Genomic DNA, 57,671 nt, shown 5'->3' on the forward strand with positions numbered 1-57,671 from the left:
TGGGGTCGACCGTGGTCCGGACCTCGACGTCGACCCCGGAGCCGAGCACCAGCCGCAGCGACGCGAACGTCGCGTCGGCGCTCGTCGTCGGCCCGCCGACGCGGGTGATCGCCCGGTACAGCCGCGCGGGCGCCTTCACGTCGAACCCGACCCAGTCGAGGAGCGGGAGAAGGGCCGGCAGGCGGGCCGGGTAGGCACCCGAGGTGTGCAGCCCGACCGCGAAGCCGGCGCCGCGCACCTCGCGGGCCGCCGCGACGAGCGCCGCCTGACGGGTGGGCTCGCCGCCAGAGAACACGACGCCGTCGAGCAGGCCGTGCCGTCGGGCCAGCAGCTCGCGGACGTCCTGCCACGGCACGGCGCCGGCCGTGCGGGGGTCCAGGATCGCGGCGTTGTGGCAGTAGGTGCACCGCCACGGGCAGCCCTGCAGGAAGACCGTCGCGACGAGCCGGCCGGGCCAGTCGCACGACGACAACGGGGTCAGGCCCGCCACGGCGAGCGCGTCAGCGCCCGGCCGCGGCGGGACCCGCCCGGTCATGCGAGCGCCGCCGCCGTCTCGCGGAAGGGGGTGCGCTCGGCGTGCTCGCCCTTCTTGCCGATGTTGAACGAGCTCACCGGGCGGTGGTACCCCATCACCCGGGTCCAGACCTCGCACTTGTCGTGGCACTGCGGGCACGTCGGGTGCTCGCCCGCCAGGTACCCGTGCCGGGGACAGATGGAGAACGTCGGCGTGACCGTCAGGTACGGCAGGCGGAACCGGGTCAGCGCGCGACGGACGAGCTCGCGGGCCGCGTCGGGCGTCGAGAGGCGTTCGGCCATGTAGAGGTGCAGGACCGTGCCGCCGGTGTACTTCGTCTGCAGCTCGTCCTGCCGCTCGAGCGCCTCGAAGGGGTCCTCGGTGAAGCCGACCGGCAGCTGCGAGGAGTTGGTGTAGTACGGGTGGTCGTCCGTGCCGGCCTGCAGGATGCCCGGGAACCGGCGGCGGTCCTCCTTCGCGAACCGGTACGTCGTGCCCTCGGCGGGCGTCGCCTCCAGGTTGTAGAGGTGCCCGGTCGCCTCCTGGAACTCGACCATCCGGGCCCGGACGTGGTCGAGCAGCCGGAGCACCTGGGCGTGCCCCGCGGGGTCGGTGAGGTCGTGCCGGTCGCCCGTGAAGTTGCGCACCATCTCGTTGAGTCCGTTGACGCCGATCGTCGAGAAGTGGTTGTCGAGCGTGGCGAGGTAGCGCCGCGTGTACGGGAACAGGCCCTCGTCCAGGTAGCGCTGGATGACGGTCCGCTTGAGCTCGAGCGACGCCCGCGCGAGGTCCAGCAGACGGTCGAGCGCCGCGATCAGGCCGGCCTCGTCGCCCGCGTGCAGGAAGCCGAGACGCGCGCAGTTGACCGTGACGACACCGAGCGACCCCGTCTGCTCCGCCGAACCGAACAGGCCGTTGCCACGCTTGAGCAGCTCACGCAGGTCCAGCTGCAGGCGGCAGCACATCGAGCGGACGTCGCCGGGGCTCATCTCGGAGTTGAGGAAGTTCTGGAAGTACGGCAGCCCGTAGCGGGCCGTCATGGCGAACAGCCGGTCCGCGTTCGGGCTGTGCCAGTCGAAGTCGTGCGTGATGTTGTAGGTGGGGATCGGGAAGGTGAAGACGCGGCCCGATGCGTCCCCGTCGGTCATCACCTCGATGTAGGCGCGGTTGATCAGGTCCATCTCGGCCTGCAGGTCGCCGTAGGTGAAGTCGCAGGGCACCCCGGCGACGAACGGCACCTCCTCGCGCAGGTCGTCCGGGCAGGTCCAGTCGAACGTCAGGTTGGTGAACGGCGTCTGCGTGCCCCACCGCGAGGGCACGTTGAGGTTGTAGACGAGCTCCTGGACGCCCTGCCGGACCTGCTCGTACGTGAGGCCGTCGATCCGCACGAACGGTGCCATGTACGTGTCGAACGAGCTGAACGCCTGGGCGCCCGCCCACTCGTTCTGCATCGTCCCCAGGAAGTTGACGATCTGGCCGACCGCCGAGCCGAAGTGCCGCGGCGGGCGGGCGTCGACCTTGCCCGGGACCCCGTTGAGGCCCTCCGCCAGGAACGACCGGAGCGACCAGCCCGCGCAGTAGCCCGACAGCATGTCGAGGTCGTGGACGTGCAGGTCCCCGTCGCGGTGCGCCCGGCCGACGTCGGCCGGGTAGACGTGGCTCAACCAGTAGTTGGCCACCACCTTCCCCGCCGTCTGCAGGATCAGGCCGCCGAGCGAGTACCCCTGGTTGGCGTTCGCGTTGACCCGCCAGTCCGTGCGCTCGAGGTACTCCTCGATCGACGCACCGACGTCCACGACCACCCTGTCCGACATCTCCTGCTCCCGTCTCCACGCTCCGAAGCCCTCGACCGCCGACCACGCCGTCCTGCGAGGACTAGATGGAGAGGTTTCTACGCCCGCCGATCGGGCGGCCCGGGGACCTAGGTCCTGGCCGCGGTCCCGCCCCCGCACGGCGTCCCTGGGCGTCGGCCCACGTACCGGCGTGTCGCTGACGGCACGGTTCTCTGCGCCGAAGCTCCCACCCCAGCCGACCTCGTCCCAGTAGCCTCGGACCGACCGTCCACCGGGCGGCGCGGTGTGCGTGTCGCTCCGTCGGTGTGCCAGGAGGCTCGATGGCCCTGAGGCCGGTGCGGTCCGGCCCGGACCTGGGCGGGTTCGTCCGCGTCTGGTCGTCGGCGGCCGATGCGCCGCGGCTGCGGCGGCCGACCGACGTCCTCCTGCTGGTCGGCTCCGTCCTGGTCCTGGGGCTGCTCGCCCTCGCGGCGCCGGGACCGACCGGGGCCGACGAGGCCCTCGACACCTTCCTGGCCTGGCTCGAGCCCGTGCTCGGCTGGCTGTGGACCGTCATCTACGCGGTCCTCACCCTGTGGGCCCTCGGGGTGGTCCTGCTCGCCGCGGTCAGTCGCGGCCGTCGCCGTCTCCTGGTCGACCAGGCCGCTGCATCCGCCCTGGCGGTCGGTGCGGCGCTGGCGGTCGGGGCGCTGGCCGGGACCGATCCGTCGGACATCGTCGACGCCTTGGTGTCGTCGGGTCCTCCGGTCGTCTACGTCGCCACGCGGGTCGCGGTCGTCACGGCGATCGTCGTCACGGCCTCGCCGCACCTCGCCCGGCCGTGGAGGTACGCGAGCCGCTTCGTGATCGCCCTGGGCGCTGTCGCCGCGATCGGCCTGCAGGCGACCAACCTGCTCGGCGCGACCGGCGCGATCGCCGTGGGCATCGCCGCAGCGGCGATCGCGCACCTGGTGCTCGGGTCACCGCCCGGCCGCCTCACCGACGCGCAGGTGCAGGTCGCCCTCCTGGACCTCGGCGTGCCGACCACGCAGGTCGCCCCGACCGCGACCCGCGAGCGCGCGGACAACCTGCTGTCCGCGCGCGGCGCGGACGGCACGTCCCTGCTGGTCACGGTCTACGGTCGCGACGCCTGGGACAGCCAGGTGGTCGGGTCGCTGTGGACCGCGCTGACCCGTCGGGGCGAGCAGGCGCACGTGTGGGGCACGCGGCGGTCCCGGGTCGAGCACGAAGCCCTGTTCACCCTGCTCGCCGCGCAGGCCGGCGTGCCGACGCTCGACGTCGTCGCGGTGGGCATCGCGGAGCAGGGTGACGCCTTGCTGGTGACGAGCGCCCCGCGCGCGTCGCTGCGGGAGCTCGACGACGAGGCGCTGACCGACGACCTCCTCGACGACATGTGGCGTGCCGTGGTCGCGCTGAACGAGGCGGGCATCGCGCACGGACGGATCGACGGCAGCCGCGTCGTCGTCCGGAACGACGGCGCGGCCGCCCTCGCGGACTTCGACGCCGCGTCGCGGACCTCCGACGAGAGCGACCTGCACACCGACCGGGCCCGGCTCCTCGTCGCGACGGCCCTCACCGTCGGTCCCGGCCGCGCGCTCGCGGCGGCGGTCGTCGCCCTCGGCCTCGAGGGCCTCGCGGACGTGCTGCCCTACCTCCAGCCCGCAGCCCTCGGGCGCAGCACGCGTGCTGACCTCCGGTCGGTGAGCTGGACCCTCGAGGAGCTCCGGGCTGCGGCCGTCGCCACCGCGGGGGTCGAGGAGCCCCCGCTCGAGCGCTTGCGGCGGGTGACCCCCAGGTCCGTCGGCACGCTCCTGGTCATCGGTGTCGTCGCCTACCTGCTGGTCTCGCTGCTCGCCGGCATCGACCTCGCCAGCGTCGCCGCCGCGCTCCGCTCCGCCGACTGGCCCTGGGTCGTCGCCGCGCTCCTGGTCTCGCCCTGGATCCAGGCGTCGCTCGCCGGGTCGACCCTCGGCGCGGCGACCGCACGCCTGCGCTACGTCCCGGTGCTGATGCTGCAGTACGCCATCCAGTTCATCTCGCTCGTCGTGCCCGCGTCCGCCGCCCGCCTCGCGCTCGAGGTCCGCTTCTTCCAGAAGTTCGGCATCCCCGCCGCGACGGCGTTGTCGTTCGGCCTCATCGACAGCGTCAGCGGGTTCGTCGTCCAGATCACGCTGATCCTCGTGATCCTGGTCAGCGGCCTGCCTGGGTTCACCTCGAAGCTCCTGAGCGGGTCGAGCACCACGAGCGACACCTCGTCCGGCCCGTCGCTCATCGTCCTGCTCATCGGGCTCGTCGTGCTCGGCATCGTCGTCACGCTCGTGGTCCCCCGGCTCCGGCGACGACTCACCGCCAGGATCCCGGAGATCCGCGCCGCGGTGACGGAGCAGGCACGCGCGGCACACTCCGCGCTCAGCGTCCTGCGTCGGCCGGGGAAGGTCGCCGCCATGCTGGGCGGGAACCTGGGCGCGCAGCTGCTGCAGGCCGCCGTCCTCGCCCTCTGCCTCCAGGCGTTCGGTCAGACCGCGCACTTCTCGCAGCTGATCCTCATCAACACCGCGGTGAGCCTGTTCTCCGGCCTCATGCCCGTCCCCGGTGGCATGGGGGTGGCCGAGGCCGGGTTCACGGTCGGGCTGCAGGCCATCGGGGTGCCCAGCGCGATCGCGGTCTCCACGGCCATCACCTTCCGGCTGGTGACCTTCTACCTGCCACCCATCTGGGGGGCGGCAGCGATGCGCTGGCTGCGCCGCAACGAGTACGTCTGACGGAGACGGTCAGGGAGCCCGGTAGAAGTTCCGCTCCCAACGGTGGCGGCGGAGCACCGCGACCTGCGCGTCGGTCAGCCGGCGACCGTCGCTGGTGGCCGCGTTGCGCTCGACGTTGCGCACGGTGCGCATGCCGGGGATCACCGTCGACACGGCGGGGTTCTCCAGGACGTAGCGCAGTGCGATGTCCGGCAGCTGGTCCGCGCTGATCCCGAGGTCGTCGACGAGCGCGGCGACGTGCTGCTCGACCTGGGCTGCCCGGTCGCCCCCGAAGTAGGTGTTGCGGAAGTCCCCGTCCGGGAACGTGGAGCCCGCCGTGATGCGGCCGGTCAGGCCGCCCTCGTCGAGCGCGACCCGCACGATGACGCCCACGCCGTGCTCCGCGCAGGCGGGCAGCAGCTGCTCCTCCGGCTGCTGGTGCCACACGTTGGAGATCACCTGCACCGTGTCGACCGCGCCGCTGCGCACGAGAGCGAGCGCGTTCTCCGGCTGGTAGTCGTTGATCGAGACGCCGAAGAACCGGATCTTGCCCTCCCGGCGGAGGTCGTCGACCGTCTCCAGCCAGTCGCCACGGCCGATCCAGTCGTCGCTCCAGACGTGCAGCTGCAGGACGTCGAACGCCTCCCGGCCGGACGCGGCGAGGCTCGTCTCCAGGCTGCTCCGGATGTGCTCGCCGGGGAACGTCTCGTCCGGGTGCAGGCCGCCCGGGGCGGGCCACACGCCGTTCTTGGGCGGCACCTTCGTCGCCACGAGCACCTCGGGGTGGTCCCGCAGGACGGCCCCGACGATCCGCTCGCTCTCGCCGTAGCCCCGCGCGGTGTCGACGAAGTTCACGCCGAGCTCGATCGCGCGGTGCAGGGCCGCCACGGACTCGTCCTCGCTGGCGCCGATCCACGACGACGCGCCGATGCCCCAGGCACCGAAGCCGATCTCCGAGACGTTCAGGCCCGTGGTGCCCAGCGGGCGCAGCTGCATGCTCACGCCTCCGGGAGGTCCTCGCCCTCGGCGGGCTCGCTGGCATGCTCACGGTCGTCCACGCCACGGGTTCCCGGGGACGTCGCGCCCTCGGCCGGCTCGCTGGCGTGCGCGCGGGTCTCGTCGTCCGGGAGCGGCGGGGTGTCGGTGCTCATGCGTCGTGCCTCCTTCGCGGGCGCGCTGGTCGGCGTCCTGTCCTTGCGACGTTACGCCCGAGCCGGCCGAGCGCGCCCGTCGGGGGCTACGCCGCGATCCCGTACGACGCGGCGCGGCCGCGCCGTGCCACGGTGGCGCCGTCCTTGACGACGGCGTCGGCCGGCACCTGAGCCCGCGGCTCGACCACGACCGCCTGCCCCACTCGCGCTCCGGGGCCGATGCGTGCCCGCGTACCCACGCGCGTGCCGCGCCCGAGGTGGACGTTGCGGTCGACCACCGCGCCGGCGCCGAGCACGACGTCGACGTCGACCCAGCTGCCGGGGCCGACGCGGGCGGCGTCGTGGACGACCGCCCCGGTCTCCACCCAGGCGGTCTCGGCCAGCCAGGCGTCCTCGTGCACGTGCGCGGACGGCGAGACCAGGCCTCCGCCGTTCGGGTGCTTCGCGTACCGGACGACCACGCCCCGGTCGTCCTCGAACTCCACCTGGCCCGTTCTGCGTCGCGTCATGCTGCTCCTCGTCCTCGTTTCTCAGATGACATAACGACGAAGGGTGCTGCGAGATTCCAGGGCCGCCCGCGCGCGAGGCTGCGACACTGCGCAGCATGATCGACCGGGTGCTGCCGGCGGGCGTGCAGGCCGCCGAGCACGCCGGTCCCCCGCCGCCTGCCGCGCTGCTCGCGTCCGAGGAGGCCGGCGTCGCGGGTGCCGTGCCGGGTCGGCGGGGCGAGTACGCCGCCGTCCGCGCCTGTGCGCGGACTGCCCTGGGGCGGCTCGGCCTCGAGGGCGTCGCCGTGCCGGCGGGCGCGGACCGCGCCCCGGTCTGGCCCGCCGGGATCGTCGGCAGCATGACGCACTGCGACGGCTACCGGGCGGCGGCGGTCGGGCTCGCGCGCGACTGGATCGGCCTCGGGATCGACGCCGAGGTGCACGCCCCGCTGCCTCCCGACGTCCTGGACATCGTGCTGAACCCCGCCGAGCGCGCGGCGCTCGCAGGCGCGGACCCCGCGCTGTGCCTCGACCGCGTCCTCTTCTCCGCCAAGGAATCGGTCTACAAGGTCTGGTACCCGGTGACGCGTTCGTGGCTCGGGTTCGAGGACGTCGACGTGCGCCTCGGCGACGGCACGTTCGTCGCGCGGCTCGGCCCGACGGGGCTCGGCACGCGCGAGCTCTACGGCCGCTGGGCGGTCGGCGACGGGCTGCTGGTGACCGCGGTCGCGCTGGCCCGGCCTACCGACCGGTAACCGCCGCCTCACAGGTGCCTGTCGGAGCCGCCCAGGCGTGCCCGGCACACGTCGCCGACACGCCGCTGACCTGCACGTTCACCGGGCACTGTCCGCGGGCTGGACGGAACGCCCCGCGGGCCTCACACTTGCGCCTGCCCCTCTAGATGGTCCGGCCGCCGATGGCCGGGAAAGGACCCGCGGCCGTGCTGCGCACCGTGACTTCGCACCTGTCTCTCGACGTGCGCACCCCGCTCGAGATCCTGCTCTCCATCGCCGTCGCCGACGGCTCCTACGACCGCTCGGAGATCCTCTCCGTGCGGCACGAGGACGGCCCCCTGGACGTCGCCGAGATCAAGATGGCGCACGGCGGCCGCATGCACCGCGTGCTCGCTCCGGCGGGCCGCCTGGTGGTCGACTACCAGGCCACCGTGACGGGCCTGTCGGACCTGCCCGCCGTCGAGGACATCGACCTGGTCGAGTACCGCCGGCCCAGCCGGTACGCGGAGTCGGACCGCCTGCTGGCCTTCGCCCGCGACCAGTTCCGCGGCATCGAGGGCCCCGAGCTGCTCGACGCCGTGGTCGCCTGGGTCACCGGCCACGTCACCTACCTGTCGGGCTCGAGCCTGCCGACGGACGGCGCCACGGACACCCTGCTCAAGCGCCGGGGCGTCTGCCGCGACTTCGCGCACCTCGTCGTCGCCCTGCTGCGCGCCAAGGACGTCCCGGCCCGGCTGGTGTCGGTCTACGCGCCGGGCCTGAAGCCGATGGACTTCCACGCCGTCGCGGAGGCGTACGTCGACGGCGCGTGGCACGTGGTCGACGCGACCCGGCTGGCTCCGCGGGAGTCGCTCGTGCGGATCGCCACCGGCCGCGACGCGACGGACACCGCGTTCCTCTCGTACTACGGGGGGCAGCTCTCGATCCGGGCCATGACGGTCACCGCCGCGGTGCACGCCGTGCTGCCGGTCGACGACGGCACGGGGCTCGTCGCGCTGCGCTGACGCTAGACGGACAGCCCGACCAGGGCGCCCACGCCGAACGTCACGGCCATGGCGACCGACCCGCCGACCACGTTGCGCAGGATCACACGGCCGGGCTCGGCGTCGCTGAACCGGGCCGCCACCAGACCGGTGACCACGAGTGCGACCACGACGGCGGCGAAGGTGGCCGGCACGCGGGCGGCACCCCACGGGGCCAGCACCACGAGCAGCGGGACCACGCCGCCCACCAGGAACGACGCGAACGACGCGATCGCAGCGTGCCACGGGTTGGTCAGCTGCTGCGGGTCGTCGTCGACGACGAGGGTGGGCAGCACGCGTCCCCTGCGCAGCGCCGCGCGCTCGGCGTCCCGCTGGCTGCTCACCGACACGTACTCGCCCGCGGCCATCGACAGCGCGCCGGCGACGAGGGCGGCGATGCCAGCGACGGCGATGGTGCTGACGGCCGTCGCCGCGCCGGCCACGCCAAGCACCGTGGCGGCGACCGAGACGATGCCGTCGTTGGCCCCCAGCACACCCGCGCGCAGCCAGTTCAGGCTGGCCAGGGTGGGTGCCGGACGCTCGGCTCGGAGGGTGGTCATGCCGCCACGCTAGAACGCGATCGCGGTCGTGTCACCGAAGCGAAGGCTGCCCTGACCTGCGACGATGCAGGACAGCCTCACCTATGTCAGGCGCTCTCGCGCAGGCTGCGGCGCTGCCCCTCGACCTGCACGAGCTCGGCGAACGCCGCCTGGTAGGCCGCCTGGTCGGCGTCGGCGTCCATCCGCTGCAGCCGCCCCCGCAGCTCGGCGATGTGCCGGGTGTACCCGATCTCGACCAGCCGCAGCACGACGCCCTTGACGTACCCCTCCAGCGCCTCGGGCCGGTCCTCGGGCAGCGGCGCGACGGCCAGCTCCGTGACCAGCGCACGCACCGGCTCCGCGGCCTGCTCGATGACGGCACCCACCCACCCGGTCGACCCGCCGGACGACTGCAGGAGCGGACGCGCGACGGACAGGCCGCCGGCGGCGCGGATGGCCTCGTGCACCGCTCGGTAGGCGGGCGCGCCGAACGCGTCGGCGGGCAGCTCGTCGAAGTCGGCGGCCACCAGGTCCGGGCGCTGGAGCACGACCTCCAGGGCCGTGCGCTCGATCTGCGCGACCGGGTCGCGGCGGTCCGGGACCGGCATGCGGGCGACGGGGACCGGCACCGGCTCCCCCGAGGGTCGCTCCGGACGCGTGGCTGCCGGCCGCGAGGACGTCGAGGCGCTCTGCACGGCTCGCCGGACGGAGTCCTGGTCGTCGATGCCCAGCCAGCCCGTGAGCAGCCGGGTGTACTCGGGCCGCAGGGCGGCGTCCCGGATGCCCGCGACGATCGGCGCCGCCGCGCGCAGGGCGCCGATCCGCCCCTCGACCGTGCGCAGGTCGTAGGACGCGAGGGTCGAGCGGATGACGAACTCGTAGAGCGGCGTGCGGCCGGCGACGAGCGCGCGCACGGCGTCGGGGCCCTTCGCCTGGCGCAGCTCGCAGGGGTCCATGCCCGACTTCTCGACGGCGACGAACGTCTGCGCCGAGAACGACTGGTCCTCGCCGAACGCCCGCAGCGCGGCCTTCTGTCCCGCGGCGTCACCGTCGAAGGTGAAGATGATCTCGCCGCCGACGGACGCGCCCGACGCCAGCTGGACGCCGCCGCTCGAGCCCGAGTCGCCGATCAGCCGGCGCACGATCCGGGCGTGGTCGGACCCGAACGCGGTGCCGCAGGTGGCCACGGCCGTACCCACGCCGGACAGGTGCATGGCCATGACGTCGGTGTAGCCCTCGACCACGACCACGCGCTTCTCGCGCTGGAGCTCCCGCTTGGCCAGGTCGATGCCGTAGAGCACCTGCGACTTCTTGTAGAGCGGAGTCTCGGGCGTGTTGAGGTACTTGGGCCCCTGGTCCTCCTCGAACAGGCGGCGGGCACCGAAGCCGACGGTCTCCCCCGTCAGCTCGCGGATGGGCCAGACCAGGCGGCCGCGGAACCGGTCGTACACGCCGCGCTGCCCCTGGCTGACCAGGCCGGACAGCGTGAGCTCGGCCTCCGTGAACCCGCGGCCACGCAGGTGCCGCATGAGGGAGTCCCAGCCCTGCGGCGCGAACCCCACGCCGAAGTCCGCCGCTGCGGACCGGTCGAACCCGCGCTCGGCGAGGAACTGGCGGCCCGCGGCAGCGGCGGGGGTGCTCAGCTGCTCGCGGTAGAACTCCTCGGCCACCTTGTGCGCCTCGATGAGCCGACGTCGCTTGCCCGGTTCCTCGCCGGGACGCGGTGCGCCGCCCTCCTCGTACCGCAGCTGGAGGCCGACCTTGCCGGCCAGGTACTCGACCGCCTCGGAGAACCCGAGCCCGTCGACCTTCTGCACGAAGTCGATGACGTCGCCGCCCTCGCCGCAGCCGAAGCAGTGGTAGCGGCCCACCTGGGGGCGCACGTGGAACGACGGGGACCGCTCGTCGTGGAACGGGCACAGGCCCTTCATCGAGCCGACGCCCGCCGACCTCAGCGTGACGTGCTGCCCGACGATGTCCTCGATGTGGGCACGCTCGCGGACCGCCTCCACGTCCTCCCGCCGGATCCGTCCTGCCACGCGAGGAGTCTAGGCGTCGGGGCCGACGCACCGGACCGGGTTCACACGAAAGCCGCGGGCCCGCCGTGCCGCGGCGGGTGCACCAGCCGGGCGTGCAGCTCGGCGGCGGAGACGTCGGTGAGCGAGGCGACCTGGTCGATCACCACGCGCAGCCGGGCAGCGTCGTCGGCCGCCTCCGCCCAGTCCGCCGCGAACGGCGGCTCGAGCGCGATGGGCGCCCGTTCGGACAGGACGTGCACGAGGTCGACGAGCACCTCGCGCTGGCGGTGGTAGAGCGGCTCGAGCTCGCGCGGCGCCATGACGTAGGCGACCGCGAGGCCCTTGAGCACCAGGATCTCGGCCAGGGTCTCGTGCGGCACGATCAGGTCGGCGCCGTAACGCGTGAGCGGGCCCGGACCGTAGACCTCGCGCGTGGCCAGCTGGGAGGCCTTGGCGAACCGGCCGATGAGCTGGCTGGTGGAGTCCTTGAGCGACGCCAGCGCGGCGCGCGACCCGTCGAAGCCCGGTCGCCAGAGGTTGGCCGCCAGCAGCCGGTCCATCGCCTCCTGCAGACCGTCCGCCGTCACCGCGTCGCCGTACCAGGTCTGCACTGCCTCGACCACGCGCTCGCGCTCGGCGGGGACGCCCAGCACCTCGAGGTCGAGGCGCCCGCCGACCACCGCGTCCTCGACGTCGTGCACCGAGTACGAGATGTCGTCCGCCAGGTCCATGACCTGCGCCTCGAGGCACTTGCGCCCCTCCGGCGCGTGCTCGCGCAGCCACAGGAAGACGGGCAGGTCGTCCTCGTAGACGCCGAACTTGTGCGTCGGCCTGCCGCTGGCCGCGCTCACCGGTCCCTGCAGGTGCCGCCACGGGTACTTGACCGAGGCGTCGAGGCTGGCGCGCGTGAGGTTGAGCCCCACCGCGCGGCCGTCCGGCGCGACGACCTTCGGCTCCAGGCGCGTGAGCAGGCGCAGCGTCTGGGCGTTGCCCTCGAACCCGCCGATGCCCTTGGCCAGCTCCGCCAGCGCGCGCTCGCCGTTGTGCCCGAACGGCGGGTGGCCCAGGTCGTGCGCGAGGCAGGCCGTGTCGACGATGTCCGGGTCGCAGCCGAGCGCCTTGCCGATCTCGCGGCCCACCTGCGCGACCTCGAGCGTGTGCGTGAGCCGCGTGCGCACGAAGTCGTCCGACGACGGACCCAGCACCTGCGTCTTGGCGCCGAGCCGCCGCAGCGCCGAGGAGTGCACCAGGCGCGCGCGGTCGCGCTCGAAGGCGGTCCGTTCGCGCGACTTCACCGGCTCCTGCACCCAGCGCTCCCGGTCGGCGTCGACGTACCCGTCGAGGTCGAGGGACTGGTCGAGTGCGGTCACGAGCCCAGCGTAACGAGCGGTCACTGCGCGGACGGGCGCGCCTGTGCGGGACGTCGGCACGGACGCGCGGAGCCGCGGCGAGGGACGAGCCGGTCGGGCGTCCCCTACGCTGCGGCCTGTGCGCACGCGTCTGACGGATCTGGCCGAGCAGGCCGGGGTCAGCACGGCGACGGTGTCTCGGGTCCTCAACGGCAAGCACGGCGTGTCGGCCCAAGCCCGTCAGTCCGTGCTGGCCGCCCTCGACGTGCTCGGCTACGAGCGCCCCGAGAAGCTGCGCACCCGGTCGGCCGGTCTGGTCGGCCTGGTCGTCCCGGAGCTGTCCAACCCCGTGTTCCCGGCGTTCGCGCAGGTCATCGAGACGATGCTCACCGAACGGGGCTACACCCCGCTGCTGTGCACGCAGTCCCCCGGCGGCACCACCGAGGACCAGTACGTCGAGATGCTGCTGGAGCACAACGTCGACGGCATCGTGTTCGTCTCCGGCCTGCACGCCGACACCACGGCGAGCCGCGCCCGCTACCACCGGCTGCGCAGCCGCGGCATGCCCATCGTGCTGATCAACGGGTACGCCGAGGGCGTCGACGCGCCTTCCGTCTCGACCGACGACTCCGCCGCGCTCGACCTGGCCTTCCGGCACCTGGTCTCGCTCGGCCATCGCTCGATCGGCCTAGCCATCGGCCCGGAGCGGTTCGTGCCTGCCGCTCGCAAACGGGTGGAGTTCGCGGCGAACCTCGAGCGTCATCTCGGCGTGACCGACGCCGACGCCCACGTCGTCACCACGCTGTTCACCGTCGAGGGCGGCCAGGCGGCGGCGCTCGACCTCATCGCGACGGGGCACACCGCGATCATCTGCGGCTCCGACCTGATGGCCCTCGGGGCCATCCGCGCCGCGCGCTCGCAGGGCCTCTCGGTGCCGGGCGACCTCTCCGTGGTCGGCTTCGACGACTCCCCGCTCATCGCGTTCACCGACCCGCCGCTGACCACGGTGCGCCAGCCCGTGCAGTCGATGGGCCACGCGGCCGTCTCCGCGCTCGTCGCGGAGATCACGGGCACCCCGGCCTCCCGCACCGAGCTCAAGTTCCACCCCGAGCTCATCGTCCGCGGCTCGACCGGCGCCGCGCGCGCCTGACGCGTCAGGCCAGCCGCCAGACCTGTACGCCCGGGCCGTCGCCGGGCAGCGCGAGCGCGCCGTCGACGTGGGGCAGGTCGGCGCCGCCGTACAGGTTCTGCGCCGCGGAGCCCGCCGCCAGCAGATGCCCCGGCAGCGCGGCGCCGGCCCAGGGGGCTCGGGCCAGCAGCACGAGGACGCGCTCGTCGGGGCTCTCTCGCAGGTACGCCACCGCGTCCTCGGTCACGACCGCCCAGCGCAGGCCGCCGGTGCGCAACGCCGTGGACGACCGGCGCAGCGCGGCGAGGCGCCGGTACGTCTCGAAGGTCGCCTGGTCCCAGTGCGGACCACCGCCCGCGTCGATCTCGTCCCACGGCATGCTCGCGCGCGCGTGCTCCCCGTTGGCACCGGTGAGGCCGCCCTCGTCGCCGGCGAACACGACCGGCGTCCCGGGATAGGTGAAGAGCATCGCGGCGGCCACCTCGGCGCGCTCCCGGGTGCCGACGACCGTGCGGAGCCGAGCCGTGTCGTGCGAGGCGAGCATGTTCCACTGGTGGCGCGTCACCGACCACGGCACGGCGGCGTCGAAGTCCCGCATCGCGTCGACCATCGACCGACCCCCGCGCCGGGGGACGGCGACCGGCAGACCGATGAACGGCAGGCTGCTGCCCGGCTCGACCAGCCACGACCAGATCGGCCGGGTGAACGCCGAGTAGTTCATGTTCACGTGCCAGCCGCCGACGCCCATGTCGGCGCCCGCGTCGTGGAAGTGCTCGGAGACCAGGACGGCGTCCGGGTTGTGGCGGCGCATCGTGGCCCGGATCATCCGCGCGACCTCGTGCGTCTGGTCCTGGGCGCCGTAGCGACCGGTCATGTTGGCGACGTCGATCCGCCAGCCGTCGAGGTGGTACGGCGAGCGCATCCACCGGGCGATCACCGAGTCCGGCCCGTCGACCATCCGCGGGGCCAGTCCGGGCGCGGACCAGTCCAGCTTGGGCAGCGACGCGTGCTCCAGCCAGCCGACGTACCCGGGGGCTTCGTCGGTCCGGTAGTAGAACCGGGCCTCCTCGCTCGTCGGGTCGGCCTGCGCGCGCACGAACCACTCGTGGCCCGCGCCCGTGTGGTTGGTGGTCAGGTCGCCGACGAGCCGCATCCCGCGCGCGTGCAGCCCGGCCGACAGGGAGGCGAGGGCCTCGTCGCCGCCGAGCAGCGGGTCGACTCGGTCGAACGTGCTGGCGTCGTACCGGTGGTTGGACCGCGCCGGGAAGATCGGCGTGAGGTAGAGGGTGTCGACGCCGAGGCGCTGCAGGTGGTCGAGCCGCGACTGGATGCCCGGCAGGTCGCCGCCGTAGAGCTGCGACGAGGTGTCCCGGCCGAGCGCCGCCGGCTCGGTCCCCCACGGGACGGGCTGCGCCCAGTCCGGCAGCGGCCCGGCCGGTGCGCCGTCGTGGCCGGTCGAGCGCGCGAACCGGTCGGGAAACACCTGGTAGACGACCGCCGAGTCCAGCCACGCCGGCGCGGGGCCGTGCGCCGACAGCCGGAAGTCGGCGGCGTCCGGGACGTCCCGCCGGTGCATGCCGCGCCCGTTGAGCCAGCGGTAGCCGCCGGGCTCGTCGAACAGGAACCGGTAGCTGGTGAGCGGATTGTGCACGAGGACGTCCGCGACGTACCAGCGCTCGTCCGCCGTGACCCGGTCGAGCCGCGCCTCCTCCAGCCGGGGCTCGCCGTCGCGCACGGTCCGCAGCCAGACCGCCCGCTCGGGGTTCCCGACCGGGACGCGCACCCGGACCGGCACCCGTTCGCCGAGCGCCGCGCCCGGGGGCGCGTAGAGCGGCGAGCCGTCGTGGTGCGGGTCGTCGAGCAGGTAGGTCATCCCTTGACCGAACCCGCTGTCAGTCCGGAGACGATGTACTTCTGCAGGAACAGGAAGAGCAGGACGACCGGGATCGCGGCGAGCACCGCGCCCGCAGCGAACAGCCCCCACTTCGCGTTCCGCTCGTCGGCAGCCCAGAAGTACAGCCCGACGGCGAGCGTGTACTGGTCGGGGCGCTGCAGCACGACCTTGGCCACGATGAACTCGCCGAACGTGCCGATGAACGACAGGAGCCCGACGACCGCGAGGATCGGGGCGACGAGGCGCAGGATGATCTTCCAGAAGATCTGGGCGTGGCTGGCGCCGTCGATCTTCGCCGCCTCGTCCAGCTCGCGGGGCACGGTGTTGAAGAACCCGTACATCAGGAACGTGTTCACGCCGAGCGCGCCGCCCAGGTAGACCGCGATGAGCCCCATCCGGCTGTTGAGCCCGAGCATCGGGAACACGTCGCCGATCGAGAGCAGCACGAGGAAGATCGCGACGAACGCGAGCATCTGCGGGAAGATCTGGATGATGAGCAGCGCGGTCAGCCCGCCCTGCCGGCCCTGGAACCGGAACCGCGAGAACGCGTACGCCGCCGCGCCGCCCATGAGCACCGTGCCGATGGCCGTCACCGTGCAGATGATGAGCGAGTTGGCGTACCAGCTGGCGTAGTCGCCGGCGAACAGGTCGCGGAAGTTCTCCAGGTCGACCGTGCGGAAGAGCTTGTTCGAGCCGGTCAGGGTGCCGCCGGGGTTCAGCGACGCGGACAGCACATAGATCAGCGGGAAGACGCAGACCACGATCATCACGACGCCGACGGCATGCCGCCAGCCGACCTCGGCCCACCAGCGGCGACCGTGCAGGGCGCGGTTCTGCTCCACGGCGGTGGCCATCTCGGATCTCTGCACGGTGGTGGCCATCTCAGATCTCCTCGAGCTTGCGGGTCTGGCGGAAGCCGATGTAGGCGATGAGGCCGACCACGATGAAGATGAGGATCGACAGCGCGCTGGCCAGCCCGTACTGCTTGTTCCCGCTCTCGAAGGCGACGGCGTAGACCATCGAGATGAGGATGTCGGTGTGGCCCACGACGATCGGGGTGCCGACGAAGTTGGGGCCTCCGCCCGTCAGCATGTAGATCAGCGTGAAGTTGTTGAAGTTGAACGCGAAGGACGCGATCAGCAACGGCGCCACGGACACCATCAGGAGCGGGAGCGTGATGGAACGCAGGATCCGCCGGGCTCCCGCGCCGTCGATCCTCGCCGCCTCGATCGTGTCCGCCGGGATCGACTGCAGCGCGCCCGTGCACACGATGAACATGTACGGGAAGCCCAGCCAGAGGTTGACGCCCAGGATGCAGAGCTTTGCCAGCCAGGGGTTCTGGAGCCAGGGGATCTCGGCCCCGCCCAGCAGCACCTCGTTGATGAACCCGAACCGCTGGTTGAGCAGGCCGCGCCACACCAGGGCGGACAGGAAGCCCGGGAACGCGTACGGGAGGATCAGCAGCGACCGGTAGACCTTGCGGCCACGGACCCGCGGGTCGTTGAACACGATCGCGAGGAACAGCCCGAGGGCGAACGTCGTGACCACGGAGAGCGCGGCGAAGGCGAACGTCCAGATCGTGATCTGGACGAAGGGCCCGGCCAGCCGGGAGTCGGTGAAGACGCGCGTGAAGTTGTCGAAGCCGACACCGACGCGCCAGCCCGGCGTGAGCACGTCGCCGCTCTCCGACACGAAGTTGCCGGTGCTGGACGGCGTGTAGGTCTCGCCGGTGGCGGTGTCGGTGAAGGTGTCGCTCGCGGCGTCGTACTCGAGCGTGGACCGGTAGACGTACCCGGTCGAGCCGTCCTGGGTGCGGACCGAGCCGTCCGACGGGTCGTCGGAGAAGGGCACCCGCAGGGCGGTGATCGTGTCCTGCTGCTCGGCGATCTGCGCGAACCCGAGCACGTCCCAGCCGGGGACCGCCGTGACGCGGTCGTTCTCGATGGTGGCGTCGTCGGCAGGGGCGAACGGCTCGTCGGCCGTGCCGACCTGCGCCTCGCCGTCCTGCACGACGGCGAACCCGAGGTCGCCATCGTGCTGCACGACGGTCAGCGGGAGCGTCGGCGAACCCTCGACACGCGTCTCGTTCTGGATCGAGATCGCCTCGATCGCGTCGGACTTCGTGGAGTTGTGCCCGTCGCCGTAGTTGGTGAACGCCACGTAGCCCGTGTAGGCCATGACGAACAGCTGGTAGACGAGGAGGAAGAGCAGCCCGGGGATCAGGTACTTGCCGGGGACGGCGCGCTTCGAGAAGTAGACCCAGTTCACCGCGACGAGCGCGAGCACGAGGAACGTGAGGATCGCCCACGACTGCACGGCGTACGCCGCGAGGATCCCGTACAGGCCCAGGGCGTCGACGACGGCGACGAGCAGGAGCTTGACGACGAAGCCCGGCGAGAAGTTCCTGGCGTGGGACCCGTCTCCGCGCGATCGGCGCGGCGACTCCGCGCCGGGCACGCCGGGAGGCGCCGGCGGCGCCACGGTCTGCTGGTCGGTCATGCGGGTCCTCCGGGGCACGGGTGACGGCTACTGAGCATGGTGGTGCAGGCGCGCACCGGCGCGCGAGCCAGGACGTCCCGCCGTGCCCGTCTGCGGGCGCGGCGGGACGTCCTGAGGACCGTCAGGCCTTGTCGACGGCGTCCTGGATGCTGGTCACCATCGTGTTCCAGGCGCCGACCGGCTCGGCCTGGCCGCTGATGATCTGCGCCTCGGTGGCGCCCCAGAAGGCCCAGACCGAGCTCATCGCGGGGATCGAGGGCATGGGAGCGCCGGTCGCGCCGGCGTCACCGAAGCCCTTGAGCACGCCGTCGTCGACCTTGGCGGCCGAGGCGGTGTTGGCCGGCATGCGGCCACCCTCCTTGTAGAGCATGTCCTGAGCCGCCTCGGTCGACAGGTAGTTGACGACGAGCTCGTTGGCGAGGACCGGGTTCTTCGACTTGGACGAGACGAAGGCGCCCTGGACGCCGACGAACGGCTGCGCCGGCTGGCCACCCGCGCTGGGGACGGGCAGGACGCTGATGTCCATGCCGGCCTCCTCGAAGGCCGAGGTGTTCCACGGGCCGGTGATCATGTACGGCGCCTGGCCGTCGAGGAACGCCTGCTTGGCCTTGTCGCCGTCGATCGAGAGGTCGAGGACGCCCTCGCTCCCGAGCTTCGCGAGGTACGTGGCGAAGGCGTCGCCCGCCGGACCGCCGAGCTCGAGCGTGTCGGTGTACGAGCCGTCCGCGGACTGCTGGAACACCGGGGCGCCGAACGACGTCTGCAGCGGGTACAGGTGGTACGGGTCGGACGCGTCACCCTGCTGGATCAGCACGGAGAACGGCGTGCCGGCCGACTTGGCCTGGGTCACCAGGTCGTCGAACGTCGTCGCGGTGGTGTCCTTGAGCAGGGCGTTGTTGCGGACGAGCGCGATGTTCTCGATCGAGATCGGCGTGCCGTAGGTCTTGCCGTCGTAGGTCACGCCGGCGATCGCGGACTCCGAGAAGTCACCGGCCTTGTCGCCGAGCTCCACGGGGGCGACGACGCCGTTGTTGACCCACTCGCCGAGACCGTCGTGGGCCGAGATGATGATGTCCGGGCCCTCGCCGGTCGGGACCTGCGCGACGAAGTCCTTGCCGATGTCGCCCGACGCCTTCTGCACCAGCTCGACCTTGACGCCGGTCTCCTTGGTGAACTCGTCGACGACCGGCTGCATCTCCTTGATGCGGGTGTCGTCCACCCACATCGTCAGGGTGCCGCTGGCAGTCGCCTGGGCACCGGCGGTGGTCTCCGCGTCACTCGGGTCGGACGACCCCGAGCAGGCGGCCAGCGCGAGCGTGATGCCCAGGGCCGCAGCGGTGAGGGGGATGCTCCGTCGCATCGTGAGTCTCCTAGATCGTGAGAAGGCCGCAGCGGCAGATCCCGACGATCGACCGGCGCTGGCGTGATGGACGTGACCGTAACGTCGTTGTCTCATCGGCTGCAAGTCGTTACGGTAAGTTGCGGCGAACCGTTGCAGAAGCGTGACTAGGACGATCTCTTCACGCTCCTGCGACCGATCGCGACCCCGGACAAAGGAGTGACGTGGCCCCCACCGTGCCCATCGCGCGCACCCGTCTGACGGATCTGGCCGAGCAGGCCGGTGTCAGCACGGCGACCGTGTCGCGCGTGCTCAACGGGAAGCACGGCGTGTCGGCCCAAGCCCGTCAGTCCGTGCTGGCCGCCCTCGACGTGCTCGGCTACGAGCGACCCGAGAAGCTGCGCACCCGCTCCGCCGGCCTGGTCGGCCTGGTCGTCCCCGAGCTGTCCAACCCGGTCTTCCCCGCGTTCGCGCAGGTCATCGAGACGATGCTCACCGAACGGGGCTACACCCCGCTCTTGTGCACCCAGTCCCCCGGCGGCACCACCGAGGACCAGTACGTCGAGATGCTGCTGGAGCACAACGTCGACGGCATCGTGTTCGTCTCCGGGCTGCACGCCGACACCTCCGCCAGCAAGGAGCGCTATCACCGGCTGCGCAGCCGTGGCGTCCCGATCGTGCTGGTCAACGGGTACGCCGAGGGCGTCGACGCTCCGTCAGTCTCGACCGACGACTCGGCCGCGCTCGACCTGGCGTTCCGGCACCTGGTCTCGCTGGGCCACCGCTCGATCGGGCTGGCCATCGGGCCCGAGCGGTTCCTCCCGGCCGCGCGCAAGCGGGTGGAGTTCGCGATCAACCTGCAGCGCCACCTCGGCGTGACCGACCCCGCCGGGCACGTCGTCACCACGCTGTTCACGGTGGAGGGCGGCCAGGCGGCGGCGCTGGACCTCATCGAGACCGGGCACACCGCGATCATCTGCGGCTCCGACCTGATGGCCCTCGGGGCCATCCGCGCGGCGCGGTCCCACGGGATGTCGGTGCCGAAAGACCTGTCCGTGGTCGGGTTCGACGACTCCCCGCTCATCGCGTTCACCGACCCACCCCTGACCACCGTGCGCCAGCCCGTCCTGTCGATGGGCCACGCCGCGGTCTCCGCACTCGTCTCGGAGATCAACGGGACGCCCGCGTCCCGCACCGAGCTGAAGTTCCACCCCGAGCTCATCGTCCGCGGCTCCACCGGCGCCGCACCGGGCCTGACCTCGGTCGCTGTCACCCTCGAGACTCCCGCCGTACTCTGACCGGACCCGCCGGCCCCACCAGGCCGCGCGCTCCGTCGGGCAACGGCGCCTCCCCCCATCACCATCCCCGAAGTGAGGCATGCCCGCATGACGACGACCGACACCCGACCCCTGCGCACCGTGGTGCACGCCGCCGGCTCCCCTGACGGCGAGTGGTGGCGGGATGCCGTGATCTACCAGGTCTACCCGCGCTCGTTCGCGGACGCGTCCGGCGACGGGATCGGCGACCTGCCCGGCATCACCGCCCGCCTGGACCACCTCGCAGAGCTGGGCGTCGACGCCGTGTGGCTGTCGCCGTTCTACCGCTCGCCGCAGGCCGACGCGGGCTACGACGTCGCCGACTACCGCGACGTCGACCCGCTGTTCGGCACGCTCGCCGACTTCGACGCGATGCTCGCTCGGGCCCACGGCCTGGGCCTTCGCGTGATCGTCGACCTGGTGCCCAACCACACCTCCGACGAGCACGTGTGGTTCCAGGCCGCCCTCGCCGCCGGCCCTGGGTCGCCAGAGCGGGGCCGTTACCTGTTCCGCGAGGGCCGCGGCGTGGACGGCACCGAGCCCCCGAACAACTGGCAGTCGATCTTCGGCGGCCCGGCGTGGACCCGGACCACCGACGCCGACGGGACGCCCGGCGAGTGGTACCTGCACCTGTTCGACTCCCGGCAGCCCGACCTCGACTGGGAGCACCCCGAGGTCCGCGCCGAGTTCGAGGACGTCCTGCGGTTCTGGCTCGACCGCGGGGTCGACGGCTTCCGCATCGACGTCGCGCACGGCATGGTCAAGGCGCCCGGGCTGCCCGACTGGGACGGGCACGTCTCGATGATCGAGGGCTCCGACGACGTGGAGCCGACCGACACCGTCTCCGGTGCCGGCAACCAGGGACCGATGTTCGACCAGGACGGCGTCCACGACATCTACCGCGCGTGGAACCGGGTGCTCGCCGAGTACGACGGCGACCGCGCGCTCGTCGCCGAGGCCTGGGTGGAGCCGCTGTCGCGCCTGACCCGGTACGTCCGGCCCGACGAGATGCAGCAGGCGTTCAACTTCGCCTTCCTGGCCACCCACTGGGACGCGCCGGCGCTGCGCACGGTCGTCGAGGCGTCGTACAACGCCGCCGACGTGGTCGGTGCGCCCACCACGTGGGTGCTGTCCAACCACGACGTCGTCCGGCACGCCTCGCGGCTCGGGCTCGCCGAGCCGGGGTCGCGGCCCAACGGCATCGGCCACGGCGACGAGCAGCCGGACGAGGCCCTCGGCCTGCGCCGGGCCCGCGCGGCGTCGCTCCTCATGCTCGGCCTGCCCGGTTCGGCATACCTCTACCAGGGCGAGGAGCTCGGGCTCCCCGACCACACGTCGCTCGACGACGACCTGCGCCAGGACCCCGCGTTCTTCCGGACGGGCGGCGCCGAGCGCGGCCGCGACGGCTGCCGCGTGCCGCTGCCCTGGGCGTCCGACCGGGCCGGGTTCGGCTTCTCCCCCACCGGCGTCACCTGGCTCCCCCAGCCCGCGGCCTGGGCGTCGTACGCCCTCGACGCGCAGCGCGGCGTCGCCGGGTCGACGTACGAGACCTACCGGGCGGCGCTCCAGCTCCGTCGGGAGTCGAGCCTCGGTTCCGGCGGCATGGACTGGCTGCACGGGCTCGGCGACGACGTCATCGCGTTCGTGAACCGGGACGTGCTCGTCGTCGCCAACCTGGGCTCGTCGCCGGTGGCGCTGCCGGAAGGCGCCGAGGTGCTGCTCGCGTCGATCGACCCCGCGGTCGAGGCGGACGGCTCCGTGCTCGTGCCGTCGGACGCCACGGTCTGGGCAAGGTACACGGCCTGACCTGCAGGAACGGCCCCGCCCGCGGCGGGGCCGTTCCGTCTCACGGTCGGTGCATCACGTCCCACGCCTGAGCGGTGCCGGGCGGGACGACGACCGCGACCTTCCCGTCCTCGACCGTCGACGCCGCGCACCCCTGCGTCGACAGTACGTCGCAGTAGTCGCCGTCGGGCAGGCTCGTGGTGAGCTCGGTGCGCAGCTCGTCGCCACCCGCGTTGATCACGACGAAGCCCCGCTCGCCGCGACCCAGCGCGACGGCGCGGCCCTCGGACCAGACGTCGACCCGCGGGGCGTCGCCCACGACGTTGCGCCAGCCGACCATGCCCGCGATCGCGGGCCACCGGTGCTGGCAGACCTGGTCGCCGTCCGCCAGGGCCGCATCCGGGCCCGGGGCGTCGCCGCACGCCGCGTCGCGCACGCGGCCGTCCGCGTCCTGCGGCGGGCCGGCGTCGCGGTCGGAGAACGCGTAGCTCGAGTACACGGCCGGGGTCCCGTAGCTGCTGGCGAGCAGGAGCACGTTGGCCAGCGCGTACTGCGCGCCGTCGGCGTAGCTCAGCGTGGAGCCGTTCCGCTCGGTGTCGTGGTTGTCGACGAAGATCACCGCGTCGTCGGACGGCAGGTAGGTCGACGTCGTGCCGAGCTCGAGCGCGCGACCGGGCGAGCCGGCCAGGACGCTCTTGAGGTCCTTGCCCCAGGCGAACTCGTAGACCTTGCCGTTGCCGGTGTACTGCTCGGGCGTCACGGGCTCCCCGGTGCCGCGGATGACCTCCTGCGCGATGCCCGTCCCGGCCGGGAGCTCGGCCACGATCGCGGCGACGTCGTCGGCGGGCATGTGCTTGGCGGCGTCGATCCGAAAGCCGTCCACGCCGAGCGCGAGCAGGTCCTCCAGGTAGGCCACGATCGTCGAGCGCACGTGCTCCGTCTCGGTGGCCAGGTCGGCGAGGTTGACCAGCTCGCACGTCTGGACCTGCGCGGCGTCCGTGTAGTCCGCGATGTCGTCGCTCGGGGTCAGCCCGCAGTGGTGGAAGTCCGCGTCGGTATAGGTACCCGGGTAGTCGTAGTGCGTGTACGACGAGCCCGCCCACCCCGTGCCGGGCGCGTCCTGGCCGGTCATGTGGTTCACCACCGCGTCGGCCCAGACGTCGACGCCGGCGTCGTGGCAGGTCTGCACCATCGCCGCGTACTGCTCCCGCGTGCCCAGCCGCGACTCCACGCGGTAGCTGACCGGCTGGTACGCGGTCCACCACGGCTCGCCCAGGATGTGCTCCTGCGGCGGGCTCGTGAGCACCCAGGCGTAGCCAGCGGGCCCGAGGTGGTCGGTGCACTCGCGGGCGATCGAGTCCCACGTCCACTGGAACATCTCGACGCCGACGTCGTGTCCGCCACCGTCAGGCGGCGACGCCGACGGCTCGGGCGTGCCGCTGCACGCCGCGAGCAGCAGCAGGCCGGCGACCAGCGCGGTGAGGCGGGCGGGCAGGTGCGTCATCGTCACCACCGGGGCAGGCCGCAACACGTTGCAGCAACTTGCAGGACGCCACACCCTAGAACGTGACGGCGGTTCCCACCAGCACCAGCTCCGACGTGTGCGACCCCTCGATCCCGACGCCGGAGGGCCTCGGCTCGAAGCCCGGCAGGTTCTCGAGGCCGTCGCTGCCGTCCGCCACCTGCAGCACGGCGTCGCGACCGCCCGACAGCGTCAGCGTGACGTGCACGCCGTCGGCCGGCGGCGCGTTGAACACCACCGCGATGGTCCCGTCGGACACCGGCACGTCGCGGCCCTCCACCTCCGCGGACTGCACGCCGGCGTCGGCCATCGTCAACGACACCAGCCGCACCGGGCGCTGGGGCGCGATCGTGAGCTCGAGCGTCCGGATGCCGTCCGCCGTGGTGTCGGAGTCCGTCGTCACCACGGGCGCGGGCAGGTCGGCGGCCTCGGCCTCGCCGGTCCAGACGCCGGACCCGAGCAGCGGGAACGTCGCGTGGACGTCCTCGTGCTGCGAGACGAACTGGCTCGTCCACTCGCTCGGGCTGGCCTCGGAGCTGACCCACCAGGCCTTCCCGGTGTCGGCGTCGAGCGCGTACATGAGCTGGGTCGGCAACGGGTGGCGCTCGTCGAACCGGTCGACGACGAGGCCCGCGGCGACGCACACGACGGCGAGGACCCCGGCGACGAGGGCCGGGAGCAGCGCGCGACGTCCGCTCGGGACCAGCCGGTCGACCACGGGCAGCAGCGCGAGCCCCAGCAGCACCGCGAACAGCGCCGGCGCCGCCCCGGTCGCCAGCCCGAGCGCGGGCAGGAACAGCAGCACGATGGGCGCCAGCACGACCACCGCGACCGCGCCGACGACCGTCGCCGTCACGATCCGCCCCGTCTCGCCGAGCCGTAGCGCCACGATGCCGCCCACTCCCCCGGCGAGCGCCGGCAGCGCCGCAAGGTACGAGCCACCGGGAGTGACCGCGGCGAGCGCGAGGCCGAGCACCGCGAGCCACCCCAGCGCACCGATCACCAGCGCGGGAGCCTCGAGCCGACGGCGCAGTGCGCCGAACCACAGCAGCAGGACGGTCGCGACCAGCGCCATGAGCGCCGCCCGGAACCACCAGGGGCGCCAGGGGTCGAGCATCTCGCCGTACCCCGGTCGCAGCGCGACCAGGACCATCCAGAACAGCTGCGCGACGGCGGCCGCGAGGGCGATGGGCACCAGCCCCCACGCGAAGCCCGCGGCCAGCCGGCGGCCGCGCAGCACCCCGGCGCGCACCGACAACCCCCCGAGCGCCACCACCGCGAGCGCCGCGAGGACCGCGACCGGCCACACGAGCCAGCCGGGGTACCGCGCGAGCTCGCCGAGCACCGGGAAGTACGTGGCGTCGTTCGCGGACGGGACGCTCAGGGCCGCGAGATCGTCGTTCCCGAGGTGCCGGGCCAGCGCGAGCGCGTTCGAGCCGTGGTGCTGCAGGCTCGCGAGGTCCAGGTACTCGGGCCGGTCCTCCGGCGAGTGGTAGACCGCCGAGCCGTCGATGTACGCCGAGTTCAGCCCCGTGAACCGGTCCTGCTCGCGGAACGGCGTGAAGTCGGTGTCGTTGGGCAGGATCCGGTACACCTCGACCGCCATGCTGCTGCCGACCGGGTGCGGCACGGTCGAGTAGACGTCGACCAGGGCGGCGTTGCCCCGCGACGTCTCGAACATGATGGCCGGGCCCGACGCGCCGCGGGCCTCGAAGTTGAGCACCACGCCGCCGTCGGCGCCGAGCGGGTCGTCGTGCACGAACGCCTCGGCGCCGCACAGGCACGCCTCCTCGGCGTCGGTGAACACGAGCACGATGTCGTTCTTCAGCGCCGGCCCCTCGCGCAGGGCGCGCACGGTCTCGAGCAGCGTCGCGGTGCCGGCGCCGTCGTCGTTGGCGCCGTAGGACACCTGCACGGAGTCGTAGTGCGCCACCAGGAACAGCCGGCCGGTCGAGTCCGTCCCGGGCAGCACGGCGACGACGTTCTTCACCGCGGCCAGGCCGTAGCCGCTGCCCAGCGCGCCCGTCGCTCCGACGCCGACCGTGACCGACGGGTCGAGCCCCAGGCCGGTGAGCGTCTCGACGATGTGCTGCCGGACGCCGTCGGCGGCTTCACTGCCGGCCGGGTGGACCTCGGAGCCCACCGCCGCGACGTGCTCGAACGCCCGCTGCGCGCTGAACTCGTCGGCGGGGGCGTCGGCCGGCGCCGGAGCGGGCGGCCAGACGGTCCGGAGGCTGACCGCGGTCAGCAGGACGAGGACGAGCAGACTGAGCAGGGAGAGGCCACGGGACCTCGTCGTCGGGGACACGCGGACATGATCCCTGGTGAGCCGCGATGCTCGGCACCACCACGCCGCTCCTAGGGTGTGCACCGTGCCCCGCGTCCTCGTCAACGGCCCCGCGTCCTGGAACACCCTCGTGCGGCTGGCCACCCTCCCGGAACCGAGGTCGCAGACGCTCTTCGCGAGCAGCCATCACGACGGTCTCGGCGGGACGTCGGCGGGCAAGGCGCTGACGCTGGCCGCGCTCGGCGTCGACATCACGCTGCACACCGCGCTCGGGGACGACCGCGAGGGGTCGCTGGTCCGCGCGGCGCTCGCCCACCCGCGGATCTCCCTCGTCGCCCGCGCGGTCGAGAGGACCGAGAGGCACGTCAACCTCATGGCCGACGACGGCTCGCGGGTGTCCCTCTATCTCGAGCTGCCCCAGCCGGCGCCCGGTGCCGTGCCGTCGTTCGACGGGGTGGATGCCGCCGTCCTCGACCTCGCCGACCACAGCCGCCCGCTCCTGTCGGCCGCCCGTGCCGCGGGAATCCCGGTGTGGTGCGACGTGCACGACGACGACGGCGCAGGCGACTACGCGCGCGACTTCGTCGCCGGCGCGGACGTCCTGCTCGTCAGCGCGGCGCGGCTCGACGACCCCCGGGCGTACCTCACCGACGCGGTCGGCCGTGGGTGCCGCCTCGCGGTGTGCACCGACGGAGCCGCCGGCGCTCTCGCCCTCGACGGCGACGGCTGGATCGAGGTGCCGGCCGCACCCGTCGCCGACGTGGTCGACACCAACGGTGCGGGCGACGCGTTCCTCGCCGGGCTGCTCAGCGGCGTGCTGGACGGGCTGCCGACGGAGGTGGCGCTCGCCCGCGCGTCCGCGGCAGGCGCGGCGGCCGTCGGCACGATCGGGCTCGGCGCGGCGGGTGCGACGATCGCCGCGCTGGACGGTGCGGCGTCGGGCCTTGCGGTCCGCCGCCTCTGACGGGTCAGCCGCCCGAGACGCTCAGCTCTGCCTCGTGCAGGGCCTTCGCGAACTCGTCGGAGAGCTCCCGCGAGTCGAGCCACCCGTACGGCAGCAGCGGTCGCTTGGGTGAGCCGGCGCGGCCGCGCTGCCCCTCGGCGCCCGCACCCGGGTAGCCCTGCTCGAGGTCGAGCCGGCCCAACCGCTCGTCGAGCTCGGCCATCGTCGAGACCAGGCCCAGCGCCGCGCGGGTCTCCCCGCCGACCACGTAGCCCTTGAAGTACCAGGCCATGTGCTTGCGCATCTCGCGCAGCGCCTTGCCCTCGTCGCCGAAGTGCTCGACCATCAGCTCCGCGTGCCGCCGGACGACCGTCGCGACGTACCCGAGCCCCGGGGTGATGCGCTCGTCGGACCCGGCGAACGCCGCCGCGAGGTCGGCGAACAGCCACGGGCGGCCCTGGCAGCCGCGACCGACGACCACCCCGTCGCAGCCGGTCTGCGCGACCATCTCGAGGGCGTCCTCGGCGGACCAGATGTCACCGTTGCCCAGCACGGGGATGTCGGTGACGGTCTGCTTGAGCTGCGCGATCGCGTCCCAGTCCGCCGTGCCGGAGTAGTAGTCGGCCGCCGTGCGGGCGTGCAGCGCCACGGCAGCGACGCCGACCTCCTGCGCGACGAGCCCGGCCTCGAGGTAGGTCAGGTGGTCGTCGTCGATGCCCTTGCGCATCTTCACGGTGACCGGCACACCGTAGGGAGTCGCGGCGTCGACGGCGGCCGTGATGATCGCGCGGAACAGGTCCCGCTTCCACGGCAGCACGGCTCCCCCGCCGCGGCGCGTGACCTTGGGCACCGGGCAGCCGAAGTTGAGGTCGACGTGGTCGGCGCGGTCCTCGCTCGCGATGAGCTTCACGGCGGCGCCGACGGTCGCGGGGTCGACGCCGTACACCTGGACGGAGCGCGGCCGCTCGTCGGGCTCGTGCGAGATGATCCGCATCGACTCCTCGCCGCGCTCGACGAGGGCGCGCGACGTGACCATCTCGGCCACGTACAGGCCGGCGCCGGACTCGCGGCACAGGCGGCGGAAGGCGGCGTTCGTGACGCCCGCCATCGGCGCCAGGACCACCGGCGTGTCGATGGTGAGCGGACCGATGCGCAACGGCGGCAGCACGGCGCCGGAGCGCGCCGGGGCCGCAGGAGTCGTCAGGGTCATGCCCCCATTGTCCCTCAGCCGAGCAACCACCCGTTCTCCTGCGCCAGTCGGGCGGCCTCGGCGCGCGTCCGACCCCCGGTCTTGCCCATCGCCGCGGACAGGTAGTTGCGCACGGTGCCCTCGGACAGGAACGTCTCGCGGGCGATGTCGGCCACCGTGCCCCCGGTCGCCGCGACGACCAGCACGGCCCGCTCGCGCTCGGTCAGCGGGTTGGCGCCGACGGTCAGCGACTCCACGGCGAGGTCAGGGTCGACCACCCGCAGGCCGCGGTGCACGCGGCGGACGGCGTCGGCCAGCTGTTCCGCGGGGGTGTCCTTGACGACGAACCCGCTGGCACCCGCGTCCAGCGCGTGCCGGACGTACCCGGGGCGCCCGAACGTGGTGACGATGAGCGAGCGGCACGCCGGGTACCGCGCCCTGAGCTCGGCGGCGGCCGAGATCCCGTCCATGCCGGGCATCTCGACGTCGAGCAGCGCGACGTCGGCGGCGTTCTCGCGCGCGGCGTGCAGCACCTCGTCGCCCCGGCCGACCTGCGCGACCACCGTGAGGTCGGACTCCAGGTCGAGCAGGGCGGCGAGCGCCCCGCGGACCAGGGCCTGGTCGTCGGCGAGGAGAAGTCGGATGGGCGTGCTGGTCATCGAGCACCGTTCGTCATCGGGCACCGTTCTTCGTCGTGACGGTCAGCTGGTAGCCACCCAGCGGGCTCGCGGACACCTCGACGTGCGCACCGGCCTGCCGCGCCCGCTCGCTGAGTCCTCGCAGCCCGTTGCCGGGCACGACCTCGGTGTTCGCCGGCCCGTAGCCGTCGTCGTCCACCACGAGGGTGTCCGCGGTCATCGTCACGCGCACGCGGGTCGCGGCCGCGTGCCGCAGCACGTTCGTCGTCCCCTCGCGCAACGCCCAGGCGAACAGCTCGCGCAGGTCGTCGGGCACCTGGTCGACGGTGCCGGGGACGTCGGCCTCGACGCCGGCCGAGTCGAAGGCCTGCCGCGCGCCCGCCAGCTCGCCCGCGAGCGTGACGGCGCGGGTCGCGGACACCATCCCGCGCACGTCCGCGAGCGCCGCGCGGGCCAGCGCCTGGACCTCGGCGATCTCGGCGCGCGCGCGGTCGGCGTCGACGTCGAACAGCTTCCCGGCCAGCTCCGCCTTGACCGAGATCACGGTCAGCGAGTGTCCGAGGATGTCGTGCATGTCGCGCGAGATGCGCTCGCGCTCGCGCTCCACCGCCAGCACGGCGACCTCGTCCTGCGCGAGGGCCAGCTGGCGGTTGCGCAGCACCAGCTGCGTGAAGCCGTAGACCGCGACGGACGCGAGGATCACCGAGATGATGAGGTCGTCGATCGGGTCCCACCCCGGCACGAGCCGCGGGACGACGAGGATCACCACCGTCGAGAACACCGCGACGAGCAGCGCGCGGGGGTCGCGCAGCAGGAAGATCGCGGACACGCAGACGAAGACGAGACCGACCAGGCCCTGCTCGTCGGCCGCCAGGCAGGAGACCGCGACGAGGACCACCTGCTGCAGGAGCACGTACCCGCTGCGCGGGTCGGGCAGCCGGCTGCCGTGCGGCCCGGCCCGGGTGAGGACCACCCACGCGAAGCTCACGGCCAGCCCGGCGATCGCGCAGAGCGAGAGCGTGCGCTCGACCCCGTGGGGCGCGTCCCAGGCGGCCTGCCACGGCTGCAGCAGGAAGATCGCCCAGACGATGCCCATCGTCGGCCCGACCACCCGCATGACCCGGCGGGTACGCGGTCGGGCGATCCCGTCCGCCTCCGAGGCGTACGCGAGCCGACCGCCCCAGCTGGGCCACTCGTCCTTGGGCACGGAGATGCCGTCACCCGACTCCGCGCGACGCCTCACAGCGCTCACGCTAGCCGGGTGACGGTCACCGCGATCCGTCGGCGTGCGGGTCACACCCGCGCCGTGTCGCGACGGAACCGCCACGCCGCGCCGCCGACGAAGACGGCCGCCCAGCCGACGACGTTGACGACGGCCCAGATGCTGGGCGAGTCGCCGGTCAGCGGCGCCCGGACGATCTCCGCCAGCCCGTACGTCGGCACCACCTTGGCGATGTCCGCGAACAGGCCGTCGCCGAGCGGGACGAACAGGCCGCCCGCGAACGCGAGCAGGGCGAGCACCGGGCCGAGGATCTGCATGACGTTCTCGGCCGGCAGCAGGTAGCCCATGAACAGGCCGAAGGCGGCGAAGACCACGGAGCCGAGCCACGCGAGCCCGAGGGACGCGACGAGCGCACCGGTGTCGCCGGTGGCTCCGCTGACCAGCCCGACGGCCGCGACCACGACGACCGCGGCGAGGCCCATCACCATGGCGACGGCCACCTTGGTGAACACGTAGGTCGCCGGGCGCAGCGGCGTGAGCCGCAGCTGACGGGTCCAGCCCTGCGAGCGCTCGACGGACACGCTCGCCCCGCCGCTGGTGGTGGCCAGCATGGCGCCGTACAGCGCCATCGACACCATGATGAACGCGGTGACGTTGCCGTTGCCGACGGACTGCGTCTTGTACGCGTCGGCCGTGCCGAAGATGAGGAAGAACGCCGGCGGCATGATCAGCGTGAAGATCACCGTGCGGCGGTTGCGCAGCAGGCGGCGGAGCTCGATGGACAGGAACGGGCCGTTGATCAGGCCGGTGCGGGGCGTCCGGTCCGTGGCGCGGACGGTCGCGAGGGCGGTGGCGCTCATGCTGCACTCCCAGTCGTGGTGGTGTCGCCGGTCAGCGCGAGGAACGCGTCCTCGAGCCCGCGGGCGGTGATCTCGACGTCGCTCGCCGACGTGGCGGTGAGCAGGTGGCGCGCGACGCCGTCGGAGTCGGACGTGTGCACGAGGATCCGGTCGCGGCGCAGCTCGACCGACTGCACCCCGGGGATGGCGTGCAGCGTGGCGCTCTCGGCGGGCGTCAGGTCGGGCAGCGTGGCGGTGACCAGCCGGCCCGAGGCCATGTTCTTCACCTGCGCGGCCGACCCGTCCGCGACGATCCGCCCGTGGCTGATCAGCACGATCCGGTCGGCGTACGCGTCGGCCTCCTCGAGGTAGTGCGTGGCGAAGAGGATCGTGCGGCCGCGCGAGGCGTCGGCCCGCAGCGCCGTCCAGAAGTCGCGGCGCCCCTCGACGTCCATGCCGGTGGTCGGCTCGTCGAGGACCAGGACGTCCGGGTCCGGGAGCAGCGCGAGCGCGAACCGGAGCCGCTGCTGCTGGCCGCCCGAGCACTTGCCCACGCGGCGGTCGGCGATGTCCGCGATGCCGGCGCGGCGGAGCACCTCGGTCGCGGTCCGCGCGGTCCGGAAGAACGACGCGGTCAGCTCGACCGTCTCGCCCACCGTGAGGTCCTTGAGGAGCCCGCCGGTCTGCATGACCGCCGAGACCCGCCCTTCGGCGATCGCGCGGCTGGGGTCCAGCCCGAGTACCGACACCGTGCCCTGATCGGGCTGTGCCAGGCCGAGCAGCATGTCGATCGTGGTCGTCTTGCCGGCGCCGTTGGGGCCGAGGAAGGCGACGACCTCACCCGGCTGGACGGCCAGGTCGATCCCGTCGACGGCACGCACGGTGCCGAAGGACTTGTGCAGACCGCGCAGCTCGATCGCCAGCGGTCCGGCGCCGGACGGTGCCGGCGTGGGGAGGGTGTCGGTGAAGGTCATGGCTCGATCCTGACCGGCCGTCCGCTGCCGCTCCCCCGCCGCACGTCACGAACCCGGCATGACGGATGTCATCCGCCCACGACGACGCCCGCCCCGCATGGACGGGACGGGCGTCGTGGAACGACTGTGGTCAGGCGCCGACGAGGTGCTGCGCGAGGTAGCCCGTCACCTTGTCGAGGGCCACGCGCTCCTGCGTCATGTCGTCGCGGTGCCGGATGGTGACGGCCTGGTCGTCGAGGGTGTCGAAGTCGACCGTGATGCAGAACGGGGTGCCGATCTCGTCCTGGCGGCGGTAGCGGCGGCCGATCGCGCCGGCGTCGTCGAACTCGACGTTCCAGTTCTTGCGGAGCTCGGCGGACAGGTCGCGCGCCTTCGGCGACAGCGACTCGTTGCGGGACAGCGGCAGGACCGCGGCCTTGACCGGCGCGAGACGCGGGTCGAGCTTGAGCACCGTGCGGGTGTCGACGCCACCCTTCGTGTTGGGCGCCTCGTCCTCGTGGTAGGACTCGACCAGGAACGCCATGAGGGAGCGCGTGAGGCCCGCGGCGGGCTCGATGACGTACGGGACGTAGCGCTCGTTCTTGGCCTGGTCGAAGAACGACAGGTCCTGGCCCGAGTGCTCGGTGTGCGTCTTGAGGTCGAAGTCCGTGCGGTTGGCGATGCCCTCGAGCTCGCCCCACTCGCTGCCCTGGAAGCCGAAGCGGTACTCGATGTCGACGGTGCGCTTCGAGTAGTGCGACAGCTTCTCCTTCGGGTGCTCGAAGTGGCGCAGGTTCTCGCGCGAGATCCCCAGGTCGACGTACCAGTCGGTGCGCTGGTCGATCCAGTACTGGTGCCAGGTCTCGTCGGTGCCGGGCTCGACGAAGAACTCCATCTCCATCTGCTCGAACTCGCGCGTGCGGAAGATGAAGTTGCCGGGCGTGATCTCGTTGCGGAACGACTTGCCGATCTGGCCGATGCCGAACGGCGGACGCATGCGCGCGGTGGAGTACACGTTCTTGAAGTTCACGAAGATGCCCTGGGCCGTCTCGGGCCGCAGGTAGTGCAGGCCGGACTCTTCCTCGACCGGGCCGAGGTAGGTCTTCAGCATCATGTTGAAGTCGCGGGGCTCGGTCCACTGGCCGCGGGTGCCGCAGTTCGGGCAGGCGATGTCCGCCAGGCCGTTCTCGGGCGCCCGGCCCTTCTTCTCCTCGTACTCCTCGAGCATGTGGTCCTCGCGGAACCGCTTGTGGCAGTTGAGGCACTCGGTGAGCGGGTCGGTGAACACGCCGACGTGGCCGGAGGCGACCCAGACCTGGCGCGGCAGGATCACCGACGAGTCGAGGCCGACGATGTCGTCGCGGCTGGTGACCATGGTTCGCCACCACTGGCGCTTGATGTTCTCCTTGAGCTCGACGCCCAGCGGTCCGTAGTCCCACGCGGATCGCGTACCGCCGTAGATCTCACCGCTCGGGAAGACGAACCCGCGTCGCTTGGCGAGGGAGACGACGGGGTCCAGGCGGGAGGGTGCAGCCACGATCGATCACTCCAGGGTGGTGGCGCCCGCGGCTGGGTGTCGCGGGCGGGTGGACCGCGACGACGGTCGTCGCGGTGGGGCACAAGGCGCTGCCCAGGCTACCCGTCGGCGGCGCGCACCGTTTTGACAACCGTTCTCGTCTAACTGAGAATGATCGTCATGTCCATCCATCCCCGACGTCGGCTGCTCGCCCCGCTCGTCGCCGCCCCGCTCCTGCTGGCCGGCTGCGCGAGCGATCCCGGCGTCGCCGAGGGCACCGTCGACGTGATGGCCTCGTTCTACCCGCTCCAGTTCGTCGCCCAGCAGGTGGGCGGCGACCGGGTGACCGTGCGGTCGCTGACGCCGCCGGGCGCCGAGCCGCACGACGTCGAGCTGTCGCCCGCGCAGGTCTCGCGTATCGACCAGGCGGACCTGGTCGTCTACCTCTCCGGCTTCCAGGCGGCCGTCGACGACGCGGTCGCGCAGACGTCGCCGGTGCACGTGGTGGACGCGGCGAACGACACGACGCTCATGACGCCCGCGGAGGAGCACGGTCACGAGGAGGGCGCCGACGCGGGCGAGGAGCACGACCACGGCGCCCTCGACCCGCACTTCTGGCTCGACCCGAGCCGGATGCCGTCGGTGGTCGACGACGTCGCGAAGGAGCTCAGCGCGATCGACCCGGCAGGCGCGTCCGCGTACGCGGCCAACGCGGCGGCGCTGAACCAGAGGTTCGACGACCTCGACGCGGCCTACGACACCGGCCTGACCACGTGCGAGACGCGCACCTTCGTCACCTCGCACGAGGCGTTCGGCTACCTCGCCGACCGGTACGACCTCGAGCAGGTCGGCATCTCCGGCATCGACCCCGAGGCGGAGCCATCGCCCGCGCGGCTCGCCGCCGTCGAGAAGATCGTGCGTGAGCAGCACGTCAGCACGATCTTCTTCGAGAGCCTGGTGAGCCCGAAGGTCTCCGAGACGCTCGCCGACGACCTGGGCATCCAGAGCGCGGTCCTCGACCCGATCGAGGGCCTCGCACACCCCGAGGACGACTACTTCTCCATCGCCGAGCGCAACCTCGACGCCCTCCGCATGGCATTGTCCTGCTCGTGAGCGCCCCCGTGATCGAGGCGACCGGCCTCGGTGTGACCCTGGGCGGACAGCCGATCCTCGACGGCATCGACCTCGTGGTGCCCGCCGGCGAGGTGCTCGCCCTGCTCGGCGCGAACGGCTCCGGCAAGTCGACCCTGGTGCGCACGCTGCTCGGCGTGATCCCCCGGACCACCGGGGCCGTGCGGCTGTTCGGCACAGAGCTGGGACCGGCCGCCCCCTGGGATCGCATCGGCTACGTGCCGCAGCGGCTCCCCGCCGCCGCCGGCGTGCCCGCCACGGCCTACGAGGTGGTGACGTCCGGGCTCCTGCACGGCCGCTCGCTGCGTCCCCCGCGCGGGCACCGCCAGCGGGTCCTCGGCGCGCTCGCCGACGTCGGGCTCGCGGACCGGGCGCAGCAGCGGGTCCAGGAGATGTCCGGCGGCCAGCAGCAGCGCGTGCTCATCGCCCGGGCGCTGGTGCGCGACCCCGACCTGCTCGTGCTCGACGAGCCGACGTCCGGCATCGACATCCCCACGCAGGCGACGTTCGTGGACACGATCAGCCGCCTGCACGACGCCGGCACCACGGTCGTCGTGATCCTGCACGAGCTGGGTCCGTTCGCCCCGCTGATCGACCGCGCCATCGTGCTCCGGCACGGCCGCGTCGCGCACGACGGCCCCGCGCCCCGCGCCCGCGGCGAGCACGCCGGCGAGTGGCACGACCACACGCACGCGCACCCCGACCCCGAGCCGCCGCGCTCCGGGCCGTCCCTGTCGGTGGAGGTGAACCCGTGACCGCGTGGGACCAGGTGGTCGAGCTGCTCAGCTCCCCGCTCATGCAGCGGGCGCTCATCGCCGCGATCCTCGTCGGTGCCTGCGCGCCGGTGGTCGGCACGTTCCTCGTCCAGCGCCGCATGGCCCTCATGGGCGACGGCATCGGGCACGTGGCGCTCACCGGGGTGGCCGTCGGGTGGCTCGTCGGCAGCTGGGCCGGGCTGGTGCCGCAGGACACGCTCGCCGTGCCCGGCGCGGTCGTCGCGGCCATCGCCGGCTCCGTGATCATCGAGCTCGTGCGCGAGCGCGGGCGCACCAGCGGCGACCTCGCGCTCGCGCTGATGTTCTACGGCGGCATCGCGGGCGGCGTGCTGCTCATCAAGGTGGCCGGCGGCACCAACGCCAACCTGATCAGCTACCTGTTCGGTTCCATCTCGACCGTGTCGACCACCGACCTGTGGTGGACCGCGGGGCTGGCCGTGGTGGTGCTCGGGGTGGGTCTCGGCCTGCGCACCGCGCTGTTCGCCGTGAGCCACGATGAGGAGTTCGCCCGGGCCAGCGGGCTGCCGGTCCGCCTGCTGTCGATGGTCGTCGCGGTGATCGCCGCACTGACGGTCACCATCGCGATGCGCGTGGTCGGGCTGCTGCTGGTGAGCGCGCTGATGATCGTGCCCGTGGCGATCGCCCAGCTGTTCGCGCGCTCGTTCGGCCGGACGATGACCCTGGCCAGCGTGATCGGGGTCGTCGTGAGCGTGGTCGGGCTGGTCCTCACGTACTGGCAGGACATCCCGCCCGGCGCGACCATCGTGGTCCTCGCCATCCTCGTGTACGCGGTGGCGGCGACCCTGCGCCCCCTGATGTCGCGTCCGCAGCCGCCTCGCGACCCACACCCGGACATGGTCGACGACGTGCTGCTGGTGGACGACGTGCACGACGATCTCCAGGTAAGGCCCGCCTCACCCGCGCCGTAGAATCGGCCAGGTGACCGACGTCCGCGACGCCTACGGCCTGGGGAGCACCTCCCTCGCCATCGCCGTCGTGGTCCTCTTCCTCATCGTCTTCGCCCGCTCGCACCTCACCTACTGGGCGGGCCGCGGGGTGGTGCGGGGCGCGCAGGCGGTGCACGAGAACGAGGGTGCGCCCGGCTGGTGGCACGCCACGATGCTCCGGCTCGAGGCGTGGACCGACACGCGCGCGGCGCAGCGGGGGCTCGACCTGGTGCGCCGATGGGGTGCGGTCGCCATCACCCTGGCGTACCTCACGGTGGGTCTGCAGACCGCGATCTTCGCCTCGGCCGGCCTGATCAAGATGCCGTACCTGCGCTTCGCACTGGCGTCGATCCCGGGCGCGCTGGTCTGGGCGGTGGTCTGGGCCACCGTCGGGTTCGGCGCGGTGTGGGCGGCGCTCGCGCTGTTCGCGCATTCGCCGTGGGTGCTCGCCGGGGTGGCCGTCGTCGTCGTGCTCGGCGTCGGCTGGCTGCTCGGGCGGCGCCGCGCACGCCGCGCGGCCGAACCCGTCCCGGCGGTCGTCGGCGACTGACGCCTTCGACCGCGCGGCCGACCCGGTCGCTACAGTCGCCGGCGCCTGACCCCTCCGCTGTCGGTTATGCAGGCCCGGCGGCTCGGTCGACGGCCCCGCCGTACCGCCGGTCGCGCCGCGCGTACGTCTCGACCGCGCGCCACAGGTGCCGCCGGTCGACGTCCGGCCACGGCTCGTCCAGGAACACCAGCTCCGCGTAGGCCGCCTGCCAGATCATGAAGTTCGAGGTCCGCTGCTCGCCCGACGACCGCAGGAACAGGTCCACGTCGGGCAGGTCGGGCTCGTCGAGGTAGCGGGCGAACAGCTTCTCGTTGACCTTGTCCGGCTTCACGCGACCCGCCGCGACCTCGCGCGCGATGGCCTGGGCGGCGTCGGCGATCTCCGCCCGGCCGCCGTAGTTCACGCACATCGTCAGGGTCACCGTGGTGTTGTCCTTGGTGAGCTCCTCGGCGGTCTCCAGCTCGTTGATCACCGAGCGCCACAGCTTCGGGCGTCGACCGGCCCAGCGCACGCGGACGCCCCACGAGTTCATGAGGTCCCGCCGGCGCCGCAGCACGTCGCGGTTGAAGCCCATGAGGAAGCGCACCTCGTCGGGCGAGCGCGACCAGTTCTCGGTGGAGAACGCGTACGCCGACACGTACTCGACGCCGACCTCGATCGCTCCCGCGACCACGTCGAGCAACGACGCCTCCCCCGCGGCGTGCCCGGCGGTGCGCGGCAGCCCGCGCGCGTTGGCCCAGCGTCCGTTGCCGTCCATCACGACGGCGACGTGCTTCGGGACGAACTGCTTCGGGATCTCCGGGGGACGCGCGCCGGAAGGATGCGGGTACGGCGGTTCGACGGCGTGCGGCACGTCGACATTCTGCCGTGTCCCACGAGGTGAAACCGATTGGTTGCACTATGCGTGCCGGCCGGTTAGCGTGAAGTGCAACATATCGATTGCACTTCGAGAGGACCGACCGCCATGAGCACCAGCCTCACGCTGACCTTCACCGTCGACCGGACGCCCGAGGACACCTTCGCCGCCATCAACGACGTCCGCGGGTGGTGGTCCGGTCCGCCCGCCCCGACCGAGCCGCAGATTGAGGGCCGGACCGATCGCCTCGGCGAGGAGTTCAGCTATCTGGTGACCGACGTGCACTACTCCAAGTTCCGGATCACCGAGCTGGTACCCGGCAGCCGGATCGCCTGGCTCGTCCTCGACAGCCGGCTCACGTTCATCGCCGACCAGGAGGAGTGGACCGGCACGACGGTCACGTTCGACCTCACCGAGCGCGACGGCCGCACGCAGGTCGTCTTCACCCACGTCGGGCTGGTGCCCGAGCACGAGTGCTACGACGTCTGCGACGACGCGTGGAGCTCGTACATCCTGGGCAACCTGCGCCGGCTCATCGAGACCGGCTCGAAGGACCCTGCCCCGGCCGGCTTCGCGACCGCCGTGGACGCCTTGCTCTGACGGCCTCTGCCGGTGGTCGGACGGTCAGACCCTTCGACCATCGGCGAGCCGTGGGTGACGCCGTGCTCCGGTGGGCGGGAGGTCAGACCCTCTCGACCATCGGCAGCGAGCGCAGCTGGCGCTCGAGGTGGAACTGGCAGAAGGCGGCGACCAGGCCGTTCCCCTCGCCGCGGTGCCGCTCGGCGCTCGCGTCAGCTACCGACCACTCCCCCGCGAGGAGCGCCGCCAGCAGCTCGAACGTCTCGGGAGCCGGGGCCGCGGCACCCGGCGGCCGGCACGCACGGCACACGGCGCCGCCCGACGCCACGGCGAACGCCGAGTGGGGCCCGGGTTCCCCGCAGCGCGCACAGTCCGTGAAGCTGGGCGCCCACCCGGCGACGGCCAGCGCCCGCAGCAGGTAGGAGTCGAGCACCAGTCCCGGCGCGTGGTCGCGGTAGGCCAGCGCCTTCACCGCGCCGACCAGCAGCCAGTACTGCTGCAGCGACGGCTCGTGCTCCGCCTCGACCAGCCGGTCCGCCGTCTCGAGCATCACCGTGCCGGCCGTGTAGAGCGTGTAGTCCTCGCAGATCCGGCGCCCGAACGGGCCCAGCGTCTCGGCCTGCGTGACGATGTCGAGGTTGCGGCCCGTGCTCAGCTGGAGGTCGACGTACATGAACGGCTCGAGCCGCGACCCGAACTTCGACGAGGTGCGGCGCACCCCCTTGCCGACCGCACGGACCTTGCCGTGCGACCGGGTCAGGAGGGTGACGATGCGGTCGGCCTCCCCCAGCTTGTGGGTGCGCAGGACGATCGCCTCGTCGCGATAGAGGCTCACCCCGACATTGTCTCCCGCGGCACCGACAGTCGCCGTCGGCGCGCGGGTGGCGACCGACACCGATCAGGCAGCGAGCTCCGCGTACTCGACTGCCAGCAGCCTGAAGCAGACGTCGATCACGGAATCCATGCCGGCCGTCGTGCGCATCCCGCCCTCTTCCGCGGCGACCCCGGCCGGTCTGGGGTCGGCGACCCCGGCTGATTCGGGTGCCGAAACCCCCGCTCGCACAGGCGAGGCGACCCCACCTGGCGCAGACGAGTCGACTCTGGCTGGTTCCGGCGCGGCGACCGCGGCTGGCGCAGGCAGGCTCGGGGCGCGACTTCGGTACCGGTGACCGGTCGGCGTGGTCGTCAGCACTTCATGCCCGGGGCCAGCTCGCGGCACCAGCCGGCGCGACCATCCCGGCGCCTCCTTCGCCAGGTTGCAGGCGACGCAGAGGCCCTCGCCGTTCTCGGCCGTCGTCTGGCCGCCTGCGGCAACCGGCACGATGTGATCGATGTGCCGTACCGGAGCACCGCAGTACGGAGTTCGGCAGATGCCCTGGTCGCGGATCCGCAGGAACTCGGCCAACCCGTCGGGGTGGAACCGAGCGCGGGAGGTCATCGCGACCAGGTCGCCCGACGGGTCCGCGTACAGGCGCCGCAGCCATGCCGCGTCGGCGTCGATCCCCGCGGCAGCCAGCTCGCGAGCGATCTGGGCCGGCACCGAGCCGCCACCCGTCACGTGGCCAGGCTGGTGGTCCGCGCCCAGGAGGGCCGAGTCGCTCAGGACGAGGTTCACCGTGACCGGCACCGCCGAGGCGATCGACTGACCGGTGACGAGCTCCACGAGCGTGTCGGCCATGACCTGCCCACGGCTCCGCCGTGCCCGCACGAGGTCGCCGGCCGGAGTCACGGCCGGGGCGCTACCAGGCCTCGCGGATGCCGCGCCGGCCGGCGTCGGGGTCACTGCGCAATCCGGAGTCGCGGCGGCGGTGCCTCCAGACATTGCGGATGCCGCGCCGGCCGGCGTCGCCGCTGCCGCGTCTGCTGCCCGGCAGAGAGCCGCGTAGACGGCGACCCCCTGCGCCACGGGAAGCAGCGCCGTCAGGTACGTCATCGTGTCCGGCGCGGGCCGCAAGGTCACACGTCGCTCGGACTCGGCTCGCCTGGCCCGACGCACCACTGCAGCAGGATCGAGCCGGGCCGCGTGACCTCGCGCCGCTGCGACGAGCTGGCGCGTCCCGATCCCCTCCAGCGTCGACGGGTCACCGCACAGCAGGGCGTCGACCTCACGGCGGTCCTCGACGTCGAGGCAGGCGGTCTCCTGGACCAGGAGCATCGCCCGGTGCTCGGAGAGGTGTCCCTCGCGCAGCGCGCGGAACGTGTGCGGCATCTCGGTGAGCCACACTCTCGCGGCACCGAGAAGGGCCGTGCCGCGGTGGGGCGACTCTCGGCGAGCCAGCCCTACCTGCGCGGCCACACCTAGCCCGCGACGTCTGGCCGGCACGCCCGCACGCGCCTGCCGGTCCCGCTCCGCACGATCGACCGCTACGGCCGCCTCCGCCTGCAGCGCGCACGCCGCCGACTTGAGCTCCTCCAGCGCCGCGATCAAACTCACGAGCTCTGCGTTCGAACCGCCGAAGCGGTTGAGTCGCGCCACGAGCTCGTGGCGCCACCGCCCGACGACCACGGCGTCGGCGTCGGCGTCGACTTCGACTTCGGCGCCCCACACCTCCGGCGCACGGCTCTCCTCACCGTTGGCGCCGCGAGAGTGAAGTCGATTCGCTGTCACCTGTGCAGTCTATCGAACATATGTTCGATTCGCCGGGTTATCCACACTTCGATCGGAGGGATTTCGTCAGCGACGGTTCTGAGGCGCACACGAAGTCGGCTGGCAGTGCGACGAACCGCCCGCTCAGAACCCGAAGGTCATGACCGCGGGCACGGCACCGCGCAACAGCGCGTCCAGTACCGCGCGCTCGTGCGGCACGACCGGATCGGGCAGCGCGTTCAGCGCGAACCACCGCAGGTCGGCGGCCTTGTCGGGCTCCTGCAGCACGGGCACGCCCGTCCAGCGCGTGCACTGGAAGAACCAGTCCACGCGCTCGTCGATGGGGTCGCCCGTCCCGTTCGTGCGGTGCATGCCGGTGAGCCCGACGAGGTCCGCGGCGGCGACGTCGATCCCGAGCTCCTCGCGCGCCTCGCGGACCGCGGCGGCCACCACCGACTCGCCGCGCTCGACGTGCCCGGCGGCTGCGCACGCCCAGTGCCCGTCCATGTACACGGTCCCGCGCCGGAGCTGGAGCAGGACCTCGTCGTCACGGCGGAGCACGACGTAGGCGGCGGGGACGACCTGGAAGCGCACGACGGCCACCGTAGACCGGACCGGCGCGGACGGACCGGCGACCGGCCGCGCCGCCGACGCCTCGTCGGCCCCGCACCCGTCGAGGGTGTGACGGGGTACGGGCGAGGGTCGGCGGCGCGGAGGGGGCGTGCGGGCGTCGCCGGGGTCACCGACGGACGACCGCGCGCGCCCCGGGACGGCAGGCGGTGTCGCCGCCGCGGGGCAGGTCGGGATGGCTCGAGGGCGGCTGGCGCCGTCAGCGCTCGTGCCGGTTGACGGCCGAGATGATCGCCTTGAGCGAGGCGGTCGTGATGGAGGGGTCGATGCCGACGCCCCACAGGATCTCGTCGCCGATCGCGCACTCGACGTACGCGGCGGCCGTGGCGTCGCCGCCCGACGAGAGGGCGTGCTCCGCGTAGTCGAGCACCGCGACGTCGACCCCGAGCGACTTCACGGCCGCGACGAACGCCGCGACCGGCCCGTTGCCCGAGCCCTGCAGCGTGCGGGCCACGCCACGGTCGACGAGGTCCACCTCGAGCGTGTCGGGCCCGTCCTCGACGCTGGTGCCTCGCGTGCCGCGCAGCGAGAACCGGCCCCACGGCGCGAACGGGCTGCCCGGCTCCACCGGGAGGTACTCGTCGTTGAAGATGTGCCAGAGCTCGTCGGCCGTGACCTCGGTGCCGTGCTGGTCGGTGTGCCGCTGCACCACCTGCGAGAACTCGATCTGGAGCCGGCGCGGCAGGTCCAGGTCCTTCTCGGACTTCATCAGGTAGGAGATGCCGCCCTTGCCGGACTGCGAGTTCACTCGGATGATCGCCTCGTAGGACCGGCCGACGTCCTTCGGGTCGATCGGTAGGTACGGGACGGCCCAGACGACGTCGTCGACGGTCTTGCCCTGACGCGCCGCCGACGCCTCGAGCGCCGTCAGCCCCTTCTTGATCGCGTCCTGGTGCGAGCCGGAGAACGCGGTGAACACCAGGTCGCCGCCGTACGGGTGCCGCTCGTTGACGGGCAGCTGGTTGCAGCGCTCGACGGTGCGGCGGATGTGGTCGATGTCGGAGAAGTCCAGCTGCGGGTCGATGCCCTGGCTGAACAGGTTCATGCCCAGCGTCACCAGGCAGACGTTGCCGGTGCGCTCGCCGTTGCCGAACAGGCAGCCCTCGATGCGGTCGGCGCCCGCCAGGTAGCCCAGCTCGGCCGCGGCCACGGCGGTGCCGCGGTCGTTGTGCGGGTGCAGCGACAGGACGACGCTCTCGCGGTAGCGCAGGTTGCGGCTCATCCACTCGATCGAGTCGGCGTAGACGTTGGGCGTCGCCATTTCGACCGTCGCGGGCAGGTTGATGATCACCTTGCGGTCGGGCGTCGGCTCCAGGACCTCGAGCACCGCGTTGCAGATGCGCAGCGCGTACTCCAGTTCGGTCCCCGTGTAGGACTCCGGCGAGTACTCGTAGTACACGTCCGTGTCCGGGATCAGCTCCTCGTACTTCTTGCAGAAGCGGGCGCCCGAGACGGCGATGTCGACGATGCCGTCCTCGTCGGAGCGGAACACGACCTCCCGCTGCAGGGTCGAGGTCGAGTTGTACAGGTGCACGATCGCCTGCTTGGCCCCGGCGATGGCCTCGTACGTCCGCTCGATCAGGTGCTCGCGCGCCTGCGTCAGCACCTGGATGACGACGTCGTCCGGGATGCGGTCCTCCTCGATGAGCATCCGCACGAAGTCGAAGTCGGTCTGCGAGGCGGACGGGAAGCCCACCTCGATCTCCTTGAAGCCCATCTGCACCAGCAGCTCGAACATCTCGAGCTTGCGCGCGGGGTTCATCGGCTCGATCAGGGCCTGGTTGCCGTCGCGCAGGTCCACCGCGCACCACCGCGGCGCCTGGGTCATCCGGTTGTCGGGCCAGCGACGGTCCGGCAGGTCGACGCGGATCTGCTCGTGGAAGGGGCGGTACTTGTGCACCGGCATCGACGACGGCTGCTGTGCGCTCGTCTCCAGGTAGGTCATGGTCTTCTCGTCCTTCGGGCGGTTCGGCGGGGGGTCAGCCGGCACACGCGACACCGCGACGAGGATGCGGCCTAGAGGGCCTCGTCGCGGCAGCGAAGAAGGAGGGTGACTGCGAGCACGAAGTCACCGTACCCCCGAAGGCGCCGCGGCACGCAAGTCGGTCTCACCGGAGCGCGACCAACGCGTCGTCCCCCAGCGCGTACAGCTGGCTGCCCAGCCGGACCACCCGGCTCGTCCCGACGGGCAGGGCGACCTCCCAGACGGGGGCGCCGTCGTCGAGAGACACGGCCGACAGCTCCGGCGTGCCGTCGGACGCGTCGTGCTCGACGGCCACGCGACGGCCGTCCGTGAACACGCGCCCGACCGAGGGGCCGAAGCTCGCCGCCCACACCTCCTCGCCGGTCGCCGCGTCGACGCCCACGAGGCCGCCGCCTCCTCGCAGGACGACCCGCCCCGCCGCGTCGACGGCGACCTCCGGAGCCGGTGCCGTCGCGAGCCACTCCTGCGCCGACGACCCCCGGTCGAACGCGCGCACCCGCCCGCCCGACGTCGCGTCGGTCAGCCCGCCGGCCGCGAACACCAGGCCCGAGGTCCCGTCCGACGTCGCCGGCGCCACGAGCACGCCCTGCACCGACGCCCACGGCTCGCCGCGGCCGGTCGACAGGTCCGACACGGCGTCGACGCCGTCGTCCTGCAGGCGGTACCGGGTGCGGACCAGCGTGCCGTCGTCGAGCAGGCGCGTCTGGTCCCCCGGGTTCGCGCCCTTCGGCCGCGGCAGCCGGTCCCCCGTCGCCGCGTCGAGCAGGAGCGTGACGTCGTTCCCGGCCGCCAGGACCAGGCCGGCCGCGGCCACGAGGGACACCCGACCGTTCGAGGCCGACTGGAACGTGCTCCAGCGCTGGGTCTGCCACCGCGTCGCGCCCGTCGCGGGGTCGAGCCGGCGCACCGTGAGCATCCCCCACGCGTACGTGGCGACCACCAGGTCCGGGCCCGCCTGCGCGGTCGCGACGACCCAGCCCGGGATCCGACTGCGGGACAGGACCGAGCCGTCCGTGGGGTCCAGGACCAGCAGGTCAGCGGTGCCGTCGTCGCGGGTCGGCTCCCCCGGGACGAACACGGGGCGGGCGGAGGGTGGTGCCGGTCCGACCACGCACACGAGCCGGACATCGAGCGGGCGGCAGAGCACGTTCTCCGGCGTCGGCTGCTCGGCCAGCGGCAGCGCCCATCGCTGCTCGCCGGCCACGGCGTCCAACCCCACCAGCCGGCGCCCGTCACCGGGGGCACCGGCCGTCGCGACGATCACGTCGCCCACCAGCAGGGGCGCCACGGACCCGTCGACCGCGGCCGTCCACCGCACGCCCGGCGGGTCCTGCAGCGACCGGACCGCGCCGGCGAACCTCGCCTCTCCCAGCACGGCGGCGCGTTCCTGGTTCGCCGCCCACCGCGGGCCGGCGACGACGACGGTCAGCAGCACCGCGAGAGCGACGACCGCGGCCGACGCCGCCCGAGCGGGGCGACGCGACGCCCACGCCCGCAGCCGCTGACCAGCGGCAGGGCCCTCGTCCCGGAGCGCCTCACCCTCGTCGAGCCGGACCTCCTGCATCGGGGCCCTCAGCCCACCCTGGGCCACCGCGTCAGCCGTAGACGATGAGGTCGTTCGGCGTCCGCACGACCAGGTGGCCGCCCACCGCGTCGACGTGGCGCACGTGCTCGGGAAGCGGGACGGCCCAGTAGCGCACACCGTCGGCGAGCGCCCGTGCCCACAGCTCGGGCCGCCCGTCGGGCGAGAGGCCGGGTCCCAGGACCAGCGTGCCGTCGGAGAGCGGCTCCCACCCCAGCGCGTCGGCGGTGTCCACCGACCACAGCTCGCGCCCGTCGGAGGCGTCGAGCACCCCGTAGGTGCCGGCGCCCGAGACCACGAGCCGGTGGCCGACGAGCACCCGCGGGTCGAGCAGCGAGGCGGTGCGCCACTGCTCGGTCCCCGTGCCGAGGTCGAGCGAGACCAGCTGCGATCCCTCGTCGACGATCACCCGCGCCGGCTCGGAGCCGTCGTCCGCGGCCAGCTGCGCCGGGAGTCCGGGCATCCGGTACAGCTCGGTGCCGTCCACGTCGTGCATGTGGCCGCCACCGACCGGCGCCCACGTGGCGAACCGGCCCCGCAGGGGGGCCGCCTGGAGCCCGCTGAACCGGGCGCCCGCCACCAGCGTCCGGCCGTCGGCCGCGTCGAGGATGATGGTCGACTCGCCGTCGAGGACGACGATCGGCGGCAGCACCCGCATCGACGCGGTGAGCAGCTGGGCCATGGCGACCGGCGTCACGTACGACCAGACGACCGCTCCCGATCGGCCGCTGCGGCGCTGGACCTTGAGATGGCCGTCCGGCGTGAGCTGGCCGATGACGAGGTCGTCGTCCACCCGCTCGATGCCGACGACGTCCCCGCGGACGTCCCAGCCGCCGGTGCGGGTGCCGTCCCGCGCGGACAGGGGCACGACCGTGAGCCGCGGCTGCTCCTGGATCGACGCCTCGTCGGAGTACAGCACCCGCGGTTGCGGCACGAGGCACAGGACGAGCGACCCGACAGCCCCGGACTGCGCGGGACACGTCACCCCGCTGCTCTCGAACCCGCTGCGCGACGCCGGCGCCACGGGGACCGCCCAGCTGACGGCACCTGTCGCCGGGTCGTGCGCCGTGACGCGCCACTCGTCGTCGCTCTCGCTGAGCACGACGAGGGCGCCGTCGGCTGCGAGCACCGCACCGTTGGCCGTCCGCCCGCCGACCTCCCACAGCGGCACCGGCGCCGCGTCCAGCGGCCGGACCAGTCCGGGGACGGCCTCGATCCTCGCGACGAACGCGCGGTCCCGGGCGGACGCGAGCATCGTCGCAGCGACGAGGCAGAGCACGACGACGGCGGCGAGCGGCCACCAGCGCAGCAGCGGGTGGTGGCCCACGGGAAGATCGGCCGGCGGCTCGTCGTCCGGATGGCGCGACGGAGGCGCCGTGACCGAGGTGTCCTCGATCTCGACGCGCTGCATCCGCGCAGCCAGGCGTCGGTCCGCCATGATCCCGACTCTAGGCCACGTCGCTCCCGGCCACGCCCGGACGCCCTAGGGGGTCGAGCGAACTCCGGGAGCGCGCACCAGACGCAGGGCGCACTCGCCGAACGCGACCGTGGAGCCCACGCGCAGCCGCACCTGCTGGTCGACCCGGCAGACCACCTGCGCGCCGTCGGGGAGGGTGACCACGGTGCCGTTGGTCGAACCGCGGTCCGCGACCCACACGCCGCCGGGCTCCACGCCGATCTGCAGGTGCGTCTTGGACACCGACCGGCCGGGGTCGACCACGCGCACGAGCTGGACGTCCGCGTCCGACGCCGGGTTGCGACCCACCAGCGCGGTCCGCTCGATCGTGATCCGGCGCCCGTCCGAGAGCTCGATCTCGGCGACCGCGCGGTCCACCGCGACCGAGTCGACGGGCTGCGCGAGCAGGTCGTCGCGGGGCGCCGCCGGGCGGGTCATCTCGAGCTCGGGCGCGAGGCCGTAGCTGAGCCCGACGCGCCGGACGACGGGCGTCGCACGCGTGTCGAGGTCGGGGCCGCTGCGCTGCGGCGACAGGGGCGCGAGGACGAGCGCGGAGGGCCGCCCCTCGTCCAGCAGGACGTCCAGCATGGCGGTGCCGTCGGAGCCGTCGTCGCCCGCGGCCGCCGACACGACCCAGCCCGGCACGTTCGTCGTCGGTCGGACCGGTGCCACCGGCTGGACCGCCGGGACCCGCTCCACCGGGGGCGTCGACTGGGCACCCAGCCGACGCGCGGTCCGCACGTCCAGCACCTCGTCGCCGGCGGCGAGGTCGTGCCACCCGCGACGGCGACCGGTCCGGTCGAACAGGGGCGAGAGCAGCACGACGAGCAGCCCGACGAGCAGCGCCAGCGCACCGGCCGCCAGGACGAGGCCGCGGAGCAGCACGCGGCCGACGCCGATGGGCCGGCGCGTCTCGACGTCGAGCGTGCGGATCCCCGTCGCGAGCCGGCCCAGAGTCCAGCCGAACCGGCCGTGGACGACCCACTGGCCGACGACGACCGCCGTGGCCGCCGCCCCGCCGAGCAGGACCAGCAGCAGCGACCCGGTGTCCGGCTCACCAGCGTCGGCGAGCAGGCGTGCCGTCCCGACGAGCACGAGCCAGCCCCCGACGACGAGCCAGAGGGCGAGGTCCAGGAGGGTCGCCGCCGCGCGACGTCCCATCGACGCCGGGTCCGCGTCGACCTGGTGGCGGTTGTCGGGCACGTGCACTCCCTGAGGTCGGATGTCCGTCGTCATGCGGCAGCACCGCGGCGTCGGCGCGGTCGGCGGCGGTCGCGCCGCAGCGACGCGGTGGAGAGTCGCGCGCGGACCCGTCGGCGCCAGCCGACGCTGTGCGACATGGCCTCGACCGCCGTCTCCACGTCCGACCAGTAGGCGGTGGCCTGCGCCGGGCTCGGCGTCGCCGCGCTGAACACCGCGTGGTCGGCCGAGCGCGCGAGCGCTCCGACCCGCGCCCCGACGAGCGCACCCTGCGGCGCGTCCGCGAAGGACGCCGCCAGCGCGCGCGCCGACTCGTTGCGGGTGGCCAGGGCGCCCGGCGGCCGGCGCAGGTCCCGCGCGGCGTCGAGCACCTCGTCCCACCCGCCCGCCACCTGCGCGACGGGGTCCGCGCTGCGCCGACGGCGCCGGCGTCGCCGGGCCTTGAGCCCCACGATCACGAGCACCGGGGCGGCGAGGAGGATCAGCGGGATCGAGACGACGCCGGCGACGCGCGCGATCCGCAGCCAGCGGGCGCTGTCGTCGTCGTCCGAGGCGGGGTCGTCCGTCTGGGGCTGCTCGGTGTCCTCGTCGGGCGGCGTGACCGCGGCCGGCGGCGGGGGCGGGGGCTGGACCACCTGCGGGTCTGGCTCGGACGGCTTCTGTTGGTCGTCCTCCTGCGGGGTCTGCTCCGGCGGCGGCGTCGCGTCGAACGGCACCCAGCCGTATCCCTGGAAGCTCACCTCGACCCACGCCTGGATGTCCTTGCCGGTGACCGTGACGGGACCGCCGGCAGGGGCGTCCTGCGGGACGAAGCCGAGCACCACGCGCGCGGGCAGCCCCATCGCGCGGGCCATCAGCGCCATCGCCGCGGCGTACTGCTCGCCGTCGCCCACCATGATGTCGCCGGCCAGCAGCGACGTGATCCGGTCGGCGCCGTGCCCGGAGAGCGACGCGTAGTCGCCCGCGTCGACGATGCCGTGGCTGAAGTAGCCCTTCTCCTTGAGCCAGGTGGAGAGCGCCTCCGCGATCTGCACCGGGGTTCCGGCGTCGCGGGCGACGTCCGCGGCCGTGATCGCCGCGGCGTCCGGCTCGCCCGTGAGGTCGGGCTGCGCGATGTCCGACCCCGGGGCGCTGCCGATCTCGTCGGTGCTCGGCACCCGCGGGACGACGACGTCGACGCCGTAGCGCAGGCCCCGATGCACGCCGCCGGTGAGCACCGCCGCGCCGGTCGCGTCGTTGTAGCGCAGGCCGCCGGCCGCCTCCCGGTCGGCCACGTCGAATGACGTCGCCTGACCCACGGTGGGCAGCCAGACGCCGGTGAGGTCGTCGATCTGCACGTCGACGTGGGCCTCGGTGCCGCGGACGGTGGTGTCGACCGTGTCGCCCACGCGCCGGAACTCGCCCGACGCCTGCGCGGACCCGTCGCCAGCGACGTTCCACACGACGCCGTCGTAGCGGTCCATGGTCGCCAGGCGGACGCGCGCCCCGGCCGGCAGGCCGGCCACGGTGAAGAGCTTCGCGTCCTCGTCCTTCTTCACGAACTCTCGGAACGCCGAGAGCGGGCTCGGGTAGGCGCGCGGGTCGAACGGCGGGACGATCTGGTCGCGGACGACGAGACGCTCCGTGGGGCCGGCGACGGCGGGTGCGCCCAGCACGCCCGCGGCGACCGCCACTGCCGCGAGCAGGCCCGTCGCGACCACGCGGCGGGGACGCAGCAGCCCGGCCCGCCACGAGGCCCACGGCAGCAGTACGACGACGAGGGCGACGCCCGTGGCGATCGGCGGGACGGTCGGTCGGCGCACGCCCAGCAGGATCGCCGCGACGACGGCGGCCACCGGGACCAGAGCGGCGGCCGCAGCGGCGGCGCCCCGCCGTGCGCGCAGCGCCACGGACACGGCGACGGCCGAGCCGACCAGCGCGAGCAGCAGCATCGCGACCAGCAGGCTGCCGCTCGAGCCGATGGGCGGCTGCAGCGTCAGCACCTGCTTCCACGACGTGACGGCGCCGCGCGCGAGCTCCACCACCGTGCTCGGCGTGGGCAGCACGCCGGCGACGGTCGTGGAGGGCGCGGCGAGCGGGCCGCCGAACAGCACGAAGACGACGAGCACCAGCGCGACGACCGTCAGCGCGGACCAGCGCCGCGCAGCGCCCAGCACCGCGACCCCGGTGCCCAGGACCAGCCCGCCCACCAGCGCGGGCAGCGCGACGAGCCCCCCGTAGACCGCAAGCAGCGGGACGAGCGCAAGGGCGAGCATGCCGACCAGGCAGACGACGTCGACCGCGGCCCGGCCCGCGGTGCGGTGCGGAGCGGTCACGCGGTCACCCGCCGCAGCAGCCGGGGCAGGTCGTCGAGGGTGCCGATGGTCGCGAGGCTCAGCGAGCCCTGGGTGCGCACCGCGACGTCGGCGCCGCGCTCGCACCGGACGACGACCGTCCGGGTGCCGGTCGGGACGTGGCGTGCACCGAGGCGCAGGTTCGAGTCTGACGGCACCGACCCCGTGATGAGCACGGCGACCGAGGCGTCCGCCGCCTCGCGCGCGACGCGCCGGCCGAGCAGCGCCATGCCGGCGCCGCTCGAGGCGAGCTGGATGCCGGAGCAGTCGTCGAGGAGCAGCGGCGGGGTCTCCACCCGCAGCATCCCCGGACCGGCCAGGACGGCCAGGTCCCGCTCCTCGCGGATGGTCTGGACGCCGACCGACGCGACGACCGACACCGCGAGCTCGAACTCGTCGTCGTCGGCGTAGTCCCGCGGGTCCGTCGCCAGCGCAATGGCCGTCTGCGTGCGACGCGTGTCCTCGAACTGCTTGACCATGAGGCTGCCGCGGCGCGCGGTGGTCCGCCAGTGGATGTAGCGCCGGTCGTCGCCGGCCACGTAGTCCCGCAGCGCGTGGAACGACAGGTCGGAGTCGGACAGGTCGCGCGTCGACTGCCCCTCGAGGTCGCGCAGCAGACCCGAGCTCGCGCCCGCCAGCGAGACGAGCAGCGGGTGCACGAACAGCTCGACGGGTCGGGTCCAGCGCACGCTGCGCCGCGCGAGGCCGAACGGGTCGCCACGGACGGAGCGCACCGGCCCGACGACGATGACCGCGCGCCGCGCCGTGGGGATGGCGAACAGGTCGTCGTGCTCCGCGCTCGGCGCCAGGGCCGGCACCGAGAACTCGGCGACCGCCGCCCCGACGGGCAGCTCGACGCGCGAGGGCAGCGAGCGGCGGCGCGCCAGGTTCTTCACGTCCACGCGGCCGACGGCACGCTCCCCCACCTTGACCCGGCGGTCGGCCATGTCCAAACGGATCTCGTACCGGGCCCGACCCGCGGTCATCAGCAGCGACACGACGAGCACCGCCGTGAGGGCCGCCCCGAGCGCGGCGAGCTCGAGCCAGCCGAACCACCGGCCCAGCACGAGACCGAGGAGGGCGACGACCGCCACCCCCCAGCCCACCGGAGAGACCCGAAGACCCACGATCAGGCCGCCCGCAGCGCCGGCGGAGCCGTCTGCTCGAGGATGCGCGCGAGCACGTCGATCGCGGTGACGCCGGCGAACTCGGCCTCGGTGTCGAGCACCAGGCGGTGCGCGAGCACGGGCTGGGCGAGGTCCTTCACGTCGTCCGGGATCACGTACTCCCGGCCCTGCGCGGCCGCCCACACCTTGGCGGTGCGGACGAGCGCGAGGCCGCCGCGGACGCTCGCGCCGATCGCCGTCTGCGCGTCGTCGCGGGTGGCCTCCGTCAGCCGCGCCACGTAGTCGAGCACGACCTCGTCGATGTGCACGGTCTGCGCCAGGTCCGCCATCGTGCCGACCGCCTGCGTCGTGATGCGCGGCGTCAGGACCGTCGTCCTGTCCTTGGCCCCCGCGAGGATCTCGATGGTCGAGGCGCGGTCCGGGTAGCCCAGCGACGTCTTGATCAGGAAGCGGTCCAGCTGCGCCTCGGGCAGCCGGTACGTGCCCGCCTGCTCGATCGGGTTCTGCGTCGCGATGACCATGAACGGCCGGCCCACGGGGTGCGTCACCCCGTCCACCGTGATGTTGCCCTCCTCCATGACCTCGAGGAGCGCGGCCTGCGTCTTGGGCGACGCGCGGTTGATCTCGTCCGCGAGCACCACGGACGCGAAGATCGGGCCCGGGTGGAACTCGAAGCGGTGGGTGCTCTGGTCGTAGATCGTCACGCCGGTCACGTCGGACGGCAGCAGGTCCGGCGTGAACTGGATCCGGTGGTGGCTGCCCTGCACCGTGGCGGCCAGCGCCTTGGCCAGCGACGTCTTGCCCGTCCCGGGAGCGTCCTCGAGGAGGAGGTGACCCTCGGCGACCATCGCCGTCAGCGCGAGCCGGACGGTGCGCTCCTTGCCCAGGAGCGCCAGACCGACGTTGGCGACCAGCGCGTCGAAGGTCTCGGCGAACCAGATGCTCTGCTCGGGGGTCATGTGCGGGTGCTCCTCGGGAGGTGTGGGCGGGTCACGGGGTGGCCGCCGGCTCGGGGTAGACGAAGTCGACGGAGTCGGGCGGGCCGTCGCCGCGCCCGTTGGTCGCGTTGACGGTGGCGGTGATCTTGTCGCCCGGCTTCGGGGGGCTGAGCCAGTCGCTGAGGCGACGCTGCACCGAGGTCTGGCGGGTGTCCTGGCAGTCGGCGTCCTGGCCGTTCACCTTCCAGCACACGTGGTACTGGTCGATGCCGATGCCACCGTCCTGGGCCGGTGCGTCCCAGCTGACGGTGATCTGCTTCGGCACCGTGGTGCTGTCGGCGACGACCGCGAGGTTCTGGACGACGCTCGGCGGCTGGCCCCACACGACGTTGATCGACGCCGGGCTCGACGTGGATCCCACGCTCGTGCCGGCGGTCACCGTGGCGGTGGCCTGGGTGCCCCGGAACTGCCAGTCCCAGCCGCTCACGTCGACCACCGCGGTGGTGCCGGAGAACGACCCGGACACGGGACCGTGCCGGTCGCTGCGGAGCTCCCAGGTGTACTGCAGGTTCTGGCCGCCGCCGTCGTTCTGGACGTTGCCGCGGGTGATCGTGATCTGCGTGGGACGGCCGCCGTTGCCGTTGGCCGTGACGGCGAGCGACACGGGCGGCGGGCTGGGCGGCGTGGTCGCCTTCGCCGAGGCGGCCCCGCTCCACCCGCTCGTGCCCGCGTCGTTCACCGCGCGCACCTGGTAGGCGTAGGTCGTGCCGCCGGTCAGGCCCGTGTCCGTGAACGACGTCGCGCCGCCCACGTCGCGCTCCGAGCCGTCCGGCATCTTCACGACGTAGGACCGGATGGACGTGCCGTTGCCGTCCGCGCCCGACCAGCGCACCACGATGCGGCCCTGGCCGGGGTCGGCGTCGGCGGTCACGCTGGTCGGAGCACCCGGCAGCCCATAGGTGGAGGCGTTCACGATCGCGGGGGCGGACCAGCCGGGGGCCTTGTTCCGGGCGCGGACCTGGAACCGGTAGGCGGGTCCGTTGGCGGCGTCCGTGAAGGCGTAGGAGGTCGCCGACCCGTCCAGGGCCACCGTCCGGGCGTTGGGCCCGTTCGAGATCACCAGCTCGTAGCCGGCGACGCGGTCGCCGTTGCCGTCGGGCTCGGTCCAGCTGACGTTGATCTGGCCGCCGAGCGGCGTGTCCACCCGCTGCGCGACGAGGTTGCTCGGCGCGGCCGGCACCCCGGCCGGCACCTCGGGCTGCGACGAGTCCGACCACGCGCTCGGCTCGGGCGCTCGGTTCCGCGCCTGCACGCGCACGGTGTACGCGGTCCCGTTCTTCAGGCCGGAGAACGTGTAGCTCGTGGTCGACGAGGTCACGGACGCCGGCCCGGTCAGGGGCGCGGGCGAGATCTCGAGCGTGTAGCTGGTCACCGGCGAACCGGTCGACACCGGAGGCTCCCAGGTTGCCCGCACGCTGCCGTCACCGAAGGCGAGCACCGGCGGCGCGGGCTGGTTCGGGACGGCGTCGGGGCGGGCCGGCGCCGACGGGGGGCTCGGCTCGGACCAGTCGACGTCGTTCTGCGCCGCCACCGTGAACGTGTACTCGGTGTCGTTGGTCAGGTTGTCGATCGTGCAGGTGGTGCTGGCGCACGCGCGCACGATGTTGCCGGGGTTCGCGACGACGCGGTAGCCCCTGATGGGCGCGCCGCGGTTGTCGGGCGCGTCCCACGACAGGACGACCGTCCGGTCGCGCACCTCCCCGACGCGGGGCGCTGTCGGCGTCGCGGGCTTGCCGCGGACCGTGACGGTGATGCGCGCCTCGACCTCGCGGTCGGGGTCGCCCGTCACGTCGCGCACCCGGAAGCGCGTGACCATCTGGCCGATGAACCCGACCGCCGGGCGGACCGAGACCGTGCTGGCCGTGGCGCTGGTGCTGCCCGCGCCCGGCGTCTCGACCGTCGCGCCGACCACCGTCAGCGGCGAGTCGGGGAACGGGTTGTAGGCGTTCTCCAGCACGTCGACCGTGGTGATCTGCCCTTCGACGCCGTTGTCGATCACGCGGTCGTTCACCACGGCGGTCCGCCGCGTGCTCGCGATCACGCGCAGGTCGATCGTCGCCGCCAGCGAACCGGTCCGCCCGTACCCGATGCGCAGCTCGAGCTTGTCGGTGCGGCCCTTGGGGGTCGTCTCGTCGGCCGCGATGCGCAGGATGCCGTCCTTGTCGATCCCGCCCGTGAACCCGGCCGGCACGGCCGCCGTCAGCTGGTAGCTGTACCGGTCCTCGGCGGGCGTCGCGCCCTCCGGACCTACGGTGAACGAGCGCAGGTCGACCGGGATCGGGTCCTCGCCGGGCGCGACGTCGATCGTCGACGGCGTGAACGTCGGCGGGTGGTCGTCGACCGCGAACACGGTGATCTGCAGGGTGATCAGCGAGGTGCGCGCCGACGTGTCGCCCGCGCCGGAGGCGTCGGTGACGGGCACGGTGATGGACGCGGGTCCGGCGTAGCCGGGCTCGGACCGGAACTGCAGGGTGCCCTTGTCCTTGACGGGGTCGGTCCCGTCCGACTTGGTCGCGGACACGCCGAGCGGGTCCGCGATGGACGCGGTCCGGCCGGGCGCGACCTGCACCTGCTCCGACAGCGGGATGATCAGCTGCTCGCCCGACGCGACGCGCAGCTCGGGGGCCTTGGGGCGTGGGACGGGCCGGAAGAACCCGAGCTGCGGCACGGTGATGAACGCGTAGGCGGTGGCCTTGCCGTCCGTCGACGTCGTGTTGCTCAGCTGGTAGGGCAGCGTCTGCGGGTGGTCGACGAGCGTGACCACCACCTTGCCCGTGGCGTCCACGCGCGCGACGTCCGCGAGGGCGGCCGGGACGGAGACGGCGAGGTCGCTCAGGGGCCCGCTCGGGTTCTGGGCGACCGCGAGGACGTTGACCGAGACCTCGGTCCGACCGATGGTGTCGGTGGCGGGCACGACGACGTCGCGCGCGATCGGGGCGAGGACCGGCGCGTCGTCGGCAACGGTCACCGTGAGTACGCCGGTGTCGTGGCCGCCGCGGTCGTTCGAGACCGTGTAGGCGATCTGCAGCACGCCCGGCTGGTCCGGCGCGTGCACGACGATGCGCCGGCCGTCCACCTTCGCGTCCGTGCCCGCGGGCATGTCGAGCGCCGTGGCCAGCGTCAGGTCGCCGCCGCTGGAGTCGACGTCGTTGGCGAGCACGCGGACCTCGACCCGCTGGCCGGGCTTGACCGTGACCTCGTCGTCCCGCGCGACCACCGGCGCCGCACCCGTGGGCCGGGGGCCGATGCCGACGCGGATCTCCGCGACCGCACGCTGGCCCACCCAGTCCTCGACGGCGTACGTGAACGTGTCCGTCCCCAGCTCGTCGGGGAGCGCCTGGTACTCGATCCAGTCGGGTCCCGTCGCGGTGACGCGGCCCTGGGACGGCGCCGAGGCCTGGCCGAGGAGCGTCACGCCGTCCCCGTCCGGGTCGATGCCCACCAGCGGGACCGGGATGCGGACCGTGTCGCCCTCGTAGACGCGCGCCTCGAGGTTCTTCGGCCGCGGGGGCGCCTTGGTGCTGGCGTCGGAGGCGTGCACGCGGACCGTCACGGTGGCGGCGGTGACGTTGCCCGTGGCGTCCTGCACGGCGAAGGTGGCGTGGGCCGTGACCGCGTCGTCGGGAGCCTGGTAGCGCAGGACGTCGCCGGACACGAAGAGGAGGCCCTCCCCCTCGCCCAGTGGCTCGGCCAGCTCGGGGACCAGGGTGAGGCGATCACCGTCGGGGTCGTACGCCGTGTCGAGCACGGGGATCGTCACGACGCCGCCCGTGCGCACGCTGACCTCGACGTTCTCCACGACGGGCGGCTGCGAGGTCGCGGACGGGGGCACGGGCTGGACGACGATCTCGCCCACCGCCGACGCCTGCCCGTTGGTCACGGTGTAGCGCAGCGGCACCGGACCGGCCAGCGTGCGCTCGGCCCGGATCTGCACGAGCCGGTGGTCGAGCACCGCGACCTTCAGCCCGGAGTCCTCGGGGACCTCGACCGACTGCAGGATCAGGACCTTCCCCGCGGCGTCCGAGTCGTTCTCGAGCGGGTCGATGGTCACCTCGCCACCGGGCGGGAGGTACGCCTTGTCGCGCACGGCGACCGGGGGCGCGGGTGTCTCGGGCCACTCGAGCACGTCGACGCGCGCCAGGCCGGTCGCCTGCTGCGGCGGCGCGGCGATGAGGAACGGCACGTAGTAGGTGCCCGCGCGGGCCGCGCTGAACGTGAACGTGCCGCCCTGCAGGTCGCTCGTGATCGTCCCGCCGACGACCTCGTCGACCCCGGCGAGGCGCGGCGGCTCGCTGGAGGAGCTCCGCACGGCGGTCAGTGGCTTCAGCGTGACGGGCTGGCCGACGTAGGTGACGGCGAAGACCGGGTCGATCTGCGGCGGCAGCGAGCCCGTCGGGCGCACGTCGACGTCCAGGGTGCCCTCGGTCGTCGACGTGCCGTCCGAGACCTGGACCGTCACCTCGGTCCGCCCGAGCGACGCACCGTCGGCCTTGAACGTCAGCGTGCCGTCCTGCCGGAACCGGACGGACCCCGCGGCAGGGTCGGCGGTGGCGCCGACCAGCAGCAGGTCGTCGCCGTCCGGGTCGACGAAGTCCGCCAGCACCTGGTGCTCGGACTGGCCGCCCTGCTCGACGCGCATCGAGCCGGTCCGCAGCTGGCGCGGCGGCTCGTCCTCCCCGCTGCCCCGGACGGTCAGCCGCACGTGCGCGGTCGGGGGTGCCGAGGTGCCCCGCCCGTCCGTGATCGTGTACGTGAACTCGGCGGTGCCCGTGGCACCCGGCGCGATCGCGACCTGCAGCGAGCGGCCGCCGTAGATGGCCTCGACCCGACCGAACTGCTCGGGCAGCTGCTCGAACTGCGAGATGGCGAGGATGCCGCAGTCGGACGACGAGTCGTTGTCGATGACCGGCAGGATCGTCGTCCGGCCCGGTCGCACGCCGAACTCGTCGTCGCTCGCCGTGGGCGACGCGGACTCGGCCGAGCACTCGGTGACGAGGTCCTGCGTCGTGTCGGAGGTCTCGGTCTCCTCCTCCGCGTCGTCCGGCTGCTCCTGCGGGACGACGTCCGTCCAGTTGGGCACGCGCAGCTTGGTGTCCTCGAGCGGGAGCCAGAGCCGGCCGCGCAGGGTGTCGTTGAGGACGACCATCTGCCGGTTCACGCGGAACGTCAGCACGTCCGCGCTGGACATGTCCTCGAGGTTGCGGACGTCCGCCTTGCCGCCGTCGCACAGCTGGATGTACGACCCGATCGGCGACGCCCACGCCGCGTGCGCGCACGAGCCGACCTGGACCGGCGCCGCCGGCTTCCCGGAGCCGGTCGTCTTGTGCTCGACCACCCGGCCGCCGTCGAGCGGCACCTCGAGCAGCGCGTCCCGGCTGGAGACGAGCACCCGCGACGACTCCGGACCCGGCTGCTGGAGCGTGAGGTCGTCGCCCTGCACCTCGACCGAGCCGTGCAGCGTGCGGACGGTGCTGCCCGACAGCGTCACCGGCTCGTCGCCGACGGCGGTCACCTG

Annotated in this window: 44 protein-coding genes (2 of these 44 cut by a window edge); 12 read left to right on the top strand and 32 right to left on the bottom strand. The window is 73.1% G+C overall.

What is annotated here, in order from left to right:
• Together AC1DQC_RS11590 and AC1DQC_RS11595 are read right to left on the bottom strand one after the other, a co-directional pair.
• Nucleotides 1–535, bottom strand: partial view of an anaerobic ribonucleoside-triphosphate reductase activating protein gene (locus AC1DQC_RS11590; RefSeq protein WP_477051382.1) — the 5' portion only. Its footprint begins 164 nt before the window's first position; only the first 535 of its 699 coding nucleotides appear in the window; its start codon is at nucleotides 533–535; its stop codon lies off the left edge, out of view.
• Entirely contained in the window at nucleotides 532–2,328 is a 1,797-nt protein-coding gene (locus AC1DQC_RS11595; RefSeq protein ID WP_477051383.1) for a ribonucleoside triphosphate reductase, read from the bottom strand. Before AC1DQC_RS11595 ends, AC1DQC_RS11590 begins: the two co-directional genes overlap by 4 nt.
• Before the next feature lie 299 nt (nucleotides 2,329–2,627).
• Here AC1DQC_RS11595 and AC1DQC_RS11600 point away from each other — a divergent pair, with 299 nt between their 5' ends.
• Nucleotides 2,628–5,069 carry a flippase-like domain-containing protein gene (locus AC1DQC_RS11600; RefSeq protein WP_477051384.1) on the top strand — a complete coding sequence of 814 codons (2,442 nt, stop codon included), beginning with the start codon at nucleotides 2,628–2,630 and terminating at the stop codon, nucleotides 5,067–5,069.
• A 9-nt stretch (nucleotides 5,070–5,078) separates the two neighbouring features.
• On the opposite strand, the gene AC1DQC_RS11605 is transcribed toward AC1DQC_RS11600, so the two are convergent.
• From AC1DQC_RS11605 to AC1DQC_RS11615, 3 genes are all read right to left on the bottom strand, one after another.
• On the bottom strand, nucleotides 5,079–6,044 hold the full coding sequence (locus tag AC1DQC_RS11605; protein ID WP_477051439.1) for an aldo/keto reductase: 966 nt from the start codon (nucleotides 6,042–6,044) through the stop codon (nucleotides 5,079–5,081).
• Between the two features lie 2 nt (nucleotides 6,045–6,046).
• The gene (locus AC1DQC_RS11610; RefSeq protein WP_477051385.1) at nucleotides 6,047–6,199 is read right to left on the bottom strand and encodes a hypothetical protein; all 153 of its coding nucleotides are present in this window, start codon (nucleotides 6,197–6,199) and stop codon (nucleotides 6,047–6,049) included.
• Between the two features lie 86 nt (nucleotides 6,200–6,285).
• A complete protein-coding gene (locus tag AC1DQC_RS11615) occupies nucleotides 6,286–6,708 on the bottom strand; it encodes a transferase (protein ID WP_477051386.1) in 423 nt (140 codons plus the stop codon).
• Between the two features lie 95 nt (nucleotides 6,709–6,803).
• Between AC1DQC_RS11615 and AC1DQC_RS11620 the strand changes: the two genes are divergently transcribed.
• Nucleotides 6,804–7,442: a 4'-phosphopantetheinyl transferase family protein gene (locus tag AC1DQC_RS11620; protein WP_477051387.1), complete on the top strand. Its 639-nt coding sequence runs from the start codon at nucleotides 6,804–6,806 to the stop codon at nucleotides 7,440–7,442.
• Nucleotides 7,443–7,627: 185 nt separating this feature from the next.
• The gene (locus tag AC1DQC_RS11625; protein ID WP_477051388.1) at nucleotides 7,628–8,425 is read left to right on the top strand and encodes a transglutaminase-like domain-containing protein; all 798 of its coding nucleotides are present in this window, start codon (nucleotides 7,628–7,630) and stop codon (nucleotides 8,423–8,425) included.
• Between the two features lie 2 nt (nucleotides 8,426–8,427).
• Here AC1DQC_RS11625 and AC1DQC_RS11630 read toward each other — a convergent pair whose 3' ends face one another.
• The 3 genes from AC1DQC_RS11630 to AC1DQC_RS11640 form a co-directional block, all read right to left on the bottom strand.
• Nucleotides 8,428–9,003, bottom strand: a complete 576-nt coding sequence (locus tag AC1DQC_RS11630) for a VIT1/CCC1 transporter family protein (protein ID WP_477051389.1) — start codon at nucleotides 9,001–9,003, stop codon at nucleotides 8,428–8,430.
• An 86-nt stretch (nucleotides 9,004–9,089) separates the two neighbouring features.
• Complete coding sequence (dnaG, locus tag AC1DQC_RS11635; RefSeq protein ID WP_477051390.1) at nucleotides 9,090–11,021, bottom strand: DNA primase; 1,932 nt, start codon at nucleotides 11,019–11,021, stop codon at nucleotides 9,090–9,092.
• Nucleotides 11,022–11,062: 41 nt separating this feature from the next.
• A complete protein-coding gene (locus AC1DQC_RS11640; protein ID WP_477051391.1) occupies nucleotides 11,063–12,370 on the bottom strand; it encodes a deoxyguanosinetriphosphate triphosphohydrolase in 1,308 nt (435 codons plus the stop codon).
• 118 nt (nucleotides 12,371–12,488) lie between these two features.
• On the opposite strand from AC1DQC_RS11640, the gene AC1DQC_RS11645 reads away from it, so the two are divergent.
• The gene (locus tag AC1DQC_RS11645; protein WP_477051392.1) at nucleotides 12,489–13,499 is read left to right on the top strand and encodes a LacI family DNA-binding transcriptional regulator; all 1,011 of its coding nucleotides are present in this window, start codon (nucleotides 12,489–12,491) and stop codon (nucleotides 13,497–13,499) included.
• 4 nt (nucleotides 13,500–13,503) lie between these two features.
• Here the strand turns inward: AC1DQC_RS11645 and AC1DQC_RS11650 are convergent, their stop codons facing one another.
• The 4 genes from AC1DQC_RS11650 to AC1DQC_RS11665 all read right to left on the bottom strand — a co-directional run bounded on the left by AC1DQC_RS11650 (nucleotide 13,504) and on the right by AC1DQC_RS11665 (nucleotide 19,231).
• A complete protein-coding gene (locus AC1DQC_RS11650; RefSeq protein WP_477051393.1) occupies nucleotides 13,504–15,351 on the bottom strand; it encodes a glycoside hydrolase family 13 protein in 1,848 nt (615 codons plus the stop codon).
• Nucleotides 15,348–16,253, bottom strand: coding sequence for a sugar ABC transporter permease (locus AC1DQC_RS11655; RefSeq protein ID WP_477051394.1), 906 nt, complete (start codon nucleotides 16,251–16,253; stop codon nucleotides 15,348–15,350). Before AC1DQC_RS11655 ends, AC1DQC_RS11650 begins: the two co-directional genes overlap by 4 nt.
• A gap of 1 nt (nucleotide 16,254) precedes the next feature.
• Nucleotides 16,255–17,871 (bottom strand): ABC transporter permease subunit, encoded by a 1,617-nt coding sequence (locus tag AC1DQC_RS11660; protein ID WP_477051395.1) that lies wholly within the window; start codon nucleotides 17,869–17,871, stop codon nucleotides 16,255–16,257.
• Nucleotides 17,872–17,992: 121 nt separating this feature from the next.
• Entirely contained in the window at nucleotides 17,993–19,231 is a 1,239-nt protein-coding gene (locus AC1DQC_RS11665) for a sugar ABC transporter substrate-binding protein (RefSeq protein WP_477051396.1), read from the bottom strand.
• A 203-nt stretch (nucleotides 19,232–19,434) separates the two neighbouring features.
• Between AC1DQC_RS11665 and AC1DQC_RS11670 the strand changes: the two genes are divergently transcribed.
• Both AC1DQC_RS11670 and AC1DQC_RS11675 read left to right on the top strand, forming a co-directional pair.
• Nucleotides 19,435–20,508, top strand: a complete 1,074-nt coding sequence (locus AC1DQC_RS11670) for a LacI family DNA-binding transcriptional regulator (protein ID WP_477051397.1) — start codon at nucleotides 19,435–19,437, stop codon at nucleotides 20,506–20,508.
• 87 nt (nucleotides 20,509–20,595) lie between these two features.
• Nucleotides 20,596–22,332: a glycoside hydrolase family 13 protein gene (locus AC1DQC_RS11675; RefSeq protein ID WP_477051398.1), complete on the top strand. Its 1,737-nt coding sequence runs from the start codon at nucleotides 20,596–20,598 to the stop codon at nucleotides 22,330–22,332.
• A gap of 40 nt (nucleotides 22,333–22,372) precedes the next feature.
• On the opposite strand, the gene AC1DQC_RS11680 is transcribed toward AC1DQC_RS11675, so the two are convergent.
• Together AC1DQC_RS11680 and AC1DQC_RS11685 are read right to left on the bottom strand one after the other, a co-directional pair.
• Nucleotides 22,373–23,815, bottom strand: a complete 1,443-nt coding sequence (locus tag AC1DQC_RS11680) for an alpha-amylase (protein WP_477051399.1) — start codon at nucleotides 23,813–23,815, stop codon at nucleotides 22,373–22,375.
• A 55-nt stretch (nucleotides 23,816–23,870) separates the two neighbouring features.
• The gene (locus AC1DQC_RS11685) at nucleotides 23,871–26,141 is read right to left on the bottom strand and encodes a M28 family peptidase (RefSeq protein WP_477051400.1); all 2,271 of its coding nucleotides are present in this window, start codon (nucleotides 26,139–26,141) and stop codon (nucleotides 23,871–23,873) included.
• Between the two features lie 64 nt (nucleotides 26,142–26,205).
• On the opposite strand from AC1DQC_RS11685, the gene AC1DQC_RS11690 reads away from it, so the two are divergent.
• Entirely contained in the window at nucleotides 26,206–27,084 is an 879-nt protein-coding gene (locus tag AC1DQC_RS11690) for a carbohydrate kinase family protein (protein WP_477051401.1), read from the top strand.
• A gap of 4 nt (nucleotides 27,085–27,088) precedes the next feature.
• Here the strand turns inward: AC1DQC_RS11690 and dusB are convergent, their stop codons facing one another.
• From dusB to AC1DQC_RS11720, 6 genes are all read right to left on the bottom strand, one after another.
• A complete protein-coding gene (gene dusB, locus AC1DQC_RS11695; protein WP_477051402.1) occupies nucleotides 27,089–28,273 on the bottom strand; it encodes a tRNA dihydrouridine synthase DusB in 1,185 nt (394 codons plus the stop codon).
• A 14-nt stretch (nucleotides 28,274–28,287) separates the two neighbouring features.
• Nucleotides 28,288–28,911 (bottom strand): response regulator transcription factor, encoded by a 624-nt coding sequence (locus AC1DQC_RS11700; protein ID WP_477051403.1) that lies wholly within the window; start codon nucleotides 28,909–28,911, stop codon nucleotides 28,288–28,290.
• A gap of 13 nt (nucleotides 28,912–28,924) precedes the next feature.
• Nucleotides 28,925–30,133, bottom strand: coding sequence for a sensor histidine kinase (locus AC1DQC_RS11705; protein WP_477051404.1), 1,209 nt, complete (start codon nucleotides 30,131–30,133; stop codon nucleotides 28,925–28,927).
• Nucleotides 30,134–30,183: 50 nt separating this feature from the next.
• On the bottom strand, nucleotides 30,184–30,972 hold the full coding sequence (locus tag AC1DQC_RS11710) for an ABC transporter permease (RefSeq protein WP_477051405.1): 789 nt from the start codon (nucleotides 30,970–30,972) through the stop codon (nucleotides 30,184–30,186).
• A complete protein-coding gene (locus AC1DQC_RS11715; protein WP_477051406.1) occupies nucleotides 30,969–31,925 on the bottom strand; it encodes an ABC transporter ATP-binding protein in 957 nt (318 codons plus the stop codon). Before AC1DQC_RS11715 ends, AC1DQC_RS11710 begins: the two co-directional genes overlap by 4 nt.
• Nucleotides 31,926–32,055: 130 nt before the next feature.
• Nucleotides 32,056–33,441 carry a glycine--tRNA ligase gene (locus AC1DQC_RS11720; RefSeq protein ID WP_477051407.1) on the bottom strand — a complete coding sequence of 462 codons (1,386 nt, stop codon included), beginning with the start codon at nucleotides 33,439–33,441 and terminating at the stop codon, nucleotides 32,056–32,058.
• 159 nt (nucleotides 33,442–33,600) lie between these two features.
• Between AC1DQC_RS11720 and AC1DQC_RS11725 the strand changes: the two genes are divergently transcribed.
• Genes AC1DQC_RS11725 through AC1DQC_RS11740 form a run of 4 tightly spaced genes read left to right on the top strand, consistent with a single transcriptional unit; the run spans nucleotide 33,601 to nucleotide 36,824 of the window.
• Nucleotides 33,601–34,533, top strand: a complete 933-nt coding sequence (locus AC1DQC_RS11725; RefSeq protein WP_477051408.1) for a metal ABC transporter substrate-binding protein — start codon at nucleotides 33,601–33,603, stop codon at nucleotides 34,531–34,533.
• Nucleotides 34,530–35,306, top strand: coding sequence for a metal ABC transporter ATP-binding protein (locus AC1DQC_RS11730; protein WP_477051409.1), 777 nt, complete (start codon nucleotides 34,530–34,532; stop codon nucleotides 35,304–35,306). Before AC1DQC_RS11725 ends, AC1DQC_RS11730 begins: the two co-directional genes overlap by 4 nt.
• A gap of 41 nt (nucleotides 35,307–35,347) precedes the next feature.
• On the top strand, nucleotides 35,348–36,256 hold the full coding sequence (locus AC1DQC_RS11735; RefSeq protein WP_477051440.1) for a metal ABC transporter permease: 909 nt from the start codon (nucleotides 35,348–35,350) through the stop codon (nucleotides 36,254–36,256).
• A 10-nt stretch (nucleotides 36,257–36,266) separates the two neighbouring features.
• Nucleotides 36,267–36,824, top strand: a complete 558-nt coding sequence (locus AC1DQC_RS11740; RefSeq protein ID WP_477051410.1) for a DedA family protein — start codon at nucleotides 36,267–36,269, stop codon at nucleotides 36,822–36,824.
• A gap of 64 nt (nucleotides 36,825–36,888) precedes the next feature.
• Here AC1DQC_RS11740 and AC1DQC_RS11745 read toward each other — a convergent pair whose 3' ends face one another.
• On the bottom strand, nucleotides 36,889–37,677 hold the full coding sequence (locus AC1DQC_RS11745; protein ID WP_477051411.1) for an isoprenyl transferase: 789 nt from the start codon (nucleotides 37,675–37,677) through the stop codon (nucleotides 36,889–36,891).
• 111 nt (nucleotides 37,678–37,788) lie between these two features.
• Between AC1DQC_RS11745 and AC1DQC_RS11750 the strand changes: the two genes are divergently transcribed.
• Nucleotides 37,789–38,280 (top strand): SRPBCC family protein, encoded by a 492-nt coding sequence (locus tag AC1DQC_RS11750; RefSeq protein ID WP_477051412.1) that lies wholly within the window; start codon nucleotides 37,789–37,791, stop codon nucleotides 38,278–38,280.
• Between the two features lie 82 nt (nucleotides 38,281–38,362).
• Here the strand turns inward: AC1DQC_RS11750 and recO are convergent, their stop codons facing one another.
• The 11 genes from recO to AC1DQC_RS11805 all read right to left on the bottom strand — a co-directional run.
• Nucleotides 38,363–39,094, bottom strand: a complete 732-nt coding sequence (recO, locus tag AC1DQC_RS11755; RefSeq protein WP_477051413.1) for a DNA repair protein RecO — start codon at nucleotides 39,092–39,094, stop codon at nucleotides 38,363–38,365.
• Nucleotides 39,095–39,157: 63 nt separating this feature from the next.
• The gene (locus tag AC1DQC_RS11760) at nucleotides 39,158–40,867 is read right to left on the bottom strand and encodes an HNH endonuclease (RefSeq protein ID WP_477051414.1); all 1,710 of its coding nucleotides are present in this window, start codon (nucleotides 40,865–40,867) and stop codon (nucleotides 39,158–39,160) included.
• 123 nt (nucleotides 40,868–40,990) lie between these two features.
• A complete protein-coding gene (locus tag AC1DQC_RS11765; protein ID WP_477051415.1) occupies nucleotides 40,991–41,440 on the bottom strand; it encodes an NUDIX hydrolase in 450 nt (149 codons plus the stop codon).
• 235 nt (nucleotides 41,441–41,675) lie between these two features.
• Nucleotides 41,676–43,421, bottom strand: a complete 1,746-nt coding sequence (gene leuA, locus AC1DQC_RS11770) for a 2-isopropylmalate synthase (protein ID WP_477051416.1) — start codon at nucleotides 43,419–43,421, stop codon at nucleotides 41,676–41,678.
• A 163-nt stretch (nucleotides 43,422–43,584) separates the two neighbouring features.
• A complete protein-coding gene (locus tag AC1DQC_RS11775; RefSeq protein WP_477051417.1) occupies nucleotides 43,585–45,024 on the bottom strand; it encodes an outer membrane protein assembly factor BamB family protein in 1,440 nt (479 codons plus the stop codon).
• 31 nt (nucleotides 45,025–45,055) lie between these two features.
• Nucleotides 45,056–46,480 carry an outer membrane protein assembly factor BamB family protein gene (locus AC1DQC_RS11780; protein WP_477051418.1) on the bottom strand — a complete coding sequence of 475 codons (1,425 nt, stop codon included), beginning with the start codon at nucleotides 46,478–46,480 and terminating at the stop codon, nucleotides 45,056–45,058.
• A gap of 45 nt (nucleotides 46,481–46,525) precedes the next feature.
• Nucleotides 46,526–47,701, bottom strand: coding sequence for an RDD family protein (locus AC1DQC_RS11785; RefSeq protein ID WP_477051419.1), 1,176 nt, complete (start codon nucleotides 47,699–47,701; stop codon nucleotides 46,526–46,528).
• Nucleotides 47,702–47,730: 29 nt separating this feature from the next.
• On the bottom strand, nucleotides 47,731–50,013 hold the full coding sequence (locus AC1DQC_RS11790) for a transglutaminase domain-containing protein (RefSeq protein ID WP_477051420.1): 2,283 nt from the start codon (nucleotides 50,011–50,013) through the stop codon (nucleotides 47,731–47,733).
• Complete coding sequence (locus AC1DQC_RS11795) at nucleotides 50,010–51,137, bottom strand: DUF58 domain-containing protein (RefSeq protein ID WP_477051421.1); 1,128 nt, start codon at nucleotides 51,135–51,137, stop codon at nucleotides 50,010–50,012. Before AC1DQC_RS11795 ends, AC1DQC_RS11790 begins: the two co-directional genes overlap by 4 nt.
• Nucleotides 51,138–51,160: 23 nt before the next feature.
• On the bottom strand, nucleotides 51,161–52,117 hold the full coding sequence (locus AC1DQC_RS11800; protein WP_477051422.1) for an AAA family ATPase: 957 nt from the start codon (nucleotides 52,115–52,117) through the stop codon (nucleotides 51,161–51,163).
• Between the two features lie 31 nt (nucleotides 52,118–52,148).
• Nucleotides 52,149–57,671: the 3' portion of an Ig-like domain-containing protein gene (locus AC1DQC_RS11805; protein ID WP_477051423.1), read on the bottom strand. The gene runs 600 nt beyond the window's last position; 5,523 of the gene's 6,123 nt are visible here — the last part of the coding sequence; its start codon lies off the right edge, out of view; the stop codon is at nucleotides 52,149–52,151.

It is taken from the genome of Cellulomonas sp. P4_H12, assembly GCF_056400905.1.

Bases quoted from the DNA above. Each gene is read 5' to 3' on its own strand.
- AC1DQC_RS11595 (WP_477051383.1), bottom strand. From the start codon at position 2,328: ATGTCGGACAGGGTGGTCGTGGACGTCGGTGCGTCGATCGAGGAGTAC.
- AC1DQC_RS11600 (WP_477051384.1), top strand. From the start codon at position 2,628: ATGGCCCTGAGGCCGGTGCGGTCCGGCCCGGACCTGGGCGGGTTCGTC.
- AC1DQC_RS11605 (WP_477051439.1), bottom strand. From the start codon at position 6,044: ATGCAGCTGCGCCCGCTGGGCACCACGGGCCTGAACGTCTCGGAGATC.
- AC1DQC_RS11610 (WP_477051385.1), bottom strand. From the start codon at position 6,199: ATGAGCACCGACACCCCGCCGCTCCCGGACGACGAGACCCGCGCGCAC.
- AC1DQC_RS11615 (WP_477051386.1), bottom strand. From the start codon at position 6,708: ATGACGCGACGCAGAACGGGCCAGGTGGAGTTCGAGGACGACCGGGGC.
- AC1DQC_RS11620 (WP_477051387.1), top strand. From the start codon at position 6,804: ATGATCGACCGGGTGCTGCCGGCGGGCGTGCAGGCCGCCGAGCACGCC.
- AC1DQC_RS11630 (WP_477051389.1), bottom strand. From the start codon at position 9,003: ATGACCACCCTCCGAGCCGAGCGTCCGGCACCCACCCTGGCCAGCCTG.
- AC1DQC_RS11650 (WP_477051393.1), bottom strand. From the start codon at position 15,351: ATGACCTACCTGCTCGACGACCCGCACCACGACGGCTCGCCGCTCTAC.
- AC1DQC_RS11655 (WP_477051394.1), bottom strand. From the start codon at position 16,253: ATGGCCACCACCGTGCAGAGATCCGAGATGGCCACCGCCGTGGAGCAG.
- AC1DQC_RS11660 (WP_477051395.1), bottom strand. From the start codon at position 17,871: ATGACCGACCAGCAGACCGTGGCGCCGCCGGCGCCTCCCGGCGTGCCC.
- AC1DQC_RS11665 (WP_477051396.1), bottom strand. From the start codon at position 19,231: ATGCGACGGAGCATCCCCCTCACCGCTGCGGCCCTGGGCATCACGCTC.
- AC1DQC_RS11675 (WP_477051398.1), top strand. From the start codon at position 20,596: ATGACGACGACCGACACCCGACCCCTGCGCACCGTGGTGCACGCCGCC.
- AC1DQC_RS11680 (WP_477051399.1), bottom strand. From the start codon at position 23,815: ATGACGCACCTGCCCGCCCGCCTCACCGCGCTGGTCGCCGGCCTGCTG.
- dusB (WP_477051402.1), bottom strand. From the start codon at position 28,273: ATGACCCTGACGACTCCTGCGGCCCCGGCGCGCTCCGGCGCCGTGCTG.
- AC1DQC_RS11700 (WP_477051403.1), bottom strand. From the start codon at position 28,911: ATGACCAGCACGCCCATCCGACTTCTCCTCGCCGACGACCAGGCCCTG.
- AC1DQC_RS11710 (WP_477051405.1), bottom strand. From the start codon at position 30,972: ATGAGCGCCACCGCCCTCGCGACCGTCCGCGCCACGGACCGGACGCCC.
- AC1DQC_RS11715 (WP_477051406.1), bottom strand. From the start codon at position 31,925: ATGACCTTCACCGACACCCTCCCCACGCCGGCACCGTCCGGCGCCGGA.
- AC1DQC_RS11725 (WP_477051408.1), top strand. From the start codon at position 33,601: ATGTCCATCCATCCCCGACGTCGGCTGCTCGCCCCGCTCGTCGCCGCC.
- AC1DQC_RS11735 (WP_477051440.1), top strand. From the start codon at position 35,348: ATGCAGCGGGCGCTCATCGCCGCGATCCTCGTCGGTGCCTGCGCGCCG.
- AC1DQC_RS11750 (WP_477051412.1), top strand. From the start codon at position 37,789: ATGAGCACCAGCCTCACGCTGACCTTCACCGTCGACCGGACGCCCGAG.
- leuA (WP_477051416.1), bottom strand. From the start codon at position 43,421: ATGACCTACCTGGAGACGAGCGCACAGCAGCCGTCGTCGATGCCGGTG.
- AC1DQC_RS11775 (WP_477051417.1), bottom strand. From the start codon at position 45,024: ATGCAGGAGGTCCGGCTCGACGAGGGTGAGGCGCTCCGGGACGAGGGC.
- AC1DQC_RS11780 (WP_477051418.1), bottom strand. From the start codon at position 46,480: ATGGCGGACCGACGCCTGGCTGCGCGGATGCAGCGCGTCGAGATCGAG.
- AC1DQC_RS11800 (WP_477051422.1), bottom strand. From the start codon at position 52,117: ATGACCCCCGAGCAGAGCATCTGGTTCGCCGAGACCTTCGACGCGCTG.